Below are 57,268 nucleotides of genomic sequence, written 5' to 3' on the forward strand. Positions count from 1 at the left end.
TTGCCAGACCGCAAGGTGTTTTAACAAATCAAAAGGGGTTTTAATAACTGGCTCAAAGCTGAAAGCTTTCCGGAACCCCCAGCCTAGCTGGGGGTTTTCTGTGCACAAAAATCCACCGTTGCTACATCCGGTGGTGCGAACGCATCCGGTGACCGGTAAACAGGCGCTGTTTGTGAACGAAGGTTTTACCACACGAATTGTTGATGTCAGCGAGAAAGAGAGCGAAGCCTTGCTGGGCTTTTTGTTTGCCCACATCACCAAACCGGAGTTTCAGGTGCGCTGGCGCTGGCAACCAAATGATATTGCGATTTGGGATAACCGCGTAACCCAGCACTATGCCAATGCGGATTACCTGCCACAGCGGCGGATAATGCATCGGGCGACGATTCTTGGGGATATTCCGTTTTATCGGGCGGGGTAAGGGGGAAATGCCGGGTTGGATAACCCGGCATAATGATCATTAACGCAGAATCTTCTTCTCAGCCAAATCCAGCGCAAAGTAGCTGAAAATCAGATCCGCACCCGCACGCTTAATCGAACCTAAGCTTTCGAGCACGACTTTCTCTTCATCTATAGCACCCGCCAGCGCGGCGAACTTAATCATCGCGTACTCACCGCTCACCTGATACGCGCCAATCGGCAATTCAGTACGTTCACGCAGCTCACGCACGATGTCGAGGTATGCTCCGGCAGGTTTAACCATCAGGCAGTCTGCGCCCTGGGCTTCATCCAGCAGCGACTCACGAATCGCCTCACGACGGTTCATTGGGTTCATCTGATAGCTTTTGCGGTCGCCTTTTAATGCGCTTCCGGCAGCTTCACGGAACGGGCCATAAAAGGAGGAGGCGAACTTGGTCGAATACGACATAATCGCCGTATCTTTAAAGCCCGCAGCGTCCAGCGCCTGGCGAATCGCCTGTACCTGACCATCCATCGCAGCGGAAGGGGCGATGAAATCTGCGCCTGCAGCAGCTGCAACCACGGCTTGCTTGCCTAAATTTTCCAGAGTCGCGTCGTTGTCGACGCCATGCTCGCACAGCACACCGCAGTGACCGTGAGAAGTGTATTCACAGAAACAAGTGTCTGACATGACGATCATTTCTGGCACAGTCTGCTTGCAGATGCGCGACATACGCGCCACCAGTCCATCTTCCCGCCAGGCGTCGCTGCCGGTTTCATCGGTATGGTGAGAGATGCCGAAAGTCATCACGGAACGAATACCGGCGTTGGCGATGCGTTCAATTTCGCGTGCCAGATGTTTCTCTGGAATGCGCATCACGCCTGGCATGGCTTCAACGGCTTTGTAGTCGTCAATTTCTTCTTCAACAAAGATCGGCAACACCAGGTCGTTAAGGCTAAGTGTTGTCTCTTCAAACATAGCGCGCAGCGCAGGAGATTTGCGCAGGCGACGAGGGCGTTGGATTAAATCTGTCATGGTCTGCCTGATGTTTGTGGAATCGAGGGACATAGTATACCTGAAGCAGGCTGGGTGTGTTTTACGAAAGTTGTCGCGATGTTGACAAGAAGAGAATGAAAAAGAGGTCAGGACATCTTTGTAATAGAAATAGCAATAATTTCATATTCACTGAAAATATTTTTAATTTTTATTTATAGCCATAGATTATTGTTTTTGGGGATTTGGTGACGTTTTCAAAAAGTGAATAACTTAAAGTTCATTGCTTATTGATACATTATTTGTCTGTTTTGGTTGTTTTATATCTTCATGGTCTATGTTTTAAAATTAACGCTTTCGTTAACGTATTGAAATATTGTGTTTTTGTTATTTCTTTCTTTGTGTGTGTTCACGTGCTTTATATATGTCCGCAATCGGACTTAGGGGAAAGAATAATTGAACCATTCCTCTATAACGCCGCATAATCGTAAACGCGAAACATAATATGTTTTCTATGCATTGATAATTGATGGATCAACTTATTACGTCCCTGAGGAGGGATGACAAATGCACTCCTGGAAAAAGAAACTTGTAGTATCACAATTAGCATTGGCTTGCACTCTGGCTATCACCTCTCAGGCTAATGCAGCGACCAACGATATTTCTGGTCAAACTTACAATACTTTCCATCACTACAACGACGCCACCTATGCTGATGACGTTTACTATGATGGTTATGTAGGCTGGAATAACTATGCCGCTGATAGTTATTACAACGGCGATATCTATCCGGTCATTAATAACGCTACCGTTAACGGCGTGATTTCTACCTACTATCTGGACGATGGTATTTCTACTAATACCAACGCCAATAGCCTGACAATCAAAAACAGCACTATTCACGGCATGATTTATTCCGAGTGCATGACAACTGATTGTGCTGATCGTGCGGATGACTACTACCATGATCGTCTGGCGCTGACCGTTGATAATTCAACGATCGATGACAACTACGAACACTACACATATAACGGCACCTACAATAATGCCGCTGACACTCATGTTGTAAATGTATTTAACATTGGTACTGCCATCACTCTGGATCAGGAAGTTGATCTGTCCATCTCTAATAACTCTCATGTAGCAGGTATTACGCTGACTCAGGGTTATGAGTGGGAAGATATCGACGACAACACTGTCAGCACTGGTGTAAACAGCAGCGAAGTATTTAATAACACCATCACTGTTAAAGATTCTACCGTGACCTCTGGTTCATGGACTGATGAAGGTACTACTGGTTGGTTTGGTAATACTGGTAATGCTAGTGATTACAATGGTGATGGGTGGAATGCTGATGATGTTGCATTAGCTGTTATTGCACATCCATATGCTGATAACGCCATGCAAACCACTGCAACATTCGACAATTCCACACTGATGGGCGATGTATTCTTCTCAAGTAATTTTGATGAGAACTTCTTCCCACAAGGTCGTGATAGCTATCGTGATGCTGACGGTGATGTAGATACTAACGGTTGGGATGGTACTGATCGCCTGGATCTGACCCTGAACAATGGCAGCAAGTGGGTCGGTGCGGCAATGTCTGCGCATCAGATTGGTGTTGATACTGATGACGATGGTGTAAATGACTCCTATACATATGGAATCAATACTGAAGCCACTGCAACTCTGATCGACATCGCAGCTAACAGCCTGTGGCCTTCATCAACTGTTGGTGTAGAAAACAGCGACTCTGAATACAGCGAATTTGATCACATCATCGGTAACGAAGTTTACCAGAGCGGTCTGTTCAATGTGACCCTGAACACCGGTTCACAGTGGGATACCACCAAAACTTCTCTGATTGATACTCTGAGCATCAACAGTGGTTCAACTGTTAATGTTGCTGATTCAACGCTGATTTCTGACTCTATCTCTCTGACTGGTCTTTCTGCGCTGAACATCAACGAAGATGGTCATGTTGCAACTGATTCACTGACTGTCGACAACAGTACCGTAACCATTTCTGATGAAGTTTCTGCTGGCTGGGCTGTAGGTGATGCTGCTCTGTATGCTAACAACATCAAAGTGACTAACGACGGTATCCTGGATGTAGGTAACACTGCGGCGAATGCTCTGCAGGTTGATACTCTGAACCTGACCAGCACTACTGATACCAGTGGTAACATTCACGCAGGTGTGTTCAACATCGAAAGCAACCGCTTCGTACTCGATGCCGATCTGACCAACGACCGTACCAACGATACTACCAAGTCAAACTACGGTTATGGCTTAATCGCAATGAACTCTGATGGTCACCTGACCATTAACGGTAACGGCGATAACGACAACACTGCTTCTATCGAAGCTGGTCAGAACGAAGTTGATAACAACGGTGACCATGTTGCAGCTGCAACCGGTAACTACAAAGTTCGTATCGACAACGCTACTGGTGCTGGTTCTATCGCTGACTACAACGGCAACGAGCTGATCTACGTCAACGACAAAAACAGCAACGCGACCTTCTCTGCTGCTAACAAAGCTGACCTGGGTGCATACACCTATCAGGCTGAGCAGCGTGGTAACACCGTTGTTCTGCAACAGATGGAGCTGACCGACTACGCTAACATGGCGCTGAGCATCCCGTCTGCGAACACCAATATCTGGAACCTGGAACAAGACACCGTTGGTACTCGTCTGACCAACTCTCGTCATGGTCTGGCTGATAACGGCGGCGCATGGGTAAGCTACTTCGGTGGTAACTTCAACGGCGACAACGGCACCATCAACTATGATCAGGATGTTAACGGCATCATGGTCGGTGTTGATACCAAAATTGACGGTAACAACGCTAAGTGGATCGTCGGTGCGGCTGCAGGCTTCGCTAAAGGTGATATGAATGACCGTTCTGGTCAGGTGGATCAAGACAGCCAGACTGCCTACATCTACTCTTCTGCTCACTTCGCGAACAACGTCTTTGTTGACGGTAGCTTGAGCTACTCTCACTTCAACAACGACCTGTCTGCAACCATGAGCAACGGTACTTACGTTGACGGCAGCACCAACTCCGACGCTTGGGGCTTTGGTTTGAAAGCCGGTTACGACTTCAAACTGGGTGATGCAGGTTACGTGACTCCTTACGGCAGCGTTTCTGGTCTGTTCCAGTCTGGTGATGATTACCAGCTGAGCAACGACATGAAAGTTGATGGTCAGTCTTACGACAGCATGCGTTATGAACTGGGTGTAGATGCAGGTTATACCTTCACCTACAGCGAAGACCAGGCTCTGACTCCGTACTTCAAACTGGCTTACGTCTACGACGACTCTAACAACGATAACGATGTGAACGGTGATTCCATCGATAACGGTACTGAAGGGTCTGCGGTACGTGTTGGTCTGGGTACTCAGTTCAGCTTCACCAAGAACTTCAGCGCCTATACCGATGCTAACTACCTCGGTGGTGGTGACGTAGATCAAGACTGGTCCGCGAATGTGGGTGTTAAATATACCTGGTAATATTCTTCACTCCGAAGAAATAGGTAATTTAATCTAAATAATGCCCGTCAAGGATTTGACGGGCATTACTGCAAAGGACGCGCAAATGTTATCTGTAGTTAAACCTCTTCAGGAATTTGGTAAGCTCGATAAATGTTTGTCCAGATACGGTACGCGCTTCGAGTTTAATAATGAAAAGCAAGTTATATTTTCCAGTGATGTCAATAGCGAAGATACTTTCGTTATTTTAGAGGGCGTTATCTCTTTGCGTAGAGAAGAAAACGTACTTATCGGTATTACCCAGGCTCCTTATATTATGGGGCTGGCTGATGGTTTAATGAAAAACGATATACCATACAAATTAATATCAGAAGGAAGCTGTGCGGGATATCATTTACCAGCCAAACAAACCATTACTCTTATTGAACAAAATCAACTCTGGCGAGACGCTTTTTACTGGTTAGCCTGGCAAAATAGAATTCTGGAATTACGCGACGTTCAGCTCATTGGGCATAATTCCTACGAACAAATCCGCGCGACGTTATTATCAATGATTGACTGGAATGAAGAATTGCGATCACGTATTGGTGTGATGAATTATATCCATCAACGTACACGTATATCGCGTTCTGTCGTTGCGGAAGTTCTCGCTGCTTTGCGTAAAGGCGGCTATATCGAAATGAATAAAGGCAAACTGGTCGCTATCAACCGTTTGCCTTCAGAGTATTAATCAGGATGCGGGGATAACCAACGGTTTATTCCCGCTTAGCTCGGTCACCAGGTCATTGATGCCATCGCTCATATTTTTGAAGCGCGTCAATGGCGAACGAGTGACCACCACAAATGCGCCAATGTTCTTCTGCGGGATCATCGCCATATAGGTAATGAAACCGCCACCACCACCTGTCTTCTGAATAATCCCTGGACGACCCTCTTTCGGGGCCATATATACCCAGCCTAAACCAAGCGCATCCGCTTTGCCGGGGACATCCATGCCAATCACTTTTGTAAACTGCGCGCGCTGATAAATCAACGTCTGCATGCGATCAGCCTGGTTACTGCGCTGATAAAAATCAGATGACAAATACTGCTGCATCCAGCGCATCATATCGCCTGGCGTGGAATAGACGCCGCCGCTGCCAATTGCCGCCAGCGTGTTATTGCACGGACTGGCACCGCGCTCAGCAACCATTAAACGGCGGCACTGATCCGGTGAGGGGGTGTAGGTGGTGTCTTTCATCCCCAACGGACGGGTAATCTGCTCTTCAAACAGCTGGGTATAAGGCTTGCCGGACGCATTCGCCAGTGCATCTGCCAGCAGATCGAATGCGAGGTTGGAGTACGCCGCCTGACTGCCTGGCGCGGCTTTCAGCTTCGCCGTAGAAAGGTATTTCCAGCGTTGCTCGCGCGTTGGCCAGACAAATACCGGACGATGTGCCGCGCCACCGGGCTGTTCACGGGGCAGGGCGCTGGTATGGGTTGCCAGATTCACCAGCGTAATGGGCGTCCCATTGTAGGTCGGTACACGTGCGCCTGGTGGAGCATATTTACTTAGCGGATCGTTTAACTTCACGGTCCCCTGGTCGAGCAATTTCACCAGCATCTCACTGGTCATTAACTTGGTGAGGGAAGCAATACGTATGACGGAATCCAGCTGCGGGCGAACGTTATTACCAGGTCGCGTTTCGCCATAACTGCGAAAGACGCGCTGGTTACCGTCGATAACAACCAGCGCCATCCCCGTGGCACCGCTGCCGTAAAAAATATGATCGGCATAACGATCGACAATATCAGAGGCAAACTCCGGTTCAGTGATCGGCTGCGCCGCATGGACGGAGGTCAATGACGCCGCACACAGCACGGCAGAAAAAAGCAGACTACGTTTCAACGGTGGTGTCCATAGATTGAATGAAGGTAACTGAGCGTATTTATACTACTCATTGATGGATTGCAAAGGGCGAATTAGTGCAATAATAGTGTTAAAAACGTAACGGCGCGTAAACACGATCTTTTTCCTGCTCACCAATGCCTGCATTTGTGATCCTGCGCGTGTTAATCCGCTTATGTAAACAATCTTTGGTTTGTGAAATCCGTCGAAACAATTCTTATGCTCAGGCTGGCGAACTAAGCGCCTTGCTATGGGTCACAATGGGCGGTTTCATTTGGCTGACGCTTTGTAGCGGTCATGCGGTTAATACACAGCAGTTGTTAAAACGATAAGAAGTTAGCAGGAGTGCATATGTTTAAGTCTTTTTTCCCAAAGCCGGGACCGTTTTTTCTCTCGGCCTTTGTTTGGGCATTGATTGCCGTTATCTTCTGGCAAGCCGGTGGGGGGGATTGGGTGGCGCGTATCACCGGCGCTTCCGGGCAGATCCCGATTAGCGCCGCGCGTTTCTGGTCGTTGGATTTCCTGATTTTTTACGCTTACTACATTGTTTGCGTAGGACTTTTTGCATTGTTCTGGTTTATCTATAGCCCGCACCGTTGGCAATACTGGTCAATACTCGGTACTGCGCTGATTATCTTCGTCACCTGGTTTTTGGTGGAAGTCGGGGTTGCCGTCAACGCCTGGTATGCGCCGTTCTATGATCTGATTCAAACGGCGCTAAGTTCGCCGCATAAAGTCACCATCGAACAATTTTACCGCGAAGTGGGAGTCTTTCTGGGGATTGCGCTGATCGCGGTGGTGATCAGTGTGCTGAACAACTTCTTTGTCAGTCACTACGTGTTCCGCTGGCGTACGGCGATGAACGAATATTACATGGCGAACTGGCAACAACTGCGTCATATCGAAGGGGCCGCGCAGCGTGTGCAGGAAGACACCATGCGTTTTGCTTCAACGCTGGAGAATATGGGCGTCAGCTTTATCAACGCTATCATGACGTTGATCGCCTTCCTGCCGGTGCTGGTAACGCTCTCCGCACATGTGCCGGAGCTGCCGATTGTCGGGCACATTCCGTATGGTCTGGTGATTGCCGCTATCGTCTGGTCGCTGATGGGGACCGGATTACTGGCAGTGGTAGGGATCAAACTGCCGGGGCTGGAGTTTAAAAACCAGCGTGTAGAGGCTGCCTACCGTAAAGAGCTGGTTTATGGTGAAGACGATGCCACGCGCGCGACGCCGCCTACGGTACGCGAGCTGTTTAGCGCCGTACGGAAAAACTATTTCCGCCTCTATTTTCACTATATGTATTTCAACATCGCCCGCATTCTCTATTTGCAGGTCGATAACGTTTTCGGTTTGTTCTTGCTGTTTCCGTCAATTGTTGCCGGTACGATTACGCTCGGCCTGATGACGCAGATTACTAACGTTTTTGGTCAGGTTCGCGGTGCTTTCCAGTACCTGATTAACTCATGGACCACACTGGTTGAGTTGATGTCTATCTACAAACGTCTGCGCAGCTTTGAACATGAGCTGGATGGTGACAAAATTCAGGAAGTAACCCATACCTTGAGCTAAAAAGGAGAAGTAATGTCGCGCGTCAATCATCTATCTTCGCTGTCATTGTTGGCGGTTCTGGTTTTAGCGGGGTGTAGTAGTCAGGCTCCACAACCGTTGAAAAAGGGCGAAAAAGCGATAGATGTGGCGAGCGTCGTGCGGCAGAAGATGCCTGCGAGCGTGAAAGACCGCGATGCCTGGGCGAAAGATCTCGCCACCACGTTTGAAAGTCAGGGGCTGGCACCGACGCTGGAAAACGTCTGCTCGGTGCTTGCGGTGGCGCAGCAGGAGTCAAATTATCAGGCAGATCCGGCTGTTCCGGGCTTAAGCAAGATCGCCTGGCAAGAGATTGACCGTCGTGCTGAACGGATGCACATTCCTGCTTTTCTGGTGCATACCGCGCTAAAAATCAAATCGCCAAACGGCAAAAGCTATAGCGAACGGTTAGATTCGGTGCGTACTGAAAAGCAATTGAGCGCGATTTTTGACGATCTGATCAGCATGGTGCCAATGGGGCAGACGTTGTTTGGTTCGCTTAATCCGGTGCGCACCGGTGGGCCGATGCAGGTCAGCATTGCCTTTGCCGAACAGCATACCAAAGGGTATCCGTGGAAAATGGACGGTACAGTCCGTCAGGAAGTCTTCAGTCGTCGCGGCGGGTTGTGGTTTGGTACTTACCATTTACTGAATTATCCCGCCAGCTATAGCGCGCCGATATACCGTTTTGCTGATTTTAACGCTGGTTGGTACGCCAGCCGTAATGCCGCGTTTCAGAACGCGGTCAGTAAGGTCAGCGGCGTGAAGCTGGCACTGGACGGTGATTTAATTCGTTACGACAGTAAAGAGCCCGGGAAAACCGAACTGGCAACGCGCAAACTGGCGGGAAAACTGGGGATGAGCGACAGTGAAATTCGCCGCCAGTTAGAGAAAGGGGACAGCTTCTCTTTTGAGGAGACGGCGCTGTACAAGAAAGTTTATCAACTTGCCGAAGCGAAAACGGGTAAATCACTACCCCGCGAAATGTTGCCTGGCATTCAACTGGAAAGCCCGAAAATCACCCGCAACCTGACTACGGCCTGGTTTGCGAAGCGCGTAGACGAACGGCGGGCGCGTTGTATGAAACAGTGATCAAACAGGAATGTCATGCCAGATAAAGCGTTTTAGGTCCTATCTGGCAAGTAAATCTTACTGGCGGCGATGTCGCCAGTGCAGCCATAGCGCCACTACTGCAAAAATGAGGCAGCCAACTAAAAACGGGATCAGCCCGAAAATGGTGCCGACACCTAAACCAATTTCCACCCGTGGGCGACCTGTTTCCTGGACCTGCATTAAGCGCTCATAGACGCCGGGCGCATGCACTAGCAGGTTCAGCAATTGCGCCCCAGCCCAAAAGCAAAACAGCACAAACAACGCATAGGCAATATTGCCAGGCGTTGAAGAGGCATTGCGATATTTTCCGCTAAACAGCGATTTTGACAGGGTGAAATCAGCCATAAAAACCTCCGGAAGTCATCTGCTTCTCTTCTGGTGTGATACCAGCGGCTTATGGCAAGTCTGACAGGTCATTTAGATTGTCAATATCAGAATCATGGTAAATTGATGTTGGGAATATTCCCGAAGCGTGAATCTTCGTTGTGAGTCACAAAATGGAAACCTTAAGTTAAATTTATTAACAAATGCGAAAGTGTTGTCTACCCCACAGACAGTTGTTACAGAATATGCAAGGATGTTGTTTTTCGTTAACGGAGCTGCCATGAATCTGCCTGTAAAAATCCGCCGTGACTGGCACTACTATGCGTTCGCCATTGGCCTTATATTCATTCTTAATGGCGTGGTGGGGTTACTGGGATTTGAAGCAAAAGGTTGGCAGACCTATGCCGTCGGTCTGGTGACGTGGGTGATTAGTTTCTGGCTGGCGGGGTTGATTATTCGTCGTCGCGATGAAGAAACTGAAAACGCCCAATAAGAATATTACCGGGCGTTTGAATATTACATTGTGGTTTTCAGTGCGTTATCTGCAGCGTGACGCTCCAGCGCCAGCTCAATCAAACGCGTGATCAGGTCGGTGTAACCCAGACCGCTGGCTTGCCACAACTTCGGATACATACTGATGTTGGTGAAGCCAGGCAGGGTGTTGATCTCGTTGATCACCACTTCGTTCTCTGGGGTTAAAAACACGTCTACACGCGCCATGCCTGCGCATCCCAACGTTTGATAGGCCTGAACGGCAATCGCCCGGATCTTATCGTTGATTTCTGGCGCAATGGCTGCCGGAACAACCACTTTCGCGCCATCTTCGTCAATGTACTTGGTGTCGTAGGCATAAAAATCGCTGGTGAGTACGATCTCGCCACAGGTGCTGGCTTGCGGATTGTCGTTGCCCAGAACTGCGCATTCGATCTCACGACCTTTGATCCCTTGCTCAACGATCACTTTATGGTCGAACTCGAACGCCAGATCGACGGCAATTGCGTACTGTTCTTCACTGGTTACTTTGCTGACACCAACAGAAGAGCCCTGATTAGCCGGTTTTACAAACAGCGGTAACCCCAGTTTAGACTCCACTTCGGCAAAACTGATGTTGTGACGATTAGCGCGCGTCAGGGTAATAAATGGCGCAATGTTCAGCCCGGCATCGCGCAGCAGACGTTTGGTGACATCTTTATCCATACAGGCCGCTGAAGCCAGAACATCAGAACCTACAAACGGTAAATTGGCGACCCGCAGCATTCCCTGCAAGGAACCATCTTCGCCCAGCGTACCGTGGACAATCGGGAAAATGACATCCACCGTCGGCAACGGCTGACCGTTTTGCGCGTCGATAAGCTGATGTTCATGTTTACCAGGCACCTGCGCAAGGCTGGTCGCCGAAGGGCGCAACGCAATATGGGCAGGATCGTCTGCATTTAGCAGATAATTGTTGGCATCGCTGACGTGCCATTGCCCTTGTTTATCAATGCCCAGCAGCACAACGTCGAAGCGACTTTTATCAATGGCATCGACAATGTTTTTTGCCGATTGCAGAGACACTTCATGTTCCGCTGATTTACCACCAAAAACGATTCCTACCCGCAGTTTTTCCATCTTAAAAACCTATCCCGTCTAACACAAAGTGCATACATTACCACGACAAAACGGGGGATTCGCGGCCTTCTGACAGAATGTTGCAATCTTCTGCTGACAAAGCGTGCAACGTACTGGTGAAGAAAGTGCGTTATCTCAATGATGTGCGCAAGATCACAAAAATGATGAACGGGAAGCTAATTTATTCCTGGCTTGTATGGCCATGCAGTGAGTTTTTTTCTCTTAATTATAAGTTAACGAAGAGAATATATTTCATAACTTTTATTTATAATAAAGGTTGATAATTAAAAGCCTATATTTTGTGTGGGTAATTATTAAAATAAGAGAAACGTTTCGCTGGTAATCAAACAAAAAATATTTGCGCAAAGTATTTCCTTTGTCATAAAAATAATACTTCCAGACACTATGAAGTTGTGAAACATAATGTTAACTTCTCCATACTTTGGATAAGGAAATACAGACATGAAAAATCTCATTGCTGAGTTGTTATTTAAGCTTGCCCAAAAAGAAGAAGAGTCGAAAGAACTGTGTGCGCAGGTAGAAGCTTTGGAGATTATCGTCACGGCAATGCTTCGCAATATGGCGCAAAATGATCAACAGCGGTTGATTGATCAGGTAGAGGGGGCGCTGTACGAGGTAAAGCCCGATGCCAGCATTCCTGACGACGATACGGAGCTGCTGCGCGATTACGTAAAGAAGTTATTGAGGCATCCTCGTCAGTAAAAAGTTAATCTTTTCAACAGCTGTCATAAAGTTGTCACGGCCGAGACTTATAGTCGCTTTGTTTTTATTTTTAATGTATTTGTACATGGAGAAAATAAAGTGAAACAAAGCACTATTGCACTGGCACTCTTACCGTTACTGTTTTCCCCTGTGACAAAAGCCCGGACACCAGAAATGCCTGTTCTGGAAAACCGGGCTGCTCAGGGCGATATTACTGCGCCCGGCGGTGCTCGCCGCTTAACGGGTGATCAGACCGCCGCTCTGCGTGATTCTCTTAGCGATAAACCTGCAAAAAATATTATTTTGCTGATTGGCGATGGGATGGGGGACTCGGAAATTACTGCCGCACGCAATTATGCCGAAGGTGCGGGCGGCTTTTTTAAAGGTATCGATGCCTTACCGCTTACCGGACAATACACACACTATGCGCTGAATAAAAAAACCGGCAAACCGGACTACGTCACCGACTCGGCTGCATCAGCAACCGCCTGGTCAACTGGTGTCAAAACCTATAACGGCGCGCTGGGCGTCGATATTCACGAAAAAGATCACCCAACGATTCTGGAAATGGCAAAAGCCGCAGGTCTGGCGACCGGTAACGTTTCTACCGCAGAGTTGCAGGATGCCACGCCCGCTGCGCTGGTGGCGCATGTGACCTCGCGCAAATGCTACGGTCCGAGTGCGACCAGTGAAAAATGTCCGGGTAACGCTCTGGAAAAAGGCGGAAAAGGATCGATTACCGAACAGCTGCTTAACGCCCGTGCCGATGTTACGCTTGGCGGCGGTGCAAAAACCTTTGCTGAAACGGCAACCGCCGGTGAATGGCAGGGAAAAACGCTGCGTGAACAGGCACAGGCGCGTGGTTATCAGTTGGTGAGTGATGCTGCCTCACTGAATTCGGTGACGGAAGCGAATCAGCAAAAACCCCTGCTTGGCCTGTTTGCTGACGGCAATATGCCAGTGCGCTGGCTAGGACCGAAAGCAACGTACCACGGCAATATCGACAAGCCCGCAGTTACCTGTACGCCTAATCCGCAACGTAATGACAGTGTACCGACCCTGGCGCAGATGACCGACAAAGCCATTGAATTGTTGAGTAAAAATGAGAAAGGCTTTTTCCTGCAAGTTGAAGGTGCATCAATCGATAAACAGGATCACGCTGCGAATCCTTGTGGGCAAATTGGCGAGACGGTCGATCTCGATGAAGCCGTACAACGTGCGCTGGAATTCGCTAAAAAGGATGGCAACACGCTGGTCATAGTCACCGCTGATCACGCCCACGCCAGCCAGATTGTCGCGCCGGACACCAAAGCGCCGGGCCTCACCCAGGCGCTAAATACCAAAGATGGCGCAGTGATGGTGATGAGTTACGGGAACTCCGAAGAGGATTCACAAGAACATACCGGCAGTCAGTTGCGTATTGCAGCGTATGGCCCACATGCCGCCAATGTCGTTGGACTGACCGACCAGACCGATCTCTTCTACACCATGAAAGCCGCCCTGGGGCTGAAATAAAACCGCGCCCGGCGGTGAATTTTCGCTGTCGGGTGGTTTTTTTGCTGTTAGCAACCAGACTTAATGGCAGATCACGGGCGCAAACGCTCATGGTTAAAACATGAAGAGGGATGGTGCGATGAAAATAACATTACTGGTTACCTTGCTTTTCGGACTGGTTTTTTTAACCACCGTCGGCGCTGCCGAGAGAACCTTAACCCCGCAACAACAGCGTATGACCTCCTGTAATCAGCAGGCGACGGCGCAGGCGTTGAAAGGGGATGCTCGTAAGACCTACATGAGTGATTGCCTGAAGAACAGCAAGTCTGCGCCTGGTGAAAAAAGTTTGACGCCACAGCAGCAAAAGATGCGCGAATGTAATAATCAAGCAACGCAACAATCTCTGAAAGGGGATGATCGTAATAAGTTTATGAGCGCCTGCCTCAAGAAAGCCGCCTGATACCTGATAGTGCTAACGGGTGAGCTACGAAAATGGCTCACCCGAAATTTCATACTTCTGCCTTTAGCCCCGTCTCTATAATTTGGGAAAATTGTTTCTGAATGTTCCCAAAATAATGAATGATGAAAACTTTTTCAAAAAAGCGGCGGCGCATGGGGAGGAACCTCCTTTAACTCCTCAAAACGAACATCAGCGATCCGGGCTGCGCTTCGCCCGTCGCGTCAGACTACCCCGCGCGGTTGGCCTGGCTGGCATGTTCTTACCGATTGCTTCAACGCTGGTTTCGCACCCGCCGCCGGGCTGGTGGTGGCTGGTGTTGGTCGGCTGGGCGTTCGTCTGGCCGCATTTAGCCTGGCAGATAGCGAGCAGGGCCGTCGATCCGCTTAGCCGGGAAATTTACAACTTAAAAACCGATGCAGTATTAGCGGGAATGTGGGTAGGCGTAATGGGCGTAAACGTGCTGCCTTCCACCGCGATGTTGATGATTATGTGTCTGAATTTGATGGGGGCAGGCGGCCCCCGTCTGTTTGTCGCGGGTCTGGTGTTGATGGTGGTTTCCTGCCTTGTCACCCTCGAACTGACGGGCATCACCGTGTCGTTCAATAGTGCGCCGCTGGAATGGTGGCTCTCCCTTCCCATTATCGTCATTTATCCTCTGCTGTTTGGCTGGGTCAGCTACCAGACGGCGACTAAACTGGCGGAACATAAACGCAGGTTGCAGGTCATGAGTACCCGCGACGGTATGACGGGCGTGTATAACCGACGTCATTGGGAAACTATGTTACGCAATGAATTTGATAACTGTCGGCGGCATAACCGCGATGCGACATTACTGATTATCGATATCGACCATTTCAAGAGCATCAACGATACCTGGGGCCATGATGTGGGCGATGAAGCGATTGTGGCGCTTACCCGACAGTTACAAATAACCCTGCGCGGTAGCGATGTGATTGGTCGGTTTGGCGGCGATGAGTTTGCTGTAATCATGTCCGGTACACCAGCTGAGAGCGCCATTACCGCCATGTTACGGGTGCATGAAGGGCTAAACACGTTACGTTTGCCGAATACGCCACAGGTAACATTACGGATTAGTGTGGGGGTTGCGCCGCTGAATCCACAAATGAGTCACTATCGCGAGTGGTTGAAATCGGCTGATTTGGCGCTCTACAAAGCAAAGAAAGCCGGACGTAACCGCACCGAAGTGGCGGCCTGACGTCCGGCAAAAATCATCAGGATTTGCTGAGTTTTTCTGATTTTTCCATACACTTCGTCATCGCTTCGATCACTGCGGCACGGAAGCCTTTCTCTTCCAGTACGCGTACCGCCTCAATGGTGGTGCCTCCCGGTGAGCAGACCATATCTTTCAGTGCCCCCGGATGTTCTCCCGTTTCCAGCACCATTTTTGCGGAACCCATTACCGCCTGAGCGGCAAATTTATACGCCTGGGCGCGAGGCATCCCGCCCAGCACGGCGGCGTCGGCCATCGCTTCGATAAACATAAAGACGTAGGCTGGCGAAGAACCGCTCACACCGACCACCGGGTGGATCATCGGCTCGGCAATTACTTCCGCTTCGCCAAAGCAGCGGAAAATATTCAGCACATCAGCGGTATCTTCTGGGGTTACCAGCGCGTTTGGCGTTACGGAGGTCATCCCGGCATTAACCAGCGCGGGAGTGTTCGGCATGGCGCGGATAATTTTCCGGTCATGGCCCAGCGCGCGGGCAAGCTGGTCGAGCGTGACGCCTGCTGCAATAGAAACGACCAGAGAGTCTTTATTCAGGCTGGAGGTGATTTCGCTAAGCACTTTAATCATGATGCCTGGTTTAACGGCGGCAAAAATGATGTCGGCGATTTGCGCCACTTCTTGCGCCGATTCTGCGGCGTTGATGCCGAACTGGTCATGCAGGGCGGCGACTTTATCCGGGGAGGGGGTATATACCCAGATTTGCCCTGGAAGCACCTGACCGCTGGCAATCAGACCGCCGAGAATGGCTTTTCCCATATTGCCGCAGCCAATAAAACCGATTTTCTTTTCCATTGCCTCACTCCTGCCGTGAAATTCATTGTTTTGATAATCGCTGGCAGAAGCATAAACAGAACTATGCCGGAAGGCAAAAGCGCGACACAATAGAGGATTACCCAACAAAGGATGACTTTATGACAATTTGGGTGGATGCCGACGCGTGTCCCAATGTAATTAAAGAGATTTTGTATCGCGCGGCGGAACGTATGCAGATGCCGCTGGTACTGGTAGCAAACCAGAGTTTACGCGTGCCGCCATCGCGATTTATTCGTACGCTGCGCGTCGCGGCAGGTTTCGACGTTGCCGATAACGAAATTGTCCGGCAGTGTGAAGCGGGCGATTTGGTGATCACCGCAGATATACCTCTGGCTGCTGAAGCCATCGAGAAAGGCGCGGCGGCGCTTAATCCTCGCGGCGAACGTTACACGCCAGCGACCATTCGTGAGCGCCTGACGATGCGCGATTTTATGGATACCTTACGTGCCAGTGGGATCCAGACCGGAGGACCAGATAGTCTTTCACAACGTGACCGCCAGGCCTTTGCTGCGGAGCTGGATAAGTGGTGGCTGGAAGTGCAACGTAGTCGTGGCTAAATGTAATTTATTATTTACACTTCATTCTTGAATATTTATTGGTATAGTAAGGGATGTATTGATATTTTCACTTTAAGTGGAATTTTTTCTTTACAATCGAAATTGTACTAGTTTGATGGTATGATCGCTATTCTCATGATACCGGCTTTCGCCGCATTGCGACCTATTGGGGAAAACCCACGATGACACAACCTCTTTTTCTGATCGGGCCTCGGGGCTGTGGTAAAACAACGGTCGGAATGGCCCTTGCCGATTCGCTTAACCGTCGGTTTGTCGATACCGACCAGTGGTTGCAATCACAGCTCAATATGACGGTCGCGGAGATCGTCGAAAGGGAAGAGTGGGCGGGATTCCGCGCCAGAGAAACGGCGGCGCTGGAAGCGGTAACTGCGCCATCCACCGTTATCGCTACAGGCGGCGGCATTATTCTGACGGAATTTAATCGTCACTTCATGCAAAATAACGGGATCGTGGTTTATTTGTGTGCGCCAGTATCAGTCCTGGTTAACCGGCTGCAAGCTGCTCCGGAAGAAGATTTACGGCCAACCTTAACGGGGAAACCGCTGAGCGAAGAAGTTCAGGAAGTGCTGGAAGAACGCGATGCGCTTTATCGCGAAGTTGCGCATATTATCATCGACGCAACAAACGAACCCAGCCAGGTGATTTCTGAAATTCGCAGTGCCCTGGCACAGACGATCAATTGTTGATTTTCGAGCGCCTATACTTAACGTTCATCCCGTGAAATAAGGAAGAACGATGCCAACGAAACCGCCTTATCCTCGTGAAGCATATATAGTGACGATTGAAAAAGGAAAACCAGGACAGACGGTAACCTGGTACCAACTCAGAGCCGATCATCCTAAACCAGACTCGTTGATCAGTGAACATCCGACCGCTCAGGAAGCGATGGATGCGAAAAAACGCTATGAGGACCCTGACAAAGAGTGACCGCATCAGACTGCTCGGAAGGGATTCTGAGTGCCACCACAAGGGATCTGCGTCACATTTTTCACAATTCATGTTTTTCAAATAATTAGAATATTAAACAATAACAATCCATTACTGGAATCATTTGGAATCTTTACATTATGCCGTGCAGGTCTGCTGCTACGCTTTTTGTCATTTGTAGCACAGGTAAGTGTCAGCAGTGGTGCTTAGCGCTTGCCCGGTAATTAACGACGAAATAAAAGTAAGGTGGAAGAACAATGAGTGCGTCGTTGGCGATCCTGACCATCGGCATTGTACCTATGCAGGAAGTTTTGCCGCTCCTGACAGAATACATTGACGAAGATAATATTTCCCATCATAGCCTGCTGGGGAAGTTAAGCCGCGAAGAAGTGATGGCGGAGTACGCGCCAGAAGCAGGCGAAGACACAATTCTCACATTATTAAATGACAACCAGCTGGCCCATGTTTCGCGTCGTAAAGTGGAACGAGACCTGCAAGGTGTGGTTGAAGTGCTCGATAATCAGGGTTACGACGTCATTATATTAATGAGTACAGCAAACATTAGTAGTATGACCGCGCGTAATACGATCTTTCTTGAGCCGTCGCGGATATTGCCACCGCTGGTTTCCTCTATTGTTGAAGATCATCAGGTGGGGGTTATCGTACCGGTTGAGGAGTTGCTGACCGTTCAGGCGCAAAAATGGCAAATTTTGCAGAAACCGCCAGTATTTTCATTGGGTAACCCCATTCATGATTCGGAACAAAAAATCATTGATGCCGGGAAAGAATTACTGGCAAAAGGGGCTGATGTCATCATGCTGGATTGTTTGGGATTTAACCAGCGTCATCGCGATTTACTGCAAAAACAGCTCGATGTTACTGTCTTGCTCTCTAACGTATTGATTGCACGGCTGGCTGCGGAATTACTGGTGTAATTTTGCGTGACAGCCAGCGCCTCTGGCTCCTATAGTGAAGTAGATGTTCAACTACCAGACAGGGCCAGTTTATGCTTCAAAGTAATGAGTACTTTTCAGGCAAAGTGAAATCGATCGGCTTTTCCAGCAGCAGCACTGGTCGCGCCAGCGTGGGTGTTATGGTTGAAGGTGAATACACCTTCAGCACCGCTGAGCCTGAAGAGATGACGGTAATCAGTGGCGCGCTGAATGTGTTACTGCCTGACGCGACCGACTGGCAAGTGTATGAAGCCGGTTCGGTGTTTAATGTTCCCGGTCACAGCGAGTTTCATCTGCAAGTTGCCGAACCCACCTCTTATCTGTGCCGCTATCTGTAATTCCTCGCCTTCCCCTTGAACGGGAGGGCATTTTTCTGAAATGTCCTCTCTTTAACCCATAATAATATTTCCTTTGCTGGGATTTTTTCGATTTCCGATATATTCATAATTCATCAAGGTTGATATAAATATCAGCGAAGATCTCCAGATATTGTTGCGGAACTGGCGACGATAAAAGATAAATCAGATGATGAATGGTGGCGTGCATTGCTGCAAAGTCGCAATGATCATTTGCGCCAAACGGCATTGCGCAACGCACATACCCCGGTGTTGTTAACGACATTGGCTGAGTCTCAGGATCGGTCGCTGGCTATTAATAATCCACAGCTGGCTGCCGATGTGAAAACGGTGTGGCTAAAAGAGGAGCCATCATTACTTTTATTTGTCGATCAACCCGCTCTTTCGCAGTTACGGGATTTAGTGAAAACCGGGGCAACGCGGAAAATTCGCAGTGAAGCGCGTCACCGGCTTGAGGAAAAACAATGACACAACGCCCCTGGAGCAAGTTACAGCGTAAAACGCATAATATTGCTGCGCTAAAAATTATTGCCCGCCGTAGCGAATAATTATATGCCTGGTGTAGCTTCGTACGCCGGATAAGACGCGGCAGGCGTCGCATCCGGCATTAAAGGTAAATCAGCAATTAACGTTGTGCTTCGCCACCTAATCCTTCAATCAGGTTTTGAATTAACGCTGCCAGTTCACCAGTCATCAGGATGAAATCGGCATCAAAACGCTGGGCGAAATCTTCACGGTCGATATCTTCGTTTTGATCGCGCAGCTCGTCGCAGAACTTCAGACGCTTGAGCGAACCATCGTCGCACATCACAAACTGAATGCGCTGCTGCCAGTCGAGCGCCAGTTTAGTCACCACTTTTCCGGCTTCGATGTGATTGGTGATCTCTTCGCTGGTCAGATCTTGTTTCTTCGCGCGGATCACTCCACCATCTTCCAGCAGCGATTTCAGCTCGGCTTCATCAAGCAGCTGGAAGCCCTGTGCCGCGCTGCCGGAGCGAACCCATTCGGTCAGCGTCAGTTCAATCGGGTTTTCCATGCTCAATGGTACAACCGGTAACGACCCCAGGCTTTTACGCAGCAGTGCCAGCGTATCTTCCGCTTTTTTGGCACTGGCGCAGTCCACCATAATCAAACCGTTAACCGTGTCGATCCACATCATTGTCTGGCTAAAACGGCTGAAAGCACGCGGTAGCAGAGAGTGCAGCACTTCGTCTTTCAGCGAATCTTTTTCGGTTTTCTTCAGCTTACGCGCCTGTTCCGCTTCCAGTTTGGCGATTTTCGCTTCCAGCGCCTGTTTAATCACCGGAGACGGGAGGATTTTTTCTTCTTTGCGCGCGCAGATAACAATTTGACCATTGGCAACGTGCGTTAACGCATCGCTGTGCGATCCCATCGGAGGAACCCAGCCCATCTTCGCCATGTCCTGGCTGCCGCATGGGGTAAATGCCATCGAGGCTAGCTGTTTTTCCATCTCTTCTGCACGCAACGAAATCTCGCGGCTAAGACGGTAAACCATTAAATTTTTGAACCACAGCATGATAATTTCCACGGCCTTGTCGTTAAATTTAGCGGGCATGATAACGAATTGTCGGCGGCCTTGCATTGCCAATCCAGTTGTCCGTCTCTACGCTATTGATATTGAAAAAAATAAGGAGAGTACCGTGCGTATAGGTATCGATTTAGGCGGCACCAAAACTGAAGTGATTGCACTGGGCGATGCAGGGGAGCAGTTGTACCGCCATCGTCTGCCCACGCCGCGTGATGATTATCGGCAGACTATTGAAACGATCGCCACGTTGGTTGATATGGCGGAGCAGGCAACAGGGCAGCGCGGAACGGTAGGTATGGGCATTCCTGGTTCGATTTCGCCCTACACCGGCGTGGTGAAGAATGCCAATTCAACCTGGCTCAACGGTCAGCCATTCGATAAAGACTTAAGCGCGAGGTTGCAGCGGGAAGTGCGGCTGGCAAATGACGCCAACTGTCTGGCGGTTTCAGAAGCAGTAGATGGCGCGGCAGCGGGAGCGCAGACGGTATTTGCCGTGATTATCGGCACGGGATGCGGCGCGGGCGTGGCATTCAATGGGCGGGCGCATATCGGCGGCAATGGCACGGCAGGTGAGTGGGGACACAATCCGCTACCGTGGATGGACGAAGACGAACTGCGTTATCGCGAGGAAGTCCCTTGTTATTGCGGTAAACAAGGTTGTATTGAAACCTTTATTTCGGGCACGGGATTTGCGACGGATTATCGTCGTTTGAGCTGACATGCGCTGAAAGGCAGTGAAATTATCCGCCTGGTTGAAGAAAGCGATCCGGTAGCGGAACTGGCATTGCGTCGCTACGAGCTGCGGCTGGCAAAATCGCTGGCACATGTCGTGAATATTCTCGATCCGGATGTGATTGTGCTGGGGGGCGGGATGAGCAATGTAGACCGTTTATATCAAACGGTTCCGCAGTTGATTAAACAATTTGTCTTCGGCGGCGAATGTGAAACGCCGGTGCGTAAGGCGAAGCACGGTGATTCCAGCGGCGTACGCGGCGCTGCGTGGTTATGGCCACAAGAGTAAAAAAACCAGGCAATTAGCGCATCATGCCTGATGCGACGCTTGCCGCGTCTTATCAGGCCTACAAAATGAGCAGCCCGTAGGCCGGATAAGGCGTTTACGCCGCATCCGGCAATAAGCAACGCGCACGGTGACAGTAATCTACCCCAGTGGTTTCGCCAGCACCGGACTATCCGCCGCTTGCTGGCGCTTATAGCGACCATACAGCAGCAACGACGACATCGCAGCAAACGAAAGCAGGGCGGCAGGCAGCGCCACGTAATTATATGCCAGCCCCAGCGTCAGCATCATACCACCGCAATATGCGCCGACGGCGCTACCGAGGTTAAACGCTATTTGCCCACCTGCGGCACCTAATAACTCTCCGCCTTTGGCATTTTGCAGTAACAATATTTGCAGTGGTGCTGAAAGGGCAAATAATCCCGCGCAACAAATAAATGCAAAAATAAGCGACGTTGTTTTCATGCCGCCGAAGAAAAAGAGCATCAGCAGTGCCAGCACAATAATAAAGTCAGTTACTGCCGCAATGCGCAGTGGTGAATAACGTCCTGAAATCCGGCCACTTAGCACATTCCCCAGCACCATCCCTAGCCCAACTAACATCATAATAAAAGTCATCGCCGTTTCCGAAAAACCGGAAATAAACATCATGTATGGCTTTACGTAGCTGAACCAGGCAAATACACCTGCGTTGCCAAACATGGTGGCGGCGAAAATTAACCACGGGGCCGGGCTGCGTAAAAAGTGAAATTGTTCGCGCAGCTTTCCTTTCGCTTCGTCGCGAATATCCGGCACCCAAAAATAGACCGATGCCATCACCGCAATATTAAAAACAGCGATCAATAAAAAGGTGTAGCGCCAGCTAAATTCCTGACTTAAATACGTTCCCAGCGGAATGCCCAGCAAATTGGCGACTGTCATCCCGGAAACCATCCCCGCCACGGCGGCGGTGACTTTTCCGGGTTTGATAATTTTTGATAACACGATCGCGCCGACGCCAAAAAATGCGCCATGCGGAAAGCCGGATACCAGCCGACCAATGGCGAGCATCAGGTAAGACGAAGAGAGCGTGAACATGGCGTTGCCAATGACGCACAACGCCACCAGAAACAATAAGATATGTTTGAGTGAGTAGCGGCTGGAAAAGAGTGCGATGATTGGCGCACCGACCACCACCCCCAGCGCATAATACGAGATCATATGCCCGGCAGCAGGAATCGAAATTCCTACGTTATGCGCCAGCTCCGTGAGCACGCCCATAATGCCAAATTCGGCCATCCCCAAACCAAACGTGCCCAGAGCCAAAGATAAAATGACTTTTTTCATACCACCATCACAACCACCAGAACGGCTACCAATCACCGTAGCCAATAAAGTGATAGCTTGCAGGATAACGACCAGCAAGGCCAAGAGATAATTCGCCCCTCTGTATTCATTATCCTGCTGAATAGTTATTTCACTGCAAACGCACTTTCCAGTTTGCTGTAGCCCAGGCCGTTGATCTTCTTCACTTTGATCTGCACCGGAATACGCTCTTTCATCGCTTCAACGTGGCTAATCACACCGATGGTTTTGCCACTGGCATTCAGGGCATCCAGCGCATCAAGGGCGGTATCCAGCGTTTCGCTATCCAACGTGCCAAAACCTTCATCGAGGAACAGCGAGTCAATACGCGTTTTATGGCTGACCAGATCTGAAAGCGCCAGCGCCAGCGCCAGACTGACGAGGAAACTTTCGCCGCCAGAAAGGGTACGGGTGTCACGTACTGCATCTGCCTGCCAGGTATCAACAACCTCGACTTCCAGCGCCTCGCTGGCTTTGCGCTGTAACAGATAGCGCCCGTGCAGCCGGGTAAGTTGCTGATTAGCGAGATGGACTAAATTATCCAGCGTCAGCCCCTGGGCAAACTTGCGGAATTTATCGCCCTCTTTGGAACCTATTAGCGAATTCAGATATCCCCAGTCCTCAACTTGCTGCGTCATTTGAGCAATTTGCTGCATTAAGGTTTGTTGTTGCTGACGGTTGTCTGCATCCTGCTTCAGCTGCTGGCGAATCTCGCCCTGACTGGTGGTGTTTTCACGCAACTTTTGCTGAGTTTGCGCTAACTCTTGCTGAATCTGCTCCACCGTCACAGTGAGAGCCAACCCGTCAGGTCGGTGTTGCTGATGCTGTGCTAGCGTTTCAGCTGTCTGAGTGACCAGCGTTTGCGCCTGACGGCGCTGGTTTTCCAGATTCTGCTTGAGCTGTTCCAGTTGCGTTAGTGTTTGTTCATCCATTAGCGCCGCAAGGAACGCCTGCTGATCGTCAAAGACGCTGGCCTGTAGCGCGGTGTCAAACTGCGCCTGGGCTTTTTGCAGACTTTGCGCCGCCAGAACATCCTGTTGCTGTAACGTCTGCTGCTGGCTGTGTAATGCGAGACATTGTTCATGAACCTGCCGCCAGTTTTCCAGCGCCACAGTTTCTTCGCTGTGTGGGAGTTCATCACTTTGCGGCAACGTTTCCAGAATCGGCGTCAGCTGCTGCATACGGTTTTGCAGCGCGGTTAATTCGTTCTGGCGTTGCTGCCAGCTCTGCGCTTCTTGCTGACGCGTCGCCAGCCAGCTCTCTTCTTCATCTTCCTGTGGCAATGTCAGCGCATAACCCGCCAATGCCGTTAAGAGTTGCTGCTGGCGTTGTTCAATTTGCTGTTGATACTGGATAATTTGCTGATTATGCGCGGCAATCTGCCCTTGTAATTCATGCCGTTGGCTGAGTAACCGCAGCTGGCGTTCATGCTCATCTTGTGCATCCAGCCACGGTTGAATATCGTCCTGTGGCTGCAGGGTGATATTGAGGCTGGCCGTGACGGCTTGCCATTGTTGAGTAAGTGCTTGCTCATCTTGTCGGAGGCTTTGCGCTTCGTTTTCATCGCGCTGAAGCTGCTTCGTTAATGCATCCAGTTGCCCGCGCAGCGCCGCACCTTCTTCGCCGAGCTTTTTCACTTCTTTTTCCAGCGTTAATAGCCGGGCCTGATTAACACCCGGTTCCAGCGCCTGATACGCCTCGACCGCTGGATGGCTGGTGGAACCACAAAGTGGACAAGGCTGACCCGCCTGTAACTGCGCGCGCTGGGCTTCCAGCGTTTTGATGCGCGCTTCCTGCTCGCAAATGGTTTTCACATCGGCAAGTTGCTGCGTCTTTTCTTTATAACGCTGGCGCATTTCGTTAAGTGCGGCATTACGTTGCGTCTGTTCCAGAGTGACATTCTGGATAGTGACCATTAACTGCGCCAGACGTTTTTGTTGGGGAACAATCTGCCCATGCAGCGCGACCAGGCGCTGACGCAGTGGGCGTTGCTCGGCATGTTGCGCCAGGGCGCTAGCAACTTCATCGGCGGTTAACGTCAACGTGATCGCCGCAAGCGTATTAAGTTTTTGCTCAGCATGGGTTAACTGTTGCTGCCATTGCCGCAGATGCTCGCGATCGCTGGTTTGTTGGGAGAACTGCGCACGCCAACCCGCCAGTTCGTTGTTCCACTGACGGAAGCGGTCGTGTTCCTGTAACCAGGTATTCAGGCTTTGTTGCTGCTGCTGTAATTCTGCTGACTGCTTCGCCGCGTGGTGGCGAATGCTCGCGCGAAGCGCCATTGTGCTCTGTAAGCGAGTATTTACTTCTTCAATCTGCTGGCGAGTATGCGCCAGCGCCGCGCTGTGTTCTGCGATGCGTTCCCAGTGCGGACGAAGATTTCGTGCCGGTTGTGCCAGACTGAGCGCCGCCAGTTGAGGTTGCGCTTTTTCTTCTTCGGCTAACGCCTGTTGCAAGGCCTGCTGACGGCGGCTGGCTTCTTGCTGCAATTCGTCCAGACGCGTTAACCAGTTTAGTGATTGTTGTTCTTGCTGCTGCGCGGTAATTAACTGTTTTTCTTCGTCAGTAAGTACCTGCAAACTCGCTGTCAGCGATTGCACTTGTTCCGGCGTGAGCAACGCGACGCCGCTGGCCTGCGCTTGCAGCTTCTCCAGCTCTGTGCGGGCCGATTTGTGCTGCTCAAACACCATCGACGAGATTTGTCCGTAGATTTCAGTGCCGGTTAACTCCTCGAGCAATTCCGCGCGTTCTTTGGGTTTGGCATTCAGGAAGGCAGCAAATTGCCCCTGCGAAAGCAGCATCGAACGGGTGAAGCGCCCGTAATCCAGTCCGGTTAACGTCGCCGTCAGTTCCAGCTTATCTTTCACTTTGTCGGCGAGAATTTTGCCATCGGCGCAGCGCGCCAGCTCTACGCGTGGCACCTGCAAATTACCGTCGGGCTGGTTACGCGCCCGATTCTGGCTCCAGAACGCGCGATACGCTTCACCTTTCACTTCAAACTCCACCTCCGCCAGACATTCGGCGGTATCGCGGGTCATGAGATCATTTTGCGATTGTGAAACGTTAGAAAGGCGCGGAGTTTCGTGATACAGCGCCAGACAAATGGCGTCCAGCAGGGTGGTTTTCCCCGCACCGGTTGGGCCGGTAATGGCAAACAGCCCGTTGCTGGCGAACGGCTCGCGGGTGAAATCAATCTTCCATTCGCCTTTTAATGAGTTCAGGTTTTTCAGGCGCAGGCTGAGAATTTTCATGCTTCGTGTTCTCCGGCGAGGCTATGCAACGTCGTGGCGAAAAGATGCTGCAGACGTTGCTGCTGCGATTCCTCCAGTTCTTCCAGTGCCAGACGGCGATTGAACACCTCTTCGACGCTGAGTTCGCTGAGGGTTTCACGCTGTTGGCTGGCTAACACACGCTCGCGCTGTTCACGACTCCGGCGTACCAGCAATACTTCGACAGGCAATGATTCGGTTAATGCCTGGATTTTGCGCTGAATATCATGCAGATACTCATCAGTAGTGATTTCGATATCCAGCCAGACAGGTGGCTCCTGTGATACATCGCGCCACTGTTCCAGCTGTTCGGTAATCGACGCCAGATCGCCTTTCAGCACCGCCATGGGTTGCGTTACCGGTACGTTCAGGTTTTCCACGCTCTCTAATTTGCCGTTTGAAAATGTCACAAGATGGACATATTTACTCTTACCGCATTCATCAAAACTCAGTGGAATGGGGGAACCGCAATATCGAACATGTTCCATGCCGCCAATAATCTGTGCGCGGTGAATATGCCCGAGCGCGATGTAGTCGGCTGGTGGAAAGTTTTGTGCCGGAAACGCGTCCAGCGTGCCAATATAGATGTCACGCACGGCATCACTTTTACTGGCACCCACGGTCGTTAAATGTCCCGTGGCGATGATGGGCAGAGGCTGATCGCCGCGCAGTTTGCAGGCATCGGCATAGTGTTGTTGATAATAATCAGTAATAGCCGCCAGCAAATGCTGCTGTTTTTCAATACCGTTAAGCCCCGCTTGGCTGGTAATAATGTCACGTGGGCGTAAAAACGGAATGGGGCACAGTACTGCGCCTGGTGTCCCGTCGCGACGAGGCAAGATTTGCGGCGCATGTCCGGCGCTGGCGACCACGGTTGTATTGAGGAACGCCATGATATCGCGCGATTCATTCAGCGTGGCGACCGAGTCATGGTTTCCTGCCAGTACCACCAGATGACAGCCAGTTTGCTGTAAATTGACAACAAAACGGTTGTATAACGTGCGGGCGTAACTGGGCGGCGAGCCGGTATCGAAAACATCACCGGCAACAATAATCGCATCCACCTGATGGGCTTGTGCTGTCTCCAGCAGCCAGTCAAGAAAAGCCTGATGTTCGGCTTCGCGGCTTTTACTGTAGAAGTTCTGGCCGAGATGCCAGTCTGAGGTGTGAAGGATGCGCATAACGGTTTCCTGGCGAAAAAGCATGGGCGCGATTATACCCAAACAGATGTGCCATTTGCTTTTTTCTGCGCCACGGAAATCAATAACCTGAAGATATGTGCGACGAGCTTTTCATAAATCTGTCATAAATCTGACGCATAATGACGTCGCATTAATGATCGCAACCTATTTATTACAACAGGGCAAATCATGGCGAGACGTATTCTGGTCGTAGAAGATGAAGCTCCAATTCGCGAAATGGTCTGCTTCGTGCTCGAACAAAATGGCTTTCAGCCGGTCGAAGCGGAAGATTATGACAGTGCTGTGAATCAACTGAATGAACCCTGGCCGGATTTAATTCTCCTTGACTGGATGTTACCTGGCGGCTCCGGTATCCAGTTCATCAAACACCTCAAGCGCGAGTCGATGACCCGGGATATTCCAGTGGTGATGTTGACCGCCAGAGGGGAAGAAGAAGATCGCGTGCGCGGCCTTGAAACCGGTGCGGATGACTATATCACCAAGCCGTTTTCTCCGAAGGAGCTGGTGGCGCGAATCAAAGCGGTAATGCGCCGTATTTCGCCAATGGCGGTGGAAGAGGTGATCGAGATGCAGGGGCTAAGCCTCGACCCGACATCTCACCGGGTGATGGCGGGCGAAGAGCCACTGGAGATGGGGCCGACAGAATTTAAACTGCTGCACTTTTTTATGACACATCCTGAGCGCGTGTACAGCCGCGAGCAGCTGTTAAACCACGTCTGGGGAACTAACGTGTATGTGGAAGATCGTACGGTCGATGTCCACATTCGTCGCCTGCGTAAAGCACTGGAGCCCGGCGGGCATGACCGCATGGTGCAGACCGTGCGCGGTACAGGGTATCGTTTTTCAACCCGCTTTTAAGGCCTTGCTCATCGGACGTAGAGCAGGGCTTATGATTTCTTAACTGGAGTATCTTACGTGCTGGAACGGCTGTCGTGGAAAAGGCTGGTGCTGGAGCTGCTACTTTGCTGCCTCCCGGCTTTCATCCTGGGTGCATTTTTTGGTTACCTGCCCTGGTTTTTGCTGGCATCGGTAACAGGACTGCTTATCTGGCATTTCTGGAATTTATTGCGCCTTTCATGGTGGCTGTGGGTGGATCGTAGTATGACCCCGCCACCGGGGCGTGGTAGCTGGGAACCGCTACTATACGGCTTACACCAGATGCAGCTGCGAAATAAAAAACGCCGCCGTGAACTGGGCAATCTGATTAAACGCTTTCGTAGCGGCGCGGAGTCGCTGCCCGACGCGGTGGTGCTGACCACGGAAGAGGGCGGTATTTTCTGGTGTAACGGTCTGGCGCAACAAATTCTTGGTTTGCGCTGGCCGGAAGATAACGGGCAGAACATCCTTAACCTGCTGCGTTACCCGGAGTTTACGCAATATCTGAAAACGCGTGATTTTTCTCGCCCGCTTAATCTGGTGCTCAACACCGGGCGGCATCTGGAAATTCGCGTTATGCCTTATACCCACAAACAGTTGCTGATGGTGGCGCGTGATGTCACGCAAATGCATCAACTGGAAGGGGCGCGTCGCAACTTTTTTGCCAACGTGAGCCATGAGTTACGTACGCCATTGACCGTGTTACAGGGTTACCTGGAGATGATGGATGAGCAGCCGCTGGAAGGCGCGGTACGCGAAAAAGCGTTGCACACCATGCGCGAGCAGACCCAGCGGATGGAAGGGCTGGTGAAGCAATTGCTGACGCTGTCGAAAATAGAAGCCGCACCGACGCAGTTGCTCAATGAAAAGGTTGATGTGCCGATGATGCTGCGCGTTGTTGAGCGCGAGGCTCAGACTCTGAGTCAGAAAAAACAGACATTTACCTTTGAGATAGATAACGGCCTCAAGGTGTCTGGCAACGAAGATCAGCTACGCAGTGCGATTTCGAACCTGGTCTATAACGCCGTAAATCATACGCCGGAAGGCACGCATATCACCGTACGCTGGCAGCGAGTGCCGCACGGTGCCGAATTTAGCGTTGAAGATAATGGACCGGGCATCGCACCGGAGCATATTCCGCGCCTGACCGAGCGTTTTTATCGCGTTGATAAAGCGCGTTCCCGGCAAACCGGCGGTAGCGGATTAGGGTTAGCGATCGTGAAACATGCGGTGAATCATCACGAAAGTCGCCTGCATATTGAGAGTACAGTAGGAAAAGGAACACGTTTCAGTTTTGTTATCCCGGAACGTTTAATTGCCAAAAACAGCGATTAATCCGCCTTTGTCATCTTTTATTGCCATAAGCCAGCCGATGCTGGCTTATTTTCTTTGCAGTCAAAATACGGGCGTTAGATTTTACAACGGTTGGTGATTTTTTGTTCGCATGATTAGCCATGTCTTTTTCACGGAAATAGTGTTTTATACTGGTTGGTGATTTCTTATCGCTATATACCTCTGGTTTTTAGATCCCTCCTTGCTTTAAAACGTTATAAGCGTTTAAATTGCGCTTCAGGTGCTGTCATACTGACTGCATTAACGCGGTAAATCGAAAAACTATTCTTCGCCGCGCCTGGTTGGGAGTATTTCCCGCTAAAATTGTTTAAATATACCGCTGTATCATCCCCAGGGATTGGCACAAAAATTTAACGTTACAACACCACATCCACAGGCAGTATGATTTATGACCCATCAATTAAGATCGCGCGATATCATCGCTCTGGGCTTTATGACATTTGCGTTGTTCGTCGGCGCAGGTAACATTATTTTCCCTCCAATGGTCGGCTTGCAGGCAGGCGAACACGTCTGGACTGCGGCATTCGGCTTCCTCATTACTGCCGTTGGCCTGCCGGTATTAACGGTGGTGGCGCTGGCAAAAGTTGGCGGCGGTGTTGACAGCCTCAGCACGCCAATCGGTAAAGTTGCTGGCGTACTGCTGGCAACGGTTTGTTACCTGGCGGTGGGGCCGCTGTTCGCTACGCCGCGTACAGCTACCGTTTCTTTTGAAGTGGGGATTGCGCCGCTGACGGGTGATTCCGCACTGCCGCTGTTTATCTACAGCCTGGTCTATTTCGCTATCGTTATTCTGGTTTCGCTCTATCCGGGCAAGCTGCTGGATACCGTGGGCAACTTCCTTGCGCCGCTGAAAATTATCGCGCTGGTCATCCTGTCTGTTGCCGCGATTGTCTGGCCGGCGGGTTCTATCAGCACGGCGACTGAGGCTTATCAAAACGCTGCGTTTTCTAACGGCTTCGTCAACGGCTATCTGACCATGGATACGCTGGGCGCGATGGTGTTTGGTATCGTTATTGTTAACGCGGCGCGTTCTCGTGGCGTTACTGAAGCGCGTCTGCTGACCCGTTATACCGTCTGGGCTGGTCTGATGGCGGGTGTTGGTCTTACTCTGCTGTACCTGGCACTGTTCCGTCTGGGTTCAGACAGCGCGTCGCTGGTCGATCAGTCTGCAAACGGCGCTGCTATTCTGCATGCTTACGTTCAGCACACCTTTGGCGGCGGCGGTAGCTTCCTGCTGGCGGCGTTAATCTTCATCGCCTGCCTGGTCACGGCAGTTGGCCTGACCTGTGCTTGTGCAGAATTCTTTGCCCAGTACGTACCGCTCTCTTATCGTACGCTGGTGTTTATCCTCGGCGGCTTCTCGATGGTGGTGTCTAACCTCGGTTTGAGCCAGCTGATTCAGATCTCCGTACCGGTGCTGACCGCTATTTATCCGCCGTGTATCGCACTGGTTGTATTAAGTTTTACACGCTCATGGTGGCATAATTCGTCCCGCGTGATTGCTCCGCCGATGTTTATCAGCCTGCTTTTTGGTATTCTCGACGGGATCAAAGCATCTGCATTCAGCGATATCTTACCGTCCTGGGCGCAGCGTTTACCGCTGGCCGAACAAGGTCTGGCGTGGTTAATGCCAACAGTGGTGATGGTGGTTCTGGCCATTATCTGGGATCGCGCGGCAGGTCGTCAGGTGACCTCCAGCGCTCACTAAATCACTGAACATTTGTTTTAACCACGGGGCTGCGATGCCCCGTGGTTTTTTATTGTGTTGATGGGTTAGGAATTGATGGAAAGTAAGAACAAGCTAAAGCGTGGGCTAAGTACCCGCCACATACGCTTTATGGCACTGGGTTCAGCAATTGGCACCGGGTTGTTTTACGGTTCGGCAGACGCCATCAAAATGGCCGGTCCGAGCGTGTTGTTGGCCTATATTATCGGTGGTGTCGCGGCGTATATCATTATGCGCGCGCTGGGGGAAATGTCGGTACATAACCCGGCCGCCAGCTCTTTCTCGCGTTATGCGCAGGAAAACCTCGGCCCGCTGGCTGGTTACATTACCGGCTGGACCTACTGCTTTGAAATCCTTATTGTCGCCATCGCCGATGTGACCGCTTTTGGTATCTATATGGGGGTCTGGTTCCCGACGGTGCCGCACTGGATTTGGGTACTGAGCGTGGTGCTGATCATTTGCGCCGTAAACCTGATGAGCGTGAAGGTATTCGGTGAGCTGGAGTTCTGGTTCTCGTTCTTTAAAGTCGCCACCATCATCATCATGATTGTCGCCGGTTTCGGCATCATCATCTGGGGGATTGGCAACGGCGGGCAACCGACCGGTATTCATAACCTGTGGAGCAACGGCGGCTTCTTCAGTAACGGCTGGCTTGGTATGGTGATGTCGTTGCAAATGGTGATGTTTGCTTACGGTGGGATCGAAATTATCGGGATTACCGCCGGTGAAGCGAAAGATCCTGAGAAATCTATTCCGCGCGCGATTAACTCCGTGCCGATGCGTATTCTGGTGTTCTACGTCGGTACGCTGTTCGTCATTATGTCTATCTACCCGTGGAATCAGGTTGGCACTGCCGGTAGCCCGTTCGTACTGACGTTCCAGCATATGGGGATTACCTTTGCCGCCAGCATTCTTAACTTTGTTGTGCTGACCGCTTCGCTTTCGGCAATTAACAGTGACGTATTTGGCGTAGGCCGTATGCTCCACGGTATGGCAGAGCAGGGCAGCGCGCCGAAAGTTTTCAGCAAAACGTCGCGTCGCGGTATTCCGTGGGTTACGGTGCTGGTGATGACTACCGCGCTGCTGTTTGCGGTGTATCTGAACTACATCATGCCGGAAAACGTCTTCCTGGTGATCGCTTCGCTGGCAACCTTCGCCACGGTATGGGTGTGGATTATGATCCTGCTGTCGCAAATTGCCTTCCGTCGCCGTTTGCCGCCAGAAGAAGTTAAGGCGCTGAAATTTAAAGTACCGGGTGGGGTAGCAACCACCATCGGCGGGCTGATTTTCCTGCTCTTTATTATCGGGTTGATTGGTTATCACCCGGATACGCGTATCTCGCTGTATGTCGGTTTCGCGTGGATTGTTGTGCTGTTGATTGGCTGGATGTTTAAGCGTCGCCACGATCGTCAGCTGGCTGAAAACCAGTAATCCTTGCGTTCTGTAAGCCGGTTCAGGAGGAAATCCTGATCCGGCTATTCCGAAAGTTATCCGCCCCCGCCCTCCTCCCCCAAATATCCTTCAGATGATGAGTGATCCTGCATTAGGCTATGGCAAGGTGATCAGATTTTCATCACAGGGGAATTATGATGTTAAATGCATGGCACCTGCCGGTGCCCCCATTTGTTAAACAAAGCAAAGATCAACTGCTCATTAGACTGTGGCTGACGGGCGAAGACCCACCGCAGCGCATTATGCTGCGTACAGAACACGACAACGAAGAAACGTCAGTACCGATGCATAAGCAGCGCAGTCAGCCGCAGCCTGGCGTTACCGCATGGCGGGCGGCGATCGATCTCTCCAGCGGACTACCTCGGCGGCGTTATAGTTTCAAATTACTGTGGCACGATCGCCAGCGTTGGTTTACACCGCAGGGCTTCAGCCGAATGCCGCCGGCACGACTGGAGCAGTTTGCCGTCGATGTACCGGATATCGCCCCACAATGGGCTGCGGATCAGATTTTTTATCAGATCTTCCCTGATCGTTTCGCCCGTAGTCTTCCTCGTGAAGCTGAACAGGATCATGTTTATTACCATCACGCAGCCGGACAAGAGATCATCTTGCGTGACTGGGATGAACCGGTCACGGCGCAGGCGGGCGGATCAACGTTCTATGGCGGCGATCTGGACGGTATCAGCGAAAAACTGCCATATCTGAAAAAGCTCGGCGTGACGGCGCTGTATCTCAATCCGGTGTTTAAAGCTCCCAGCGTACATAAATACGATACCGAGGATTATCGCCATGTCGATCCGCAGTTTGGCGGTGATGGGGCGTTGTTGCGTTTGCGACACAATACGCAGCAGCTGGGAATGCGGCTGGTGCTGGACGGCGTGTTTAACCACAGTGGCGATTCCCATGCCTGGTTTGACAGACACAATCGCGGGACGGGTGGTGCTTGTCACAACCCCGAATCGCCCTGGCGCGACTGGTACTCGTTTAGTGACGATGGCACGGCGCTCGACTGGCTGGGCTATGCCAGCTTGCCGAAACTGGATTATCAGTCGGAAAGTCTGGTGAATGAAATTTATCGTGGGGAAGACAGTATCGTCCGCCACTGGCTGAAAGCGCCGTGGAATATGGACGGCTGGCGGCTGGATGTGGTGCATATGCTGGGGGAAGCGGGTGGGGCGCGCAATAATTTGCAGCACGTAGCCGGGATCACCGAAGCGGCGAAAGAAACCCAGCCGGAAGCGTATATCGTTGGAGAGCATTTTGGCGATGCACGGCAATGGTTACAGGCCGATGTGGAAGATGCCGCCATGAACTATCGCGGCTTCACATTCCCGTTGTGGGGATTTCTTGCCAATACCGACATCTCTTACGATCCGCAGCAAATTGACGCCCAAACCTGTATGGCCTGGATGGATAATTACCGCGCCGGACTTTCTCATCAACAGCAACTGCGTATGTTTAATCAGCTCGATAGCCACGATACTGCGCGATTTAAAACGCTGCTCGGTCGGGATATTGCGCGCCTGCCGCTGGCGGTGGTCTGGTTGTTCACCTGGCCTGGTGTACCGTGCATTTATTACGGTGATGAAGTGGGACTGGATGGTAAAAACGATCCGTTTTGCCGTAAACCGTTCCCCTGGCAGGTGGAAAAGCAGGATACGGCGTTATTCGCGCTGTACCAGCGAATGATTGCGCTGCGTAAGAAAAGTCAGGCGCTGCGTCGTGGCGGCTGTCAGGTACTGTATGCGGAAGATAACGTGGTGGTATTTGTCCGCGTGCTGTATCAGCAGCGTGTACTGGTGGCAATCAACCGTGGCGAAGCCTGTGAAGTGGTGCTACCCGCGTCGCCGTTGCTTAATGTCGCGCAATGGCAACGCAAAGAAGGTCACGGGCAACTGACGGACGGGATTCTGGCTTTGCCTGCCATTTCGGCTACGGTGTGGATGAATTAACGTCTTATAACGCCTTGCGTGACGCCTGCTCCATCATCCGCGGATAAAACTGCCAGAAGCGGGTTTCGAGAGCATCGTAATGGGCGTCTAAATCGTACCAGGAGTTACGCAGGGCATCCAGACGTGGGCGACGGCTTGCCATGCCGTTTAACACGCTCTGGATGAAATCCATATCGCGATAGCGCACCAACCACTGCTCTGACCATAAGTAGTTGTTCAGATTGATAAAGCGTGGCGGTGAGTCTGGAAGAATAGTCATCACTTGCTCCCGGGCATAACAGGTAAATTCCTGTAGCGGAAAATCGGGCGACAGCTGCGACCAGTGGCGGGACAGAAAGTGATCCCACATCACATCCAGCGTAATAGGCGCGACACGGCGCGTTTCATTACGAAACCACTCCCGCGCTTCGCGGACTTCTGGCAGATTGTCGGTTAATACGTCGATTCGCCGATGCATATGAATGCCAGCCACGACGTCGGGCGGAAAACTTTCTTCAGGATTTCCGCGTACGAAATCAGCCAGTAAATTGCCGGAAAGCGAGCTTTCCGCGAGATGGGCTAAATGCAGGTGAGCTAAAAAATTCATATACACTTCATCCTTCAAACTGCCTCTTCGTTGGCTGCTAGTTACTCGGCTCATCCATGAGCCTCGCCCTTACGGGCCACCGTTACACGGTGTTCAAATCTGTTCCGGACAGATTTGTCACTCACCCCAGTCACTTACTTAATGTAAGCTCCTGGGGACTCATTCAGTTGCCATCTCGATGCATCTTGAATGATTTTGTGTATAGATTATGTCATCCATCAAGGAGGGTAAAGGTTGCAGGGAGAGCGCCCCGGCACTAGACTACCCGCCTCTTATTTTAGTCTGAGTCAGTGTCATGCGCGTTACCGATTTCTCTTTTGAATTGCCCGAATCCCTGATTGCCCACTATCCCATGCCTGAACGCAGTAGCTGTCGTTTACTGTCGCTGGACGGGCCGACGGGCGCGCTGACGCACGGTACTTTCACCGATTTACTCGATAAGCTCAACCCCGGCGATCTTCTGGTTTTTAATAATACCCGCGTGATCCCGGCGCGCCTGTTTGGGCGTAAAGCCAGCGGCGGCAAGATTGAAGTGCTGGTTGAGCGGATGCTCGACGACAAACGCATTCTTGCGCATATTCGCGCCTCGAAAGCGCCAAAACCTGGCGCAGAACTGTTACTGGGCGATGACGAAAGTATCAACGCAACAATGACCGCGCGCCACGGCGCACTGTTTGAAGTTGAATTTAATGATGATCGTTCGGTACTGGATATCCTCAACAGCATCGGCCATATGCCGCTGCCGCCGTATATCGACCGTCCGGACGAAGACGCTGACCGCGAACTTTATCAAACCGTTTATAGCGAAAAACCGGGCGCGGTTGCGGCCCCGACCGCTGGTCTGCATTTTGACGAGCCTTTGCTGGAAAAATTACGCGCCAAAGGCGTGGAGATGGCGTTTGTGACGTTGCACGTTGGTGCGGGCACCTTCCAGCCGGTGCGCGTCGACACCATTGAAGATCACATCATGCACTCGGAATACGCTGAAGTGCCGCAGGATGTAGTAGACGCGGTACTGGCGGCGAAAGCGCGCGGTAACCGGGTGATTGCGGTTGGCACCACCTCAGTACGTTCGCTGGAAAGTGCGGCTCAGGCAGCGAAAAACGATCTCATTGAACCGTTTTTTGACGATACCCAAATCTTTATCTATCCGGGCTTTCAGTACAAAGTGGTCGATGCGCTGGTGACGAACTTCCACTTGCCAGAGTCGACGCTGATTATGCTGGTTTCGGCCTTTGCCGGTTATCAACACACCATGAACGCCTATAAATCAGCGGTAGAAGAGAAATATCGCTTTTTTAGTTACGGTGATGCGATGTTTATCACGTACAATCCGCAGGCAATTAATGAGCGCGTCGGGGAGTAATTCCGCGGCGCTGGTTTAAAACGTTGGACTGTTTTTCTGACGTAGTGGAGAAAAAATGAAATTTGAACTGGACACCACCGACGGTCGCGCACGCCGTGGCCGCCTGGTCTTTGATCGTGGCGTAGTGGAAACGCCTTGTTTTATGCCTGTTGGCACCTACGGCACCGTAAAAGGGATGACGCCGGAAGAAGTTGAAGCCACTGGCGCACAAATTATTCTCGGTAACACCTTCCACCTGTGGCTGCGCCCGGGCCAGGAAATCATGAAACTGCATGGCGATTTACACGATTTTATGCAGTGGAAAGGGCCGATTCTTACCGACTCCGGCGGCTTCCAGGTCTTCAGCCTTGGTGATATTCGTAAAATCACCGAACAGGGCGTGCACTTCCGTAACCCGATCAACGGCGACCCGATTTTCCTCGACCCGGAAAAGTCGATGGAGATTCAGTACGATCTTGGTTCGGATATCGTCATGATCTTTGATGAGTGTACGCCGTATCCTGCTGACTGGGATTACGCAAAACGCTCCATGGAGATGTCTCTGCGTTGGGCGAAGCGTAGCCGTGAGCGTTTTGACAGTCTCGGAAACAAAAATGCGCTGTTTGGTATCATTCAGGGCAGTGTTTACGAAGATTTACGTGATATTTCTGTTAAAGGTCTGGTAGATATCGGTTTTGATGGCTACGCTGTCGGCGGTCTGGCTGTGGGTGAGCCGAAAGCAGATATGCACCGCATTCTGGAGCATGTATGCCCGCAAATTCCGGCAGACAAACCGCGTTACCTGATGGGCGTTGGTAAACCAGAAGACCTGGTTGAGGGCGTACGTCGCGGTATCGATATGTTTGACTGCGTAATGCCAACCCGCAACGCCCGAAATGGTCATTTGTTCGTGACCGATGGCGTGGTGAAAATCCGCAATGCGAAGTATAAGAGCGATACTGGCCCACTCGATCCTGAGTGTGATTGCTACACCTGTCGCAATTATTCACGCGCTTACTTGCATCATCTCGACCGTTGCAACGAAATATTAGGCGCGCGACTCAATACCATTCATAACCTTCGTTACTACCAGCGTTTGATGGCGGGTTTACGCAAGGCTATTGAAGAGGGTAAATTAGAGAGCTTCGTAACTGATTTTTACCAGCGTCAGGGGCGAGAAGTACCACCTTTGAACGTTGATTAATATTAATAATGAGGGAAATTTAATGAGCTTTTTTATTTCTGATGCGGTAGCGGCAACGGGTGCACCGGCGCAAGGTAGCCCGATGTCTTTGATTTTGATGCTGGTGGTATTCGGTCTGATTTTCTATTTCATGATCCTGCGTCCACAGCAGAAGCGCACCAAAGAACACAAAAAGCTGATGGACTCCATTGCCAAAGGTGATGAAGTTCTGACGAACGGTGGCCTGGTTGGTCGCGTAACCAAAGTAGCGGAAAACGGCTACATTGCTATCGCGCTGAATGACACCACTGAAGTAGTTATTAAACGTGACTTCGTAGCTGCCGTCCTGCCGAAAGGCACCATGAAGGCGCTGTAATTAAAATTTTTCCCTAAGGGAATTGCCGTGTTAAACCGTTATCCTTTGTGGAAGTACGTCATGCTGATCGTGGTGATTGTCATCGGTCTGCTGTATGCGCTTCCCAACCTGTTTGGTGAGGATCCGGCTGTTCAGATCACTGGTGCGCGCGGAGTCGCCGCCAGTGAGCAAACGCTGATCCAGGTCCAGAAAACGTTACAAGAAGAAAAAATAACTGCTAAGTCTGTGGCACTGGAAGAGGGCGCTATTCTTGCGCGCTTCGACTCCACTGACACCCAGCTGCGCGCTCGTGAAGCATTAATGGGCGTTATGGGTGACAAATACGTCGTGGCGCTTAACCTTGCCCCGGCAACGCCGCGCTGGCTGGCAGCTATTCACGCTGAGCCGATGAAGCTCGGCCTTGACCTGCGTGGCGGCGTTCACTTCCTGATGGAAGTGGATATGGACACCGCGCTTGGCAAACTCCAGGAACAAAACATCGATAGCCTGCGCAGCGACCTGCGCGAAAAGGGCATCCCGTATACCACCGTTCGTAAAGAAAACAACTACGGCCTGAGCATCACTTTCCGCGATGCTAAAGCTCGTGATGAAGCCATTGCGTATCTGAGCAAGCGCCATCCGGACCTGGTGATTAGCAGCCAGGGCAGCAACCAGCTGCGTGCGGTAATGAGCGATGCTCGCCTGAGTGAAGCGCGTGAATATGCGGTGCAGCAGAACATTAATATCCTGCGTAACCGTGTAAACCAACTTGGCGTGGCGGAGCCGGTGGTTCAGCGTCAGGGTGCTGACCGTATCGTTGTTGAACTGCCAGGTATTCAGGACACTGCGCGTGCGAAAGAGATTCTGGGTGCGACGGCAACGCTGGAATTCCGTCTGGTAAACACCAACGTTGATCAGGCCGCTGCGGCATCCGGTCGCGTACCGGGCGACTCTGAAGTGAAACAGACCCGCGAAGGTCAGCCGGTTGTGCTGTACAAACGCGTAATTCTGACCGGTGACCATATCACCGACTCCACTTCCAGCCAGGACGAATACAACCAGCCGCAGGTTAACATCTCGCTCGACAGCGCAGGTGGTAACATCATGTCTAACTTCACCAAGGACAACATCGGCAAACCGATGGCAACCCTGTTTGTGGAGTACAAAGACAGCGGTAAGAAAGATGCAAACGGTCGTGCGGTTCTGGTGAAACAGGAAGAGGTGATTAATATCGCCAACATCCAGTCTCGTCTGGGTAACAGCTTCCGTATTACTGGCATCAATAACCCAAGCGAAGCGCGTCAGCTTTCACTGCTGCTGCGTGCCGGTGCGTTGATCGCGCCGATTCAGATTGTTGAAGAACGTACCATTGGCCCAACCCTGGGTATGCAGAACATTGAGCAGGGGCTGGAGGCTTGCCTTGCCGGTCTGCTGGTTTCTATTCTGTTCATGATCATCTTCTATAAGAAGTTTGGTCTGATTGCGACCAGTGCTCTGATTGCCAACTTGATCTTGATTGTCGGTATTATGTCGCTGTTGCCAGGCGCAACGCTGAGTATGCCAGGTATCGCGGGTATCGTCTTAACCCTTGCGGTAGCGGTCGATGCGAACGTACTGATCAACGAACGTATTAAAGAAGAGTTGAGCAACGGACGTACTGTTCAACAGGCAATTGATGAAGGTTATCGTGGCGCATTCAGTTCTATCTTCGATGCGAACATCACCACGCTGATTAAAGTCATCATCCTGTACGCAGTGGGTACCGGGGCAATTAAAGGGTTCGCGATTACTACCGGTATCGGTGTGGCGACGTCGATGTTTACCGCGATTGTCGGTACGCGTGCCATCGTAAACCTGCTATATGGCGGCAAGCGCGTCAAGAAGCTGTCAATCTGAGGAGTGCGATGTGGCACAGGAATATACTGTTGAACAACTAAACCACGGCCGTAAAGTCTATGACTTTATGCGCTGGGACTACTGGGCTTTTGGCATCTCTGGTCTGCTGTTAATCGCCGCTATCGTTATTATGGGCGTGCGCGGCTTTAACTGGGGGCTGGATTTCACCGGTGGTACGGTTATCGAAATTACGCTCGAAAAACCGGCTGAAATTGACGTAATGCGTGATGCATTGCAAAAAGCCGGTTTTGAAGAGCCGATGCTGCAAAACTTTGGTAGCAGCCACGACATCATGGTCCGTATGCCGCCTGCTGAAGGCGAAACCGGCGGTCAGGTGCTGGGCAGCCAGGTTCTGAAGGTGATTAACGAATCCACCAATCAGAATGCGGCAGTGAAGCGTATTGAGTTCGTCGGTCCGAGCGTGGGGGCAGACCTTGCGCAAACCGGTGCGATGGCGTTGATGGCGGCGCTGCTGTCTATCCTCGTGTACGTAGGTTTCCGCTTTGAGTGGCGACTGGCGGCAGGGGTTGTTATTGCGCTGGCGCACGACGTTATCATTACGCTGGGTATTTTGTCGTTATTCCATATCGAGATTGACCTGACCATTGTGGCATCGTTGATGTCAGTTATCGGTTACTCGCTTAACGACAGTATCGTGGTATCGGACCGTATTCGTGAAAACTTCCGCAAGATCCGTCGCGGTACGCCTTACGAAATCTTTAACGTGTCCTTGACCCAGACGCTGCACCGTACCTTGATCACATCCGGTACTACCTTGATGGTTATCCTGATGCTGTACCTCTTCGGTGGTCCGGTACTGGAAGGCTTCTCGCTGACCATGCTTATCGGTGTTTCCATCGGTACTGCATCTTCCATCTATGTGGCATCTGCGCTGGCTCTGAAACTGGGTATGAAGCGCGAACACATGTTGCAGCAGAAAGTGGAAAAAGAAGGGGCGGATCAGCCGTCAATTCTGCCTTAATCAAGTTTCAGCTGATGTTGAAAATCCCGGTCAGAAGATCGGGATTTTTTTGATGTAAGGTGATTGCGAAAATCCCCGCATCTTGGGAAACTGCGCGTAACCCTACATTTCATCCAGGTAACTTTTTCATGGCTATCATCCCAAAAAACTATGCGCGGTTAGAAAGCGACTATCGCGAAAAAGCATTAAAAATCTATCCGTGGGTCTGCGGTCGCTGTTCCCGCGAGTTTGTTTATTCCAACCTGCGTGAACTTACCGTTCACCACATTGATCACGACCATACTAATAACCCGGAAGATGGCAGTAACTGGGAATTACTTTGTCTCTATTGCCACGATCATGAGCATTCGAAATACACCGAAGCGGATCAGTATGGTACGACCGTTATCGCAGGGGAAGATGCGCAGAAAGATGTCGGTGAAGCGAAGTACAACCCATTCGCTGACCTGAAAGCGATGATGAACAAGAAGAAGTGATAAAAACGCAAAATTGCCTGATGCGCTACGCTTATCAGGCCAACGTAATCTCAGCAATGTATTGAATTTACGTGCTTTTGTAGGCCGGATAAGGCGTTTACGCCGCATCCGGCATGAACAAAGCGCACGTTGTTAACAAACTGAAATGCCGGATACAAGATCCGGCATTTCATTCATCAGAAGTTGTAACCTACTACCAGGTAACCACCCCAGCCGGTAGAGCGAACGTTGAAGTTGCCGTTGCCGAAGTTCAGTTCTGCATCGTCGTTCCACTGACCACCGTCGTGCCAGTAACGAGCTACGACAGAGTAGTGCCAGTGATCGTAGTTCAGAGCCAGAATATGGCTGGAAGCGATGGAGTTATTGGTACGGGTCTTAATACCGTTGATTGCATTACCGCTGTCATCCCCTAAATCGGAACCCCAGTCGAAGTTGGTAAAGCCGATGTAGCTCAGCTGACCGCCCCACAGATCGGTAATCGGCACAAAGTATTTAATTTTGAAACGGTAACCGTCCCACTCGTTTTCATTCGCTGCGCCATAGTTCTGCCACTGGTATTTCGCATAGACGTTCATGGACAGGCTCATCGGCAGGCCAGTATCGATATCGGTACCCAGACCCATGTACCAGGTGCTCTGGCGACCATCTTTATTACGACCCATGTCGTAAATGTAGTTGTTCGCGAAGTACCACTCTTTGAACGGACCAAAGCTAAGGTCAGTATTGGTCAGCTTGTCGATGGAGAAACGTGGTTCGATTTCCATAAACAGCGGAGAACCGTGGTTCCAGATACCTTTTGCATCGGAGTTACCGCCGAAGAATACCGGCGCATCCGCATAACCATAGAAGTCGAACCAGTCTTTTTTAGCGAATGCTTCGTACTCAAGGTAGGTATCGTTGCGGATCTGCGGTCCGAAACGGGTGTGATAGCTTCCGACAACGTTAACGCTCTGGTGCCACCAGTCGGAAAGATACTGCGGTTTGTCGTTTTCAGCTGCGTTGACAGTAAAAGACGAAGAGAGCGCCAGTACCGCACCGGCTGCCAGTAATGTTTTTTTCATATGTATGCCACTGTTTGAAAATCCCTTGCGGGAGTGAAAAAGGCGCAAATTGCGTTTCTAAATATTTCGTATACAGAGGAGCCTATTATAAAAATCATTGCTCACAAAAATATGTTTCGTTTCACAGTTCTATCATTTACGTAATCGATTGCGTTCACGTTTACACACATTCGGGCGGGGATTGTACTGACTTTCACCCTTGTTGCAAACTTTTACTATCAATCCAGGTGATGTAAGCGGAGTAACAAAATGACGGGAAAAGATGTTGCGGGACGCACAAAATCGCCCCGCAATACGTTTACTGCATAACAGGTTGAATGTCGTGGATACGTACAAAGCCTAACTGATCTACAGACATACCCTTTAACTGTAACGGAATATCAACATCGCTGGGGGCGAGGACGCTGGCAGGGGCGTTAATCAATTGATTCTGCACATTGATTTCCTGAAAGTTGTCTATTGTTCCCTGAATTTGCCCATATTCAACAGTTCCGCTGAATGCGGGCAAGGGATCATTCGACTCGCCCTGAATACGTAGCGTCAGGGTGGTGCCATCTGTATCAGGCGTAATATTCACCAGCGACATACGTAAAGTACCGATCTGGCTTTCCAGTCTTGCTGGTGTTTTCGCTCCAGGCAGAAGGTAAACCCCACTGCTGGATTTTGCATTCAGCCTGTTTTGCTGAGTGATTTTGACCGTTTCTTTATTGAGTTGCGTCATCTCCTGGTTCAGCGTGCTGACGCTGTGTTTCATCTGTCGCACTTCGCTTTGCTGCACACAGGCGCTAAGGCTGAACAGGCTTCCCAGCAGGAGCAGTCGAAAAACGTTAGTATTCATAGGTCGTCCCTTTCTCGTCGCAATTAGCCTAATGGTAGAGGGTAAAAGCAGCGAAAGCATCGATCCTTTATCTCAAAAGCGTTGCGCCTTTGTTGTATCGTCAGTTCAGGGTAAAATAGATTTCTGTTAACCACCTGGTCAGGACGCCGTATGCATTGCCCATTCTGTTTCGCCGTGGACACTAAGGTAATTGACTCTCGTCTCGTGGGCGAGGGCTCATCTGTACGCCGCCGTCGGCAGTGTCTGGTGTGTAATGAACGTTTCACCACCTTTGAAGTGGCGGAGCTGGTTATGCCGCGTGTTGTAAAAAGCAACGACGTGCGTGAACCGTTTAATGAAGAGAAATTACGTAGCGGAATGCTGCGGGCGCTGGAAAAACGTCCGGTGAGTTCCGATGACGTCGAAATGGCAATCAATCATATTAAATCGCAGCTGCGCGCCACCGGTGAGCGCGAAGTGCCGAGCAAGATGATTGGCAATCTGGTGATGGAGCAATTGAAAAAGCTTGATAAAGTCGCCTATATCCGTTTTGCCTCTGTCTACCGCAGTTTCGAAGATATCAAAGAATTTGGCGAAGAGATCGCGCGCCTGGAGGACTAAGCCGTGCAGGACGAGTATTACATGGCGCGGGCGCTAAAGCTGGCGCAACGAGGACGTTTTACCACGCATCCCAACCCGAATGTCGGGTGCGTCATTGTCAAAGATGGCGAAATTGTCGGTGAAGGTTACCATCACCGTGCTGGTGAACCACATGCCGAAGTACATGCGTTGCGTATGGCTGGAGAAAAAGCCAAAGGTGCGACTGCGTATGTGACACTCGAACCTTGCAGCCATCACGGCCGTACGCCGCCTTGCTGTGATGCATTAATTGCCGCAGGTGTGGCGCGCGTGGTTGCCTCGATGCAAGATCCTAACCCGCAGGTAGCTGGGCGAGGGCTATATCGTCTGCAACAGGCTGGCATTGACGTCAGCCACGGGCTGATGATGAGTGAAGCCGAGCAATTGAATAAAGGCTTTCTCAAACGGATGCGCACCGGCTTTCCTTATATTCAATTAAAACTTGGCGCATCGCTTGATGGTCGCACGGCGATGGCGAGTGGCGAAAGCCAGTGGATCACTTCGCCTCAGGCGCGACTCGATGTACAACGACTGCGCGCACAAAGTCATGCCATTTTAACCAGCAGCGCCACGGTGCTGGCGGATGATCCAGCCTTAACAGTGCGTTGGTCTGAACTGGATGAACAAACTCAGGCGCTTTATCCGCAACAAAATCTCCGTCAGCCGATACGTATTGTGATTGATAGCCAAAATCGCGTGACGCCGGAACATCGCATTGTGCAGCAGCCCGGCGAAACCTGGTTCGCGCGTACGCAGGAAGATTCTCGTGAGTGGCCGGAAACGGTGCGTACCTTGCTGATTCCAGAGCATAAAGGTCATCTGGATCTGGTTGTACTGATGATGCAACTGGGTAAACAGCAAATTAACAGCATCTGGGTGGAAGCGGGGCCAACGCTCGCTGGCGCATTGCTACAGGCTGGTTTAGTTGATGAGCTGATTGTCTATATCGCACCTAAACTATTAGGCAACGACGCCCGTGGATTATGCACGATGCCAGGACTTGAGAAATTAGCCGACGCCCCCCAATTTAAATTCAAAGAGATACGTCATGTAGGCCCGGATGTTTGCCTGCATTTAGTGGGTGCATGATCTCCCGGCTCGAAAGGGAAGCAGCGCACGAAATATTATGCTAAAATCCGCCCCCCTGCGGGGCCATACTCGAACCCGAAGGAAGAAAATGAACATTATTGAAGCTAACGTTGCTACCCCGGACGCTCGCGTCGCCATCACCATCGCGCGTTTCAACAACTTTATCAATGACAGCCTGCTGGAAGGTGCAATTGACGCACTGAAACGTATCGGTCAGGTAAAAGATGAAAACATTACCGTTGTTTGGGTGCCAGGTGCCTATGAGCTGCCGCTGGCGGCGGGTGCACTGGCTAAAACCGGTAAATACGACGCGGTGATTGCGCTGGGTACGGTTATTCGTGGTGGCACTGCCCACTTTGAATATGTCGCTGGTGGTGCAAGCAACGGCCTGGCGCATGTTGCCCAGGACAGCGAAATTCCGGTTGCTTTTGGTGTTCTGACCACTGAAAGCATTGAACAAGCGATCGAACGTGCTGGCACCAAAGCTGGCAACAAAGGTGCAGAAGCTGCACTGACCGCGCTTGAAATGATTAATGTATTGAAAGCCATCAAGGCCTGAAATTAGTAAGGGGAAATCCGTGAAACCTGCTGCTCGTCGCCGCGCTCGTGAGTGTGCCGTCCAGGCGCTCTACTCCTGGCAGTTGTCCCAGAACGACATCGCTGATGTTGAATACCAGTTCCTGGCTGAACAGGATGTAAAAGACGTTGACGTCCTGTACTTCCGTGAGCTGCTGGCCGGGGTGGCGACTAACACCGCATACCTCGACGGACTGATGAAGCCGTACCTGTCCCGTCTGCTGGAAGAACTGGGCCAGGTAGAAAAAGCAGTACTGCGCATTGCGCTGTACGAGCTGTCTAAACGTAGCGATGTGCCATACAAAGTGGCCATTAACGAAGCGATCGAACTGGCGAAATCTTTCGGCGCAGAAGACAGCCATAAGTTCGTCAACGGCGTACTCGATAAAGCAGCACCTGTGATTCGCCCTAACAAAAAGTAATATCCAGGCCGGTAGATTCACGGAAGACCGTTCCATGATCGCCGGCCTTTTCTTTTTTACCTGCTGAGGCATAACGTATGGCATGTGGCGAGTTCTCCCTGATTGCCCGTTATTTTGACCGTGTAAGAAGTTCTCGTCTTGATGTCGAACTGGGCATCGGCGACGATTGCGCTCTTCTCAATATCCCTGAGAAACAGACCCTGGCGATCAGCACTGATACGCTGGTGGCGGGCAACCACTTCCTCCCTGATATCGATCCTGCTGATCTGGCTTATAAAGCACTGGCGGTGAACCTAAGCGATCTGGCAGCGATGGGGGCCGATCCGGCCTGGCTGACGCTGGCATTAACCTTACCGGACGTCGACGAAGCGTGGCTTGAGTCCTTCAGCGACAGCTTGTTTGATCTTCTCAATTATTACGATATGCAACTCATTGGCGGCGATACCACGCGTGGGCCATTATCAATGACGTTGGGTATCCACGGCTTTGTTCCGATGGGACGAGCCTTAACGCGCTCTGGGGCGAAACCGGGTGACTGGATCTATGTGACCGGTACACCGGGCGATAGCGCTGCCGGGCTGGCGATTTTGCAAAACCGTTTGCAGGTTGCCGATGCTAAAGATGCGGACTACTTGATCAAACGTCATCTCCGTCCGTCGCCGCGTATTTTACAGGGGCAGGCACTGCGCGATCTGGCAAATTCAGCTATCGATCTCTCTGACGGTCTGATTTCCGATCTCGGGCATATCGTGAAAGCCAGCGACTGCGGCGCACGTATTGACCTGGCATTGCTGCCGTTTTCTGATGCGCTTTCTCGCCATGTTGAACCGGAACAGGCGCTGCGCTGGGCGCTCTCTGGCGGTGAAGATTACGAGTTGTGTTTCACGGTGCCGGAACTGAACCGTGGCGCGCTGGATGTGGCTCTCGGACACCTGGGCGTACCGTTTACCTGTATCGGGCAAATGACCGCCGATATCGAAGGGCTTTGTTTTATTCGTGACGGCGAACCTGTCACGTTAGACTGGAAAGGATATGACCATTTTGCCACGCCATAAAGATGTCGCGAAAAGTCGCCTGAAAATGAGTAATCCGTGGCATCTGCTTGCTGTCGGATTCGGAAGTGGATTAAGCCCGATCGTTCCTGGCACGATGGGGTCGCTGGCGGCGATTCCCTTCTGGTATCTGATGACTTTTTTGCCCTGGCAGCTCTATTCGCTGGTGGTAATGCTGGGGATCTGTATCGGCGTCTATCTTTGTCATCAAACGGCGAAAGACATGGGCGTGCACGATCATGGCAGCATTGTCTGGGACGAATTTATCGGTATGTGGATCACGCTCATGGCGCTGCCGACCAATGACTGGCAGTGGGTTGCCGCCGGGTTTGTGATTTTCCGTATCCTGGATATGTGGAAACCGTGGCCGATCCGCTGGTTTGATCGCAATGTACATGGCGGCATGGGGATCATGATTGACGATATTGTCGCCGGGGTGATTTCCGCAGGCATCCTGTACTTTATCGGTCATCACTGGCCGCTGGGTATTCTGTCGTAGTTGTGCACCAGTGCCTGATGTGACGCTTGTTGCGTCTCATCAGGCCTGGATTCCTATTTAAATCCTACGACCGGATGCGGTTTATACGGCGTTTCCAGCTCAGCAATCTGTTCCGGCTTCAAAGTGATATCCACCGCGTTCAGTAGCTCATCAAGCTGTTCTTCCCGCGATGTACCGATAATCGGTGCGGCAATGCCCGGTTTACTTAACAACCAGGCCAGCGCAACTTGTGCTCGTGTCGCCCCCAGTTCTTCACTGACGCCCGTTAACCGCTCTGCGATCTGCGCGTCATTTTCATCGCTTTCTTTATAGAGATTTTTCCCCACCTCATCAGACACCAGTCGTGCGGTGGTTTCTCCCCACGGACGCGTCAGACGGCCCCGCGCCAACGGGCTCCATGGAATCACCGCCACGCCCTCCTGATAACACAGAGGCAGCATCTCGCGCTCTTCTTCGCGATAAATCAGATTGTAGTGATCCTGCATACTGACAAACTGCGCCCAGCCGTGCTGTTTTTGGAGTTCCAGTGCCTGAGCAAACTGCGAAGCGTGCATTGATGACGCGCCGATATAACGCGCTTTCCCGGCTTTTACCACGTCGTTGAGGGCTTCCAGCGTCTCTTCGATCGGTGTGTTGTAATCCCAGCGATGAATTTGCAGGATATCAACATAATCCATGCCGAGACGGCGCAGGCTGTCGTCAATAGAACGTAGAATTTGTGCACGGGATAATCCTTCCGGTAAATCACCAACGCGATGGAACACTTTGGTCGCAACGACCACGTCTTCACGACGGGCGAAATCCCGCAGTGCGCGACCGACGATCTCTTCGCTGCTGCCATCGGAATAGCTATTGGCGGTATCAAAGAAATTTATGCCGCCTTCCAGTGCGCGTTTAATGATGGGACGGCTGCTCTCTTCCGGCAGTGTCCATGCGTGATTACCGCGATCTGGCTCGCCAAAGGTCATACAGCCGAGACAAAGTCGGGAAACACGAAGGTCGGTTTTTCCTAAGGGGTTGTATTGCATGCTGCCACTCCTGCCATACTCGTCATACTTCAAGTTGCATGTGCTGCGGCTGCGAGTTATTCGGCCCATCCATGGGCCTCACCCTTAACAGGGCCGCTGCAAGCAGCGTTCAAATCCGCTCCATGCGGATTTGTCGTTCACCCCAGTCACTTACTTATGTAAGCTCCTGGGGCTTCACTCGTTTGCCGCCTTCCTGCAACTCGAATTATTTAGAGTCTATGAATAATTTGTTAAGCATAGCAGGAGTAGAGTAGGGATTATGCCAGCCAGGCCTTGATTTTGGCTTCCATACCGGTGGCATCGAGGCCGAGTTCGGCGCGCATTTCTTCCTGCGTTCCTTGTGGAATAAAGAAGTCAGGCAGGCCAATGTTCAGCACGGGTACTGGTTTACGATGGGCCATCAGCACTTCGTTCACGCCGCTGCCTGCGCCGCCCATAATGGCGTTTTCTTCTACGGTGACCAGCGCTTCATGGCTGGCGGCCATTTCCAGAACTAACGCTTCATCAAGCGGTTTCACAAAACGCATATCGACCAGCGTAGCGTTCAGCGATTCAGCGACTTTCGCCGCTTCTGGCATCAGCGTACCAAAGTTAAGGATCGCCAGTTTCTCGCCACGACGCTTCACAATGCCTTTGCCAATTGGCAGTTTTTCCAGCGGCGTCAGTTCCACGCCAACTGCGTTGCCGCGCGGGTAGCGCACCGCGGACGGGCCATCGTTATAGTGATAGCCGGTATAGAGCATCTGGCGACATTCGTTTTCATCGCTCGGGGTCATAATGACCATTTCCGGTATGCAGCGCAGGTAAGAGAGATCAAAAGCGCCCTGGTGGGTTTGACCGTCAGCACCAACAATGCCCGCACGGTCGATGGCGAACAGGACCGGAAGCTTTTGAATCGCCACGTCATGCAGCACCTGATCATAGGCGCGTTGCAGGAAGGTGGAGTAGATCGCAACAATGGGTTTGTAGCCTCCAATCGCCAGACCCGCAGCAAAGGTCACTGCGTGTTGCTCGGCAATCGCTACATCAAAATAGCGATCCGGGAATTTACGTGAAAACTCGACCATACCGGAACCTTCACGCATCGCCGGAGTAATCGCCATCAGTTTGTTATCTTTCGCCGCCGTTTCGCACAACCAGTCGCCAAAGATTTTTGAATAGCTTGGTAAACCGCCGCTACTTTTCGGCAAACAACCGCTGGAGGGATCAAATTTAGGCACGGCGTGGAAGGTGATTGGGTCTTTTTCTGCCGGTTCATAACCACGACCTTTTTTGGTCATGATATGCAGGAACTGCGGGCCTTTCAGGTCGCGCATGTTCTTAAGCGTGGTGATAAGCCCCAGCACATCGTGACCGTCAACCGGGCCGATGTAGTTAAAGCCCAGCTCTTCAAACAACGTGCCAGGCACTACCATGCCTTTAATATGTTCTTCGGTACGTTTGAGCAGCTCTTTAATGGGGGGCACGCCAGAGAAAACTTTTTTCCCGCCTTCGCGCAGTGAAGAGTAAAGCTTACCGGAAAGCAGTTGCGCCAGATGGTTGTTGAGCGCGCCAACATTTTCGGAAATCGACATTTCATTGTCGTTGAGAACCACCAGCATATCAGGACGGATATCGCCCGCATGATTCATCGCTTCAAACGCCATGCCAGCGGTAATCGCACCGTCGCCAATGACACAGACGGTGCGGCGATTTTTGCCTTCTTTTTCGGCAGCAACCGCAATACCAATTCCGGCACTGATGGAGGTTGATGAATGCCCGACGCTTAATACGTCATATTCGCTTTCGCCGCGCCACGGGAACGGGTGCAGGCCACCTTTCTGACGGATGGTGCCGATCTTGTCGCGGCGTCCGGTCAAAATTTTATGCGGATAAGCCTGATGCCCCACATCCCAAATCAATTGGTCAAACGGGGTGTTGTAGACATAGTGCAGCGCCACGGTCAGTTCGACCGTGCCCAGCCCGGAGGCGAAGTGCCCGCTGGAACGGCTCACGCTGTCGAGTAAATAGCGGCGCAGTTCGTCGCAGAGTTTCGGTAAACTCTCTTTCGGCAACAGTCGTAACTCCTGGGTGGAGTCGACCAGTGCCAGGGTCGGGTATTTGGCAATATCAAAACTCATCAGGGGCCTATTAATACTTATTGTTTATTTATTACGCTGGATGATGTAGTCCGCTAGCGCTTCCAGTGCCGAGGTATCGAGTGACTGTTCAGTCAGTTGTTTCAGCGACTGACGGGCATCGTCGATCAGATCCCGGGCTTTCTTCCGGGCTTGCTCAAGACCCAGAAGTGCAGGGTAGGTACTTTTACCAAGTTGCTGGTCGGCACCCTGGCGTTTTCCCAACGTTGCAGTATCTCCTACCACATCCAGGATGTCATCCTGAACCTGGAAGGCAAGGCCGATGCTCTCTGCGTACTTGTCGAGTACTGGCAGAGCACGACGTCCTTTATCTCCGGCGCTTAATGCACCAAGGCGAACGGCGGCGCGAATCAATGCGCCGGTTTTATGACGATGAATACGCTCAAGCGCGTCCAGAGGTACGTGTTTGCCTTCCGCGTCTAAATCTAATGCCTGACCACCGCACATTCCGGCAATACCGCTGGCGCTCGCCAGTTCTGAAATCATCGAAATTCTGTCGCGGTCCGACACTTCCGGCATATCGGCATCGCTTAAAATCGAGAACGCCAGCGTTTGTAAAGCGTCGCCAGCGAGAATCGCGTTTGCTTCGCCAAATTTCACATGGCAGGTTGGCAAACCGCGACGCAGATCGTCATCATCCATTGCCGGTAAATCATCATGAATTAATGAGTAAGCGTGGATACACTCTACGGCGGCAGCGGGTGCGTCCAGCGTGTTTGTGCTAACGCCGAACATATGACCGGTGGCATAAACCAGGAAAGGTCGCAGGCGCTTACCACCTAATAATGCGCCATACTGCATGGTTTCGACCACGGGAGTGTTCTGAAAGGGCAGTGGGGCGATAAAACGGCTCAGCGCCTGGTTGGCCTGCTTAACGCAGGCTTCGAGTTGCTGCGGAAAGTCCATTACTCATTGTCCGGTGTAAAAGGGGTTAGAGAGGCGTCTTCATTGTCAGACAGCAGAATTTGTACGCGCTGTTCGGCTTGTTGTAATTTGGCCTGCCCCTGACGTGCCAGCTGCACGCCGCGTTCGAACTCGTTCAGCGCCTCTTCCAGCGGCAGGTCGCCACTTTCCAGACGGGTTACAATCTGTTCCAGCTCGCTCAGCGCCTTTTCAAAGCTGGCGGGCGCCTCATTTTTCTTCGGCATAATGAATGTCTGACTCTCAATATTTTTCGCCCCGTCATGGTAACGGACTCAGGGCAAATAGCAAATAACGCGCAATGGTAAGGTGATGTGCACAGCAAAGCGATGTTAGTGGTATACTTCCGCGCCTGGATGCAGCCGCAGGTGTGGGCTGCTGTATTTTTCCCTATACAAGTCGCTTAAGGCTTGCCAACGAACCATTGCCGCCATGAAGTTTATCATTAAATTGTTCCCGGAAATCACCATCAAAAGCCAATCTGTGCGCTTGCGCTTTATAAAAATCCTTACCGGGAACATTCGTAACGTTTTAAAGCACTATGATGAGACGCTCGCTGTCGTCCGCCACTGGGATAACATCGAAGTTCGCGCAAAAGATGAAAACCAGCGTCTGGCTATTCGCGACGCCCTGACCCGTATTCCGGGTATCCACCATATTCTCGAAGTCGAAGACGTGCCGTTTACCGACATGCACGATATTTTCGAGAAAGCGTTGGTTCAGTATCGCGATCAGCTGGAAGGCAAAACCTTCTGCGTGCGCGTGAAGCGCCGTGGCAAACATGATTTTAGCTCGATTGATGTGGAACGTTACGTCGGCGGCGGTTTAAATCAGCATATTGAATCCGCGCGCGTGAAGCTGACCAATCCGGATGTGACTGTCCATCTGGAAGTTGAAGACGATCGTCTCCTGCTGATTAAAGGCCGCTACGAAGGTATTGGCGGTTTCCCGATCGGCACCCAGGAAGATGTGCTGTCGCTCATTTCCGGTGGTTTCGACTCCGGCGTTTCCAGTTATATGTTGATGCGTCGCGGCTGCCGCGTGCATTACTGCTTCTTTAACCTCGGCGGCGCGGCGCATGAAATTGGCGTGCGTCAGGTGGCGCATTATCTGTGGAACCGCTTTGGCAGCTCCCACCGCGTGCGTTTTGTCGCTATTAATTTCGAACCTGTCGTCGGGGAAATTCTCGAGAAAATCGACGACGGTCAGATGGGTGTTATCCTCAAACGTATGATGGTGCGTGCCGCGTCCAAAGTGGCAGAACGTTACGGCGTACAGGCGCTGGTCACCGGCGAAGCGCTCGGCCAGGTGTCCAGCCAGACGCTGACCAACCTGCGCCTGATTGATAACGTCTCCGATACGCTGATCCTGCGTCCGCTGATTTCTTACGACAAAGAGCACATCATCAACCTGGCTCGCCAGATTGGCACTGAAGACTTTGCCCGCACGATGCCGGAATATTGTGGCGTGATCTCCAAAAGCCCGACGGTGAAAGCGGTTAAATCGAAGATTGAAGCGGAAGAAGAGAAGTTCGACTTCAGCATTCTCGATAAAGTGGTTGAGGAGGCGAATAACGTTGATATCCGCGAAATCGCCCAGCAGGCCGAGCAGGAAGTGGTGGAAGTGGAAACCGTCAATGACTTCGGCCCGAACGACGTGATTCTCGATATCCGTTCTGTCGATGAACAGGAAGATAAGCCACTGAAAGTCGAAGGGATTGATGTGGTTTCTCTGCCGTTCTATAAACTGAGCACCAAATTTGGCGATCTCGACCAGAACAAAACCTGGCTGTTGTGGTGTGAGCGCGGGGTGATGAGCCGCCTGCAGGCGCTCTATCTGCGCGAGCAGGGCTTTAACAATGTGAAGGTGTATCGCCCGTAATTTGTGGTTGTAACGTCGCATCTGGTCAGATGCGACGCTTACCGCATCCGACACTACTCGTAATAATTATAAATCCCTGCCGCCATCACCAGTTGTGATGCCACTTCATGGGCTTTTTCACGCCCAACCAACAGGTCGATAATTTTCAGACCAAAGTCGATAGCTGTACCCGGCCCCTGGCTGGTCAGCAATTTTACCCGTGCATCCCAGACGACGCGCTTGTCCTGCCATTGTTCGGCGGGAATTTTGTCTTTCAGCGTCGGGAAGTCGGTCATATTACCAATCGGGAAGATATCGTGCGGCACCAGCACGGTGGCTGGCGTGGCGCAAATAGCCGCGACGATACGCCCGGAACGGTGGAACTGTTTAACGGTTTCAATCAGCAGGGTGCTATCGCGAAAACACTCTGCGCCTTTAATGCCACCAGGCAGCACAATCACGTCATATTCGCCATCAGCCACTTCAACCAGCGGCGCATCCGCCAGCAGCTTCACGCCGCGCGAGCAGGTAATCGCTAGGTTACCATCGCTGGCGACGCTGGCAGTGGTGACTTTGATACCGCCGCGAACCAAGAGGTCGATAGTGGTGACGGCTTCAGTCTCTTCACTACCAGGGGCGAGGCAAACCAGTGCCGATGCGCTCATATTCACTCTCCTTTCTTTTTACCATTTCAAACAGGCGGGTGTTTTCCGGTACGGCAATCCCATGCGCGCGGGCGCGGCGTAAGAGAAAACCATTGATATAGTCGATTTCGGTGTGGCGCAGCGCGCGGATATCCTGCAACATCGACGAGATATTTTCCGCTGTGGCATCAATCACCTGCATCACGTAATCACGCAAATCTTCTGCTGAAGTATGATGCCCTTCGCGTTCGATCACTGCCGCGACTTCTTCGCATATCTGCATAATTTCTTGCGGATGATGACGTAATTCACCATTCGGGCAATTCCAGGTGGCGGTCAGTGGATTAATCACACAGTTGACTGCCAGCTTGCGCCACAGCTCGGCGCGAATATTGTTATGCCACGCGACGTCAGGCAATACGGTTTGCAAAATATCCGCCAGATAACTGTAATCGCCGTCCTGTTGCCGTGCCGGACCAATATGCGTGATACCGTTTGCCACATGAATAATGACATTGCCGTCGCGGCGAGCGGCATGGGTGGTGGTGCCCATCAGTAATGGCTGCTGAATGTTTTGCAACTCTTCGATGGTGCCCATGCCGTTGTGAATTAACAGTATTGGCGTGGTTACAGGCAGTGTGGACGCGAGGCTTTTGACGGCATCGGAAACCTGCCATGCTTTCAGCGTCACCAGGAGCAGATCGCTGGTGGCGAGAAAATCGGGATCGTTGGCGGTCAGAGACTCGTTAAATATCGAACCATCTGTCTCAACCAGATTCACGCTACAATAAGGTTGCGGTACGCGCAGCCAGCCCTGAACTTCGTGACCCTGTTTACAAAGTGCTGTAAGCCATAATTGCCCTAAGGCACCGCATCCCAATACGGTAATTTTCATTGTTCCTCCTCACCCGCAACCACTCCGGGTGTTCAATAAGGCTATCCCTTAATTGTGCATGCTGTTGCGACTATGCACAATTAAGGGATACGTCCTGGTGCGGGACTGTCGGTTATTTAACTTTGCGGGTATTATGCTTCGCATCAAAAATGAAGGGAGAGGAAAAGATGCCATCTTTCGATATTGTCTCTGAAGTTGATCTTCAGGAAGCACGTAACGCGGTCGATAACGCTAGCCGCGAAGTGGAGTCCCGTTTTGACTTCCGTAACGTTGAAGCCTCATTTGAGCTGAACGACGCCAGCAAAACCATCAAAGTGTTGAGCGAGTCCGATTTCCAGGTCAATCAGTTGCTGGATATTCTGCGTGCCAAGCTGCTGAAGCGCGGCATTGAAGGCAGTTCACTGGATGTACCGGAAAATATCGTTCATAGCGGTAAAACCTGGTTTGTGGAAGCGAAACTGAAACAGGGCATTGAGAGCGCGACTCAGAAGAAAATCGTCAAAATGATCAAAGACAGCAAACTGAAAGTGCAGGCGCAAATTCAGGGCGATGAGATCCGCGTAACGGGTAAATCTCGTGATGATTTGCAGGCTGTCATGGCGATGGTACGTGGTGGCGATCTCGGTCAGCCGTTCCAGTTCAAAAACTTCCGCGATTAATCGCGACAATGCGCGTTTTGTTCATGCCGAATGCAGCATGAACAGCTAATTCGGCCTACAACGATTTGTAACTCAAGAACTTTGTAGGCCTGGTAAGCGTAGCGCAGCAGGCAATTCGCCTCGTTTTTTATGCCTGACGAATTGCCTGTTCAACCTCAAAGCGATTCGTCACTTTGCTGTCGATTTTCACATAAGCTGAATGTTCTTCTTCTGCAATCAACACTTCTTTGACGCCCGCGGTTTCCAGCAAACGCACTTTTAACGCCTCGTTTGCGGCAATGTCCGCCGGGATTTCAATGCGCAAGCTGCTGACATACGGCGGTTCTTTCATGGTACTGGCGACTGCCAGCCACACTGCGGCCAGCATTGCGCCAGCGAGAAATACTCCCTGACCGTCAAACATGCCGTCAATCCAGCCGCCCAGCGAACCGCCAATCGCCACGCCAAGAAACTGGCTGGTGGAGTAAACACCCATCGCCGTACCTTTGTAACCTGCTGGCGACTCTTTACTGATAAGTGAAGGCAGAAGGGCTTCCATCAAATTAAACGCTACAAAGAAAAGCTGCACGCCGACCACCAGTTGCCAGAACTGCGTTTGTGCGTTCCACAACACAATTTCCGCAACCACGATTAACCCAACGCAGAAGACAAAGACTTGCTTCATTTTGCGCTTAACTTCAGCGTAGATAATGAAAGGCACGACCGAGCCAAAGGCGATTAGCATTGTCGCCAGATAGACCTTCCAGTGTTCAGCCGCCGGGAACCCCGCATCAGCCAGTTGTCCGGGCAGGGCAACAAACGTCGACATCAGCAAAATATGCAGACACATAATGCCAAAGTTGAGTTTCAGCAGCCGCGGTTCCGCCAGCACTTTACTGAAACTGCCTTTCACCATTCCGGACTCACGATTAAGTACGTGAGTGCTACTGTTGGGCACAACCCAAATGGTCAACGCAATGCCGGTCGTTGCCAGAATAGCGATCATCCAGAACAGCGCGTGCAGCCCAAGTTTGTGAGTGATGATCGGGCCAAGCACCATCGCAATGGCAAAGGTAATGCCAAAGCTCACGCCGATAAACGCCATTGCTTTGGTGCGGTTTTGTTCGCGCGTGAGATCGGAAAGCAGCGCCATAACGGCAGCGGCAATCGCACCGGAGCCTTGTAGCGCCCGGCCCAGAATAATTCCCCAGATGGAGTCAGAGAGCGCAGCGATAACGCTACCGGCGGCAAACACTGCCAGCCCACCGACAATTAATGGTTTGCGACCAATGCGGTCGGAAAGCAGGCCAAACGGAATCTGAAAAACGGCCTGAGTCAGACCATAAATACCAATGGCAATACCGATTAATGCTTCGCTGGCACCTTGCAGAGCCATGCCGTACGTGGTCAGAACCGGCAGAACCATGAACATGCCCAGCATGCGCAACGAGAATACGGTC

54 protein-coding genes and 3 pseudogenes (1 of these 57 cut by a window edge) are annotated in these 57,268 nt (G+C 51.3%); 38 read left to right on the top strand and 19 right to left on the bottom strand.

Translation table 11 applies throughout. From position 1 onward, the window contains the following. Positions 1-88 precede the first annotated feature (88 nt). Positions 89-421: pseudogene (locus ACJHWT_RS02740) on the top strand (TauD/TfdA family dioxygenase); the annotation flags it as partial. A gap of 39 nt (positions 422-460) precedes the next feature. Here ACJHWT_RS02740 and hemB read toward each other — a convergent pair. Next, positions 461-1,435, bottom strand: coding sequence for a porphobilinogen synthase (gene hemB / locus ACJHWT_RS02745; RefSeq protein WP_001295337.1), 975 nt, complete (start codon positions 1,433-1,435; stop codon positions 461-463). Between the two features lie 525 nt (positions 1,436-1,960). Here hemB and ehaB point away from each other — a divergent pair. Together ehaB and iprA are read left to right on the top strand one after the other, a co-directional pair. After that, a complete protein-coding gene (ehaB, locus tag ACJHWT_RS02750; RefSeq protein WP_000556468.1) occupies positions 1,961-4,909 on the top strand; it encodes an autotransporter adhesin EhaB in 2,949 nt (982 codons plus the stop codon). Between the two features lie 85 nt (positions 4,910-4,994). Further along, on the top strand, positions 4,995-5,618 hold the full coding sequence (gene iprA, locus ACJHWT_RS02755) for a hydrogen peroxide resistance inhibitor IprA (protein ID WP_001317653.1): 624 nt from the start codon (positions 4,995-4,997) through the stop codon (positions 5,616-5,618). Here iprA and ampH read toward each other — a convergent pair whose 3' ends face one another. Next, positions 5,619-6,776, bottom strand: coding sequence for a D-alanyl-D-alanine-carboxypeptidase/endopeptidase AmpH (gene ampH, locus ACJHWT_RS02760; RefSeq protein WP_000830732.1), 1,158 nt, complete (start codon positions 6,774-6,776; stop codon positions 5,619-5,621). Positions 6,777-7,127: 351 nt separating this feature from the next. On the opposite strand from ampH, the gene sbmA reads away from it, so the two are divergent. Then, the gene (gene sbmA, locus ACJHWT_RS02765) at positions 7,128-8,348 is read left to right on the top strand and encodes a peptide antibiotic transporter SbmA (RefSeq protein WP_001308435.1); all 1,221 of its coding nucleotides are present in this window, start codon (positions 7,128-7,130) and stop codon (positions 8,346-8,348) included. 12 nt (positions 8,349-8,360) lie between these two features. After that, on the top strand, positions 8,361-9,455 hold the full coding sequence (gene yaiW, locus ACJHWT_RS02770; RefSeq protein ID WP_000092047.1) for a surface-exposed outer membrane lipoprotein YaiW: 1,095 nt from the start codon (positions 8,361-8,363) through the stop codon (positions 9,453-9,455). 57 nt (positions 9,456-9,512) lie between these two features. Here the strand turns inward: yaiW and ACJHWT_RS02775 are convergent, their stop codons facing one another. Then, positions 9,513-9,821, bottom strand: a complete 309-nt coding sequence (locus ACJHWT_RS02775; RefSeq protein WP_000763151.1) for a YaiY family protein — start codon at positions 9,819-9,821, stop codon at positions 9,513-9,515. A gap of 259 nt (positions 9,822-10,080) precedes the next feature. Between ACJHWT_RS02775 and ACJHWT_RS02780 the strand changes: the two genes are divergently transcribed. Next, the gene (locus tag ACJHWT_RS02780) at positions 10,081-10,293 is read left to right on the top strand and encodes a DUF2754 domain-containing protein (RefSeq protein WP_001295334.1); all 213 of its coding nucleotides are present in this window, start codon (positions 10,081-10,083) and stop codon (positions 10,291-10,293) included. A gap of 23 nt (positions 10,294-10,316) precedes the next feature. Here ACJHWT_RS02780 and ddlA read toward each other — a convergent pair whose 3' ends face one another. Beyond that, entirely contained in the window at positions 10,317-11,411 is a 1,095-nt protein-coding gene (ddlA, locus tag ACJHWT_RS02785) for a D-alanine--D-alanine ligase (protein WP_000413661.1), read from the bottom strand. 77 nt (positions 11,412-11,488) lie between these two features. Here ddlA and ACJHWT_RS02790 point away from each other — a divergent pair, with 77 nt between their 5' ends. The 5 genes from ACJHWT_RS02790 to adrA all read left to right on the top strand — a co-directional run bounded on the left by ACJHWT_RS02790 (position 11,489) and on the right by adrA (position 15,304). Then, the gene (locus tag ACJHWT_RS02790) at positions 11,489-11,692 is read left to right on the top strand and encodes a hypothetical protein (RefSeq protein ID WP_001317654.1); all 204 of its coding nucleotides are present in this window, start codon (positions 11,489-11,491) and stop codon (positions 11,690-11,692) included. Between the two features lie 181 nt (positions 11,693-11,873). Then, positions 11,874-12,134, top strand: coding sequence for an anti-adapter protein IraP (iraP, locus tag ACJHWT_RS02795; RefSeq protein WP_000792973.1), 261 nt, complete (start codon positions 11,874-11,876; stop codon positions 12,132-12,134). A 99-nt stretch (positions 12,135-12,233) separates the two neighbouring features. Further along, complete coding sequence (gene phoA, locus ACJHWT_RS02800; protein ID WP_000814389.1) at positions 12,234-13,649, top strand: alkaline phosphatase; 1,416 nt, start codon at positions 12,234-12,236, stop codon at positions 13,647-13,649. Between the two features lie 118 nt (positions 13,650-13,767). Then, positions 13,768-14,088 carry a phosphate starvation-inducible protein PsiF gene (psiF, locus tag ACJHWT_RS02805; RefSeq protein WP_001295332.1) on the top strand — a complete coding sequence of 107 codons (321 nt, stop codon included), beginning with the start codon at positions 13,768-13,770 and terminating at the stop codon, positions 14,086-14,088. 115 nt (positions 14,089-14,203) lie between these two features. After that, positions 14,204-15,304, top strand: a complete 1,101-nt coding sequence (adrA, locus tag ACJHWT_RS02810; RefSeq protein ID WP_001317655.1) for a diguanylate cyclase AdrA — start codon at positions 14,204-14,206, stop codon at positions 15,302-15,304. A gap of 16 nt (positions 15,305-15,320) precedes the next feature. Here the strand turns inward: adrA and proC are convergent, their stop codons facing one another. Further along, on the bottom strand, positions 15,321-16,130 hold the full coding sequence (gene proC, locus ACJHWT_RS02815; protein WP_001295331.1) for a pyrroline-5-carboxylate reductase: 810 nt from the start codon (positions 16,128-16,130) through the stop codon (positions 15,321-15,323). 119 nt (positions 16,131-16,249) lie between these two features. On the opposite strand from proC, the gene ACJHWT_RS02820 reads away from it, so the two are divergent. The 7 genes and pseudogenes from ACJHWT_RS02820 (at position 16,250) to ACJHWT_RS02850 (ending at position 19,513) form a co-directional block, all read left to right on the top strand. Then, positions 16,250-16,708, top strand: a complete 459-nt coding sequence (locus ACJHWT_RS02820; RefSeq protein WP_000158155.1) for a YaiI/YqxD family protein — start codon at positions 16,250-16,252, stop codon at positions 16,706-16,708. 182 nt (positions 16,709-16,890) lie between these two features. Next, a complete protein-coding gene (gene aroL, locus ACJHWT_RS02825) occupies positions 16,891-17,415 on the top strand; it encodes a shikimate kinase AroL (protein ID WP_000193393.1) in 525 nt (174 codons plus the stop codon). A 49-nt stretch (positions 17,416-17,464) separates the two neighbouring features. Continuing rightward, a complete protein-coding gene (gene yaiA / locus ACJHWT_RS02830) occupies positions 17,465-17,656 on the top strand; it encodes a protein YaiA (protein ID WP_001142439.1) in 192 nt (63 codons plus the stop codon). 257 nt (positions 17,657-17,913) lie between these two features. Beyond that, complete coding sequence (locus ACJHWT_RS02835; protein ID WP_001276412.1) at positions 17,914-18,591, top strand: AroM family protein; 678 nt, start codon at positions 17,914-17,916, stop codon at positions 18,589-18,591. A gap of 71 nt (positions 18,592-18,662) precedes the next feature. Continuing rightward, the gene (gene ppnP, locus ACJHWT_RS02840; protein WP_000941942.1) at positions 18,663-18,947 is read left to right on the top strand and encodes a pyrimidine/purine nucleoside phosphorylase; all 285 of its coding nucleotides are present in this window, start codon (positions 18,663-18,665) and stop codon (positions 18,945-18,947) included. Between the two features lie 147 nt (positions 18,948-19,094). Next, positions 19,095-19,433: pseudogene (locus ACJHWT_RS02845) on the top strand (DUF2773 domain-containing protein); the annotation flags it as partial. Continuing rightward, a complete protein-coding gene (locus ACJHWT_RS02850; protein ID WP_120795376.1) occupies positions 19,430-19,513 on the top strand; it encodes a protein YkiD in 84 nt (27 codons plus the stop codon). The pseudogene ACJHWT_RS02845 and the gene ACJHWT_RS02850, both read left to right, overlap by 4 nt. A 77-nt stretch (positions 19,514-19,590) precedes the next feature. Here ACJHWT_RS02850 and rdgC read toward each other — a convergent pair whose 3' ends face one another. After that, the gene (gene rdgC / locus ACJHWT_RS02855; RefSeq protein WP_001298537.1) at positions 19,591-20,502 is read right to left on the bottom strand and encodes a recombination-associated protein RdgC; all 912 of its coding nucleotides are present in this window, start codon (positions 20,500-20,502) and stop codon (positions 19,591-19,593) included. A 124-nt stretch (positions 20,503-20,626) separates the two neighbouring features. Here rdgC and mak point away from each other — a divergent pair. Continuing rightward, a pseudogene (gene mak, locus ACJHWT_RS02860) lies at positions 20,627-21,535 on the top strand (fructokinase). Between the two features lie 138 nt (positions 21,536-21,673). Here the strand turns inward: mak and araJ are convergent. The 3 genes from araJ to sbcD all read right to left on the bottom strand — a co-directional run bounded on the left by araJ (position 21,674) and on the right by sbcD (position 27,326). Next, on the bottom strand, positions 21,674-22,858 hold the full coding sequence (araJ, locus tag ACJHWT_RS02865) for an MFS transporter AraJ (RefSeq protein ID WP_001695489.1): 1,185 nt from the start codon (positions 22,856-22,858) through the stop codon (positions 21,674-21,676). Positions 22,859-22,983: 125 nt separating this feature from the next. Continuing rightward, positions 22,984-26,127: an exonuclease subunit SbcC gene (sbcC, locus tag ACJHWT_RS02870; RefSeq protein ID WP_000698960.1), complete on the bottom strand. Its 3,144-nt coding sequence runs from the start codon at positions 26,125-26,127 to the stop codon at positions 22,984-22,986. Further along, on the bottom strand, positions 26,124-27,326 hold the full coding sequence (gene sbcD / locus ACJHWT_RS02875) for an exonuclease subunit SbcD (RefSeq protein WP_001221284.1): 1,203 nt from the start codon (positions 27,324-27,326) through the stop codon (positions 26,124-26,126). Before sbcD ends, sbcC begins: the two co-directional genes overlap by 4 nt. Positions 27,327-27,515: 189 nt before the next feature. On the opposite strand from sbcD, the gene phoB reads away from it, so the two are divergent. The 5 genes from phoB to malZ all read left to right on the top strand — a co-directional run bounded on the left by phoB (position 27,516) and on the right by malZ (position 34,706). Beyond that, complete coding sequence (gene phoB, locus ACJHWT_RS02880; RefSeq protein ID WP_000113933.1) at positions 27,516-28,205, top strand: phosphate response regulator transcription factor PhoB; 690 nt, start codon at positions 27,516-27,518, stop codon at positions 28,203-28,205. 57 nt (positions 28,206-28,262) lie between these two features. Continuing rightward, positions 28,263-29,558, top strand: a complete 1,296-nt coding sequence (phoR, locus tag ACJHWT_RS02885) for a phosphate regulon sensor histidine kinase PhoR (protein WP_000893610.1) — start codon at positions 28,263-28,265, stop codon at positions 29,556-29,558. A 406-nt stretch (positions 29,559-29,964) separates the two neighbouring features. Then, a complete protein-coding gene (gene brnQ / locus ACJHWT_RS02890; RefSeq protein ID WP_000149639.1) occupies positions 29,965-31,284 on the top strand; it encodes a branched-chain amino acid transporter carrier protein BrnQ in 1,320 nt (439 codons plus the stop codon). A 75-nt stretch (positions 31,285-31,359) separates the two neighbouring features. Further along, complete coding sequence (gene proY, locus ACJHWT_RS02895) at positions 31,360-32,733, top strand: proline-specific permease ProY (RefSeq protein WP_001695490.1); 1,374 nt, start codon at positions 31,360-31,362, stop codon at positions 32,731-32,733. A 155-nt stretch (positions 32,734-32,888) separates the two neighbouring features. Then, positions 32,889-34,706 carry a maltodextrin glucosidase gene (malZ, locus tag ACJHWT_RS02900; protein ID WP_001317657.1) on the top strand — a complete coding sequence of 606 codons (1,818 nt, stop codon included), beginning with the start codon at positions 32,889-32,891 and terminating at the stop codon, positions 34,704-34,706. A 4-nt stretch (positions 34,707-34,710) separates the two neighbouring features. Here malZ and acpH read toward each other — a convergent pair whose 3' ends face one another. Continuing rightward, positions 34,711-35,292 carry an ACP phosphodiesterase gene (gene acpH, locus ACJHWT_RS02905; RefSeq protein WP_001009871.1) on the bottom strand — a complete coding sequence of 194 codons (582 nt, stop codon included), beginning with the start codon at positions 35,290-35,292 and terminating at the stop codon, positions 34,711-34,713. A 295-nt stretch (positions 35,293-35,587) separates the two neighbouring features. Between acpH and queA the strand changes: the two genes are divergently transcribed. The 6 genes from queA (at position 35,588) to yajD (ending at position 41,529) form a co-directional block, all read left to right on the top strand. Further along, positions 35,588-36,658, top strand: coding sequence for a tRNA preQ1(34) S-adenosylmethionine ribosyltransferase-isomerase QueA (gene queA / locus ACJHWT_RS02910; RefSeq protein ID WP_001266494.1), 1,071 nt, complete (start codon positions 35,588-35,590; stop codon positions 36,656-36,658). A gap of 55 nt (positions 36,659-36,713) precedes the next feature. Further along, the gene (gene tgt / locus ACJHWT_RS02915) at positions 36,714-37,841 is read left to right on the top strand and encodes a tRNA guanosine(34) transglycosylase Tgt (RefSeq protein ID WP_000667319.1); all 1,128 of its coding nucleotides are present in this window, start codon (positions 36,714-36,716) and stop codon (positions 37,839-37,841) included. 22 nt (positions 37,842-37,863) lie between these two features. Continuing rightward, positions 37,864-38,196, top strand: coding sequence for a preprotein translocase subunit YajC (yajC, locus tag ACJHWT_RS02920; RefSeq protein ID WP_000007629.1), 333 nt, complete (start codon positions 37,864-37,866; stop codon positions 38,194-38,196). A 27-nt stretch (positions 38,197-38,223) separates the two neighbouring features. Next, positions 38,224-40,071: a protein translocase subunit SecD gene (secD, locus tag ACJHWT_RS02925; RefSeq protein WP_000934823.1), complete on the top strand. Its 1,848-nt coding sequence runs from the start codon at positions 38,224-38,226 to the stop codon at positions 40,069-40,071. A 10-nt stretch (positions 40,072-40,081) separates the two neighbouring features. Beyond that, positions 40,082-41,053, top strand: a complete 972-nt coding sequence (gene secF, locus ACJHWT_RS02930; protein ID WP_000046637.1) for a protein translocase subunit SecF — start codon at positions 40,082-40,084, stop codon at positions 41,051-41,053. Positions 41,054-41,181: 128 nt separating this feature from the next. Next, positions 41,182-41,529 carry an HNH nuclease YajD gene (gene yajD, locus ACJHWT_RS02935; protein ID WP_001317658.1) on the top strand — a complete coding sequence of 116 codons (348 nt, stop codon included), beginning with the start codon at positions 41,182-41,184 and terminating at the stop codon, positions 41,527-41,529. A gap of 176 nt (positions 41,530-41,705) precedes the next feature. Here yajD and tsx read toward each other — a convergent pair whose 3' ends face one another. Both tsx and ACJHWT_RS02945 read right to left on the bottom strand, forming a co-directional pair. Next, a complete protein-coding gene (tsx, locus tag ACJHWT_RS02940) occupies positions 41,706-42,590 on the bottom strand; it encodes a nucleoside-specific channel-forming protein Tsx (RefSeq protein WP_001295328.1) in 885 nt (294 codons plus the stop codon). A 298-nt stretch (positions 42,591-42,888) separates the two neighbouring features. Continuing rightward, complete coding sequence (locus ACJHWT_RS02945) at positions 42,889-43,428, bottom strand: DUF3251 domain-containing protein (protein WP_001298536.1); 540 nt, start codon at positions 43,426-43,428, stop codon at positions 42,889-42,891. 150 nt (positions 43,429-43,578) lie between these two features. Here ACJHWT_RS02945 and nrdR point away from each other — a divergent pair, with 150 nt between their 5' ends. The 6 genes from nrdR (at position 43,579) to pgpA (ending at position 47,684) form a co-directional block, all read left to right on the top strand. Then, on the top strand, positions 43,579-44,028 hold the full coding sequence (nrdR, locus tag ACJHWT_RS02950; protein WP_000543535.1) for a transcriptional regulator NrdR: 450 nt from the start codon (positions 43,579-43,581) through the stop codon (positions 44,026-44,028). 3 nt (positions 44,029-44,031) lie between these two features. Beyond that, on the top strand, positions 44,032-45,135 hold the full coding sequence (gene ribD / locus ACJHWT_RS02955; RefSeq protein ID WP_001150414.1) for a bifunctional diaminohydroxyphosphoribosylaminopyrimidine deaminase/5-amino-6-(5-phosphoribosylamino)uracil reductase RibD: 1,104 nt from the start codon (positions 44,032-44,034) through the stop codon (positions 45,133-45,135). An 88-nt stretch (positions 45,136-45,223) separates the two neighbouring features. Beyond that, positions 45,224-45,694 carry a 6,7-dimethyl-8-ribityllumazine synthase gene (ribE, locus tag ACJHWT_RS02960; RefSeq protein ID WP_001021161.1) on the top strand — a complete coding sequence of 157 codons (471 nt, stop codon included), beginning with the start codon at positions 45,224-45,226 and terminating at the stop codon, positions 45,692-45,694. Between the two features lie 19 nt (positions 45,695-45,713). Beyond that, positions 45,714-46,133: a transcription antitermination factor NusB gene (nusB, locus tag ACJHWT_RS02965; RefSeq protein ID WP_000801125.1), complete on the top strand. Its 420-nt coding sequence runs from the start codon at positions 45,714-45,716 to the stop codon at positions 46,131-46,133. Between the two features lie 77 nt (positions 46,134-46,210). Beyond that, positions 46,211-47,188 carry a thiamine-phosphate kinase gene (gene thiL, locus ACJHWT_RS02970; RefSeq protein WP_000742109.1) on the top strand — a complete coding sequence of 326 codons (978 nt, stop codon included), beginning with the start codon at positions 46,211-46,213 and terminating at the stop codon, positions 47,186-47,188. Continuing rightward, on the top strand, positions 47,166-47,684 hold the full coding sequence (gene pgpA, locus ACJHWT_RS02975; RefSeq protein ID WP_000154044.1) for a phosphatidylglycerophosphatase A: 519 nt from the start codon (positions 47,166-47,168) through the stop codon (positions 47,682-47,684). The genes thiL and pgpA overlap by 23 nt, the downstream gene beginning before the upstream one ends. A gap of 53 nt (positions 47,685-47,737) precedes the next feature. Here pgpA and yajO read toward each other — a convergent pair whose 3' ends face one another. The 4 genes from yajO to xseB all read right to left on the bottom strand — a co-directional run bounded on the left by yajO (position 47,738) and on the right by xseB (position 51,998). Beyond that, the gene (gene yajO, locus ACJHWT_RS02980; protein WP_001199800.1) at positions 47,738-48,712 is read right to left on the bottom strand and encodes a 1-deoxyxylulose-5-phosphate synthase YajO; all 975 of its coding nucleotides are present in this window, start codon (positions 48,710-48,712) and stop codon (positions 47,738-47,740) included. 257 nt (positions 48,713-48,969) lie between these two features. Further along, complete coding sequence (gene dxs / locus ACJHWT_RS02985) at positions 48,970-50,832, bottom strand: 1-deoxy-D-xylulose-5-phosphate synthase (RefSeq protein WP_000006820.1); 1,863 nt, start codon at positions 50,830-50,832, stop codon at positions 48,970-48,972. Between the two features lie 24 nt (positions 50,833-50,856). Next, the gene (gene ispA / locus ACJHWT_RS02990) at positions 50,857-51,756 is read right to left on the bottom strand and encodes a (2E,6E)-farnesyl diphosphate synthase (protein ID WP_000347220.1); all 900 of its coding nucleotides are present in this window, start codon (positions 51,754-51,756) and stop codon (positions 50,857-50,859) included. Continuing rightward, on the bottom strand, positions 51,756-51,998 hold the full coding sequence (xseB, locus tag ACJHWT_RS02995) for an exodeoxyribonuclease VII small subunit (RefSeq protein ID WP_001124935.1): 243 nt from the start codon (positions 51,996-51,998) through the stop codon (positions 51,756-51,758). Before xseB ends, ispA begins: the two co-directional genes overlap by 1 nt. A 205-nt stretch (positions 51,999-52,203) precedes the next feature. Here xseB and thiI point away from each other — a divergent pair, with 205 nt between their 5' ends. After that, positions 52,204-53,652, top strand: a complete 1,449-nt coding sequence (thiI, locus tag ACJHWT_RS03000; protein WP_000668660.1) for a tRNA uracil 4-sulfurtransferase ThiI — start codon at positions 52,204-52,206, stop codon at positions 53,650-53,652. 53 nt (positions 53,653-53,705) lie between these two features. Here thiI and yajL read toward each other — a convergent pair whose 3' ends face one another. Further along, positions 53,706-54,296, bottom strand: a complete 591-nt coding sequence (yajL, locus tag ACJHWT_RS03005) for a protein deglycase YajL (RefSeq protein WP_410232309.1) — start codon at positions 54,294-54,296, stop codon at positions 53,706-53,708. Then, positions 54,259-55,170: a 2-dehydropantoate 2-reductase gene (panE, locus tag ACJHWT_RS03010; RefSeq protein WP_000705871.1), complete on the bottom strand. Its 912-nt coding sequence runs from the start codon at positions 55,168-55,170 to the stop codon at positions 54,259-54,261. The genes yajL and panE overlap by 38 nt, the downstream gene beginning before the upstream one ends. A 167-nt stretch (positions 55,171-55,337) precedes the next feature. On the opposite strand from panE, the gene yajQ reads away from it, so the two are divergent. Continuing rightward, positions 55,338-55,829 carry a nucleotide binding protein YajQ gene (gene yajQ, locus ACJHWT_RS03015; RefSeq protein WP_001138904.1) on the top strand — a complete coding sequence of 164 codons (492 nt, stop codon included), beginning with the start codon at positions 55,338-55,340 and terminating at the stop codon, positions 55,827-55,829. 127 nt (positions 55,830-55,956) lie between these two features. Here the strand turns inward: yajQ and ACJHWT_RS03020 are convergent, their stop codons facing one another. Next, positions 55,957-57,268: the 3' portion of an MFS transporter gene (locus ACJHWT_RS03020; RefSeq protein WP_001000953.1), read on the bottom strand. 53 nt of this gene lie beyond the right edge of the window; the window shows 1,312 of its 1,365 coding nt (coding positions 54-1,365); the start codon falls outside the window, past its right edge; the stop codon is at positions 55,957-55,959.

Source organism: Escherichia sp. WS338 (genome assembly GCF_046486405.1).
Lineage (GTDB): Bacteria > Pseudomonadota > Gammaproteobacteria > Enterobacterales > Enterobacteriaceae > Escherichia > Escherichia coli.

What these genes read in the sequence shown, in the direction of transcription:
- tgt (WP_000667319.1), top strand. Translation starts at nt 36,714, where the DNA reads ATGAAATTTGAACTGGACACCACCGACGGTCGCGCACGCCGTGGCCGC.
- queA (WP_001266494.1), top strand. Translation starts at nt 35,588, where the DNA reads ATGCGCGTTACCGATTTCTCTTTTGAATTGCCCGAATCCCTGATTGCC.
- yajO (WP_001199800.1), bottom strand. Translation starts at nt 48,712, where the DNA reads ATGCAATACAACCCCTTAGGAAAAACCGACCTTCGTGTTTCCCGACTT.
- ACJHWT_RS02775 (WP_000763151.1), bottom strand. Translation starts at nt 9,821, where the DNA reads ATGGCTGATTTCACCCTGTCAAAATCGCTGTTTAGCGGAAAATATCGC.
- psiF (WP_001295332.1), top strand. Translation starts at nt 13,768, where the DNA reads ATGAAAATAACATTACTGGTTACCTTGCTTTTCGGACTGGTTTTTTTA.
- rdgC (WP_001298537.1), bottom strand. Translation starts at nt 20,502, where the DNA reads ATGCTGTGGTTCAAAAATTTAATGGTTTACCGTCTTAGCCGCGAGATT.
- yaiA (WP_001142439.1), top strand. Translation starts at nt 17,465, where the DNA reads ATGCCAACGAAACCGCCTTATCCTCGTGAAGCATATATAGTGACGATT.
- hemB (WP_001295337.1), bottom strand. Translation starts at nt 1,435, where the DNA reads ATGACAGATTTAATCCAACGCCCTCGTCGCCTGCGCAAATCTCCTGCG.
- ACJHWT_RS02780 (WP_001295334.1), top strand. Translation starts at nt 10,081, where the DNA reads ATGAATCTGCCTGTAAAAATCCGCCGTGACTGGCACTACTATGCGTTC.
- ispA (WP_000347220.1), bottom strand. Translation starts at nt 51,756, where the DNA reads ATGGACTTTCCGCAGCAACTCGAAGCCTGCGTTAAGCAGGCCAACCAG.
- acpH (WP_001009871.1), bottom strand. Translation starts at nt 35,292, where the DNA reads ATGAATTTTTTAGCTCACCTGCATTTAGCCCATCTCGCGGAAAGCTCG.
- proY (WP_001695490.1), top strand. Translation starts at nt 31,360, where the DNA reads ATGGAAAGTAAGAACAAGCTAAAGCGTGGGCTAAGTACCCGCCACATA.
- malZ (WP_001317657.1), top strand. Translation starts at nt 32,889, where the DNA reads ATGATGTTAAATGCATGGCACCTGCCGGTGCCCCCATTTGTTAAACAA.
- sbcD (WP_001221284.1), bottom strand. Translation starts at nt 27,326, where the DNA reads ATGCGCATCCTTCACACCTCAGACTGGCATCTCGGCCAGAACTTCTAC.
- araJ (WP_001695489.1), bottom strand. Translation starts at nt 22,858, where the DNA reads ATGAAAAAAGTCATTTTATCTTTGGCTCTGGGCACGTTTGGTTTGGGG.
- aroL (WP_000193393.1), top strand. Translation starts at nt 16,891, where the DNA reads ATGACACAACCTCTTTTTCTGATCGGGCCTCGGGGCTGTGGTAAAACA.
- ehaB (WP_000556468.1), top strand. Translation starts at nt 1,961, where the DNA reads ATGCACTCCTGGAAAAAGAAACTTGTAGTATCACAATTAGCATTGGCT.
- dxs (WP_000006820.1), bottom strand. Translation starts at nt 50,832, where the DNA reads ATGAGTTTTGATATTGCCAAATACCCGACCCTGGCACTGGTCGACTCC.
- tsx (WP_001295328.1), bottom strand. Translation starts at nt 42,590, where the DNA reads ATGAAAAAAACATTACTGGCAGCCGGTGCGGTACTGGCGCTCTCTTCG.
- panE (WP_000705871.1), bottom strand. Translation starts at nt 55,170, where the DNA reads ATGAAAATTACCGTATTGGGATGCGGTGCCTTAGGGCAATTATGGCTT.
- proC (WP_001295331.1), bottom strand. Translation starts at nt 16,130, where the DNA reads ATGGAAAAGAAAATCGGTTTTATTGGCTGCGGCAATATGGGAAAAGCC.
- ACJHWT_RS02790 (WP_001317654.1), top strand. Translation starts at nt 11,489, where the DNA reads ATGTTGCAATCTTCTGCTGACAAAGCGTGCAACGTACTGGTGAAGAAA.
- phoB (WP_000113933.1), top strand. Translation starts at nt 27,516, where the DNA reads ATGGCGAGACGTATTCTGGTCGTAGAAGATGAAGCTCCAATTCGCGAA.
- ACJHWT_RS02835 (WP_001276412.1), top strand. Translation starts at nt 17,914, where the DNA reads ATGAGTGCGTCGTTGGCGATCCTGACCATCGGCATTGTACCTATGCAG.
- xseB (WP_001124935.1), bottom strand. Translation starts at nt 51,998, where the DNA reads ATGCCGAAGAAAAATGAGGCGCCCGCCAGCTTTGAAAAGGCGCTGAGC.
- ribE (WP_001021161.1), top strand. Translation starts at nt 45,224, where the DNA reads ATGAACATTATTGAAGCTAACGTTGCTACCCCGGACGCTCGCGTCGCC.
- yaiW (WP_000092047.1), top strand. Translation starts at nt 8,361, where the DNA reads ATGTCGCGCGTCAATCATCTATCTTCGCTGTCATTGTTGGCGGTTCTG.
- yajQ (WP_001138904.1), top strand. Translation starts at nt 55,338, where the DNA reads ATGCCATCTTTCGATATTGTCTCTGAAGTTGATCTTCAGGAAGCACGT.
- ACJHWT_RS02850 (WP_120795376.1), top strand. Translation starts at nt 19,430, where the DNA reads ATGACACAACGCCCCTGGAGCAAGTTACAGCGTAAAACGCATAATATT.
- sbcC (WP_000698960.1), bottom strand. Translation starts at nt 26,127, where the DNA reads ATGAAAATTCTCAGCCTGCGCCTGAAAAACCTGAACTCATTAAAAGGC.
- ddlA (WP_000413661.1), bottom strand. Translation starts at nt 11,411, where the DNA reads ATGGAAAAACTGCGGGTAGGAATCGTTTTTGGTGGTAAATCAGCGGAA.
- yajD (WP_001317658.1), top strand. Translation starts at nt 41,182, where the DNA reads ATGGCTATCATCCCAAAAAACTATGCGCGGTTAGAAAGCGACTATCGC.
- brnQ (WP_000149639.1), top strand. Translation starts at nt 29,965, where the DNA reads ATGACCCATCAATTAAGATCGCGCGATATCATCGCTCTGGGCTTTATG.
- iprA (WP_001317653.1), top strand. Translation starts at nt 4,995, where the DNA reads ATGTTATCTGTAGTTAAACCTCTTCAGGAATTTGGTAAGCTCGATAAA.
- yajC (WP_000007629.1), top strand. Translation starts at nt 37,864, where the DNA reads ATGAGCTTTTTTATTTCTGATGCGGTAGCGGCAACGGGTGCACCGGCG.
- ppnP (WP_000941942.1), top strand. Translation starts at nt 18,663, where the DNA reads ATGCTTCAAAGTAATGAGTACTTTTCAGGCAAAGTGAAATCGATCGGC.
- adrA (WP_001317655.1), top strand. Translation starts at nt 14,204, where the DNA reads ATGAATGATGAAAACTTTTTCAAAAAAGCGGCGGCGCATGGGGAGGAA.
- nrdR (WP_000543535.1), top strand. Translation starts at nt 43,579, where the DNA reads ATGCATTGCCCATTCTGTTTCGCCGTGGACACTAAGGTAATTGACTCT.
- pgpA (WP_000154044.1), top strand. Translation starts at nt 47,166, where the DNA reads ATGACCATTTTGCCACGCCATAAAGATGTCGCGAAAAGTCGCCTGAAA.
- thiL (WP_000742109.1), top strand. Translation starts at nt 46,211, where the DNA reads ATGGCATGTGGCGAGTTCTCCCTGATTGCCCGTTATTTTGACCGTGTA.
- ACJHWT_RS02820 (WP_000158155.1), top strand. Translation starts at nt 16,250, where the DNA reads ATGACAATTTGGGTGGATGCCGACGCGTGTCCCAATGTAATTAAAGAG.
- yajL (WP_410232309.1), bottom strand. Translation starts at nt 54,296, where the DNA reads ATGAGCGCATCGGCACTGGTTTGCCTCGCCCCTGGTAGTGAAGAGACT.
- ACJHWT_RS02945 (WP_001298536.1), bottom strand. Translation starts at nt 43,428, where the DNA reads ATGAATACTAACGTTTTTCGACTGCTCCTGCTGGGAAGCCTGTTCAGC.
- thiI (WP_000668660.1), top strand. Translation starts at nt 52,204, where the DNA reads ATGAAGTTTATCATTAAATTGTTCCCGGAAATCACCATCAAAAGCCAA.
- iraP (WP_000792973.1), top strand. Translation starts at nt 11,874, where the DNA reads ATGAAAAATCTCATTGCTGAGTTGTTATTTAAGCTTGCCCAAAAAGAA.
- sbmA (WP_001308435.1), top strand. Translation starts at nt 7,128, where the DNA reads ATGTTTAAGTCTTTTTTCCCAAAGCCGGGACCGTTTTTTCTCTCGGCC.